Genomic DNA, 57,671 nt, shown 5'->3' with positions numbered 1-57,671 from the left:
GGTTGACCAGGATCTGGGGGTTGCTGGTTTCTAGGGTAACGTCGGTGAGCAGGCCGAAGAAGCGGTTGCGCTGCCCCTGGATCACCACGAATTTGCCCACCCGCAAGTCTTCTACCGAGACGCCGGGATTGAGGCGAGCCTCCAGTCCCCGACTCAGGGATCCCTGGATCACGGTGGCCAAGGGTTGAGGAGGGGTCATGGCGTTGGGGCTTGAGTTCCAGATGCCTTGTCAGTTGCCCATCTGTAAGCGGGCGCTGGTGCGAGGGGCGCCATCCTGCACAATCCAGGTGCGAACGATCTCCACTTCTTCAGGTGTCCAAAAACCCAGACGGGATAGGGGCAGCCCACGGGCTTGAATGTAGGCAATCTCAGGGGATCCGCCGCGAGCTTGGGGGCGGTTGGGGTTATTGGCGTTGAGGATGTAGGCGTGGCGGCTCGTCCACCGGGGATTGATCAACTCGCTATTGGGATCCCCGGGCCTGACATAGGCCATCGTGGCCTCATAACTGTCCAGCAACTGGGTGCGCTGCCGTCCTGCCGGCTGATGGCAACCCACACAACTGGCTTCTAGCAGCGGTTTGACATCCCGTTCGTAGGTAAATTGCGGTTCGGTGCGAAAACTCAGCTGAATGGCCTGCTCGAGGGGCAGCCCCTCTTGGGGAGAAAGCGTGAGGGTGTAACGGGTGCTAAAGCGCAAGGGATCCCGAGGCTTAAGCAACAACTCGTCTCCCTGCACATCAAAAATAACCGCTGCCGGCGGATCCAACTGAACCGCCAGACGTTGTAGATTGGGATCCAGTGGCCGATTGAATTGCAGCCGAATGACTCCATCCACAAAAACATCCTGCTGTTCGGGGGTAGGCTGGGAAGACACCCACTCCAAAAATGCCTGACTTTGAGAAGCATTCGACTGAGGCCAAACTTGCCGATGAGACTCGATGACAAAGAACGCTGCTGCCAACAACAACAGCCCCGCCCAAGTTCGCCACCGCCGCCAATGGCGAAAGACATTTTGTACGGTCGGAGTGTTCATTGCCGCAGACCCAATTTAACTGTTGTCAGAATAGCGAACTTACCCACACTTCAGCCATTGATGAGGTACAAACTGCCAGGGATCCCCAGCGGATCATGAGGATCCCTTGTTCTGAAAAGTAGAAAGACAATGAGCACCGGAGCGAAGGGAAGAGGTCGCTGCTCCCAAGCCCCTAGAGGCCGAAAGGAATACCAAAGGCTTTACCCAAGCTGAGATGAACTCACCAGCAGGGAAAAGCATCCAGGGAGACAGCAAATCAGTTGACCCGCTCCAGCTTGATGTTATGGTGGCCCAGCTTGATCTCGAACTCATCTCCGGGCTTGAGGCCCATCTTCTTGGTGTAGGCAGCTCCAATCAGGAGGTTGCCATTCTTATGAACCGAAACCCGGAAGGTAGGAGCGCGGCCACGGGATCCATTTTCGTCACTAGCGCCGAGATCCACGCCAACGGCCTTCAACAGGGCGTTGTTAAACTGCATCAGATTCACTCGCTCCTGACCATTCTTGGTGTAGGTGACATAACCACAGGCGCGAGCTTTTTCCTTGCGATCCGCATTTCCCATTGAAGTTACCTTGTCGAGGAGCTCTTGGCCAGTGAGTGGTTTTGGTTTACTGGTTGTAGCCATATCGAGATGGTTTTAGGGACAACTGTTAGTGTAGCCAGAAACAAACAGGGATTGCAACAGAGTTTGATCCAATTCCTTCTTATTACAGGGAATAAGTCAGCGACCGCAATGGGATCTGAGGGGTGGTTGCGCAAAACAGCAGTGGGGAATTCCCTCTAAAGGCCAGAACCTGTGGGGGAGACTTTGGCTGAAATTGGGTAATGACAGATCCTCAGGCCCTATTCTCGACAGGGTCAAAAGTATCTTTGGGCGAGGGATCCCCGCTTCGCCGCCGGAATTGAGCAAAACCAGCGAAACTGGAAACAAGGCTGTTTGCGTGTCACTCGATATGGATCCCTTTTGGTCAGGGCGGCGTCTCCTCATTGGGGTGAGTGGGGGGATTGCTGCCTACAAAACGGCAGCTTTGGTGTCTGCTCTGGCGCAGCAGGGAGCAGAGATCAAGGTGGTTTTGACAAAAGCTGCGGAACATTTTATTTCTCCTTTGGCTTTTGCCACCTTGTCTCGCCAACCGGCTTTCACCGATGCCGCCTTTTGGCAGGCAACACGAGGACGACCGCTGCACATCGAGTTGGGGGAATGGGCGGAGGCTCTCCTCATTGCGCCCTTGTCGGCCAACACCTTGGGCAAGTTGGCTCATGGGCTGGCGGATAATTTGCTCACCAATGTGATCCTGGCTTCCCAGTGTCCGGTGGCGGTGGCACCGGCTATGAATACGCAGATGTGGAAGGCAGAGAAGGTAGCCGAGAATTGGCAGCGGCTGCAGCAGGATCCCCGTTTTTGGGCCTTACCGACGGCCAGTGGCCGCTTGGCCTGTGATGCGGTGGGGGAAGGGCGCATGTTGGAGCCGGAGGCCCTGCAGGAGTATGTGCGGGCTTTGCTCTGGACAGCGGGGAAAAAAGATTGGCAAGGCAAGCGGGTGTTGGTGACGGCGGGGGGGACACGGGAGCCCATTGACGCGGTGCGTTTTATCGGCAATCCGGCCAGTGGTCGGATGGGCGTGGCATTGGCGGTGGCGGCGGCCTGCCGAGGAGCGACGGTGACGCTGGTTCATGGGCCGTTGGGGATCCCTTTTGAGCCGGAACCCTTTGGCATTCGGGCCATTCGAGTGGAAACGGCAGCCCAACTGGAAGCGGCTTTGCAGGCGGAATTTCCCCAGGCGGATCTCTTGTGGATGGCTGCTGCTGTGGGGGATGTGCGCCCCTCCCAGGTTTATCCGGGGAAGCTGCCTAAAGCCGAACTGCCCCAGATGTTGCCGTTGGAGCCGATCCCTGACCTGGTGGCAGCCCTGGCCCGCAACAAACGCCCTGGCCAGCGCCTCATCGGCTTTGCCGCCCAAAGTGGGGATCCCTTGCCGCCGGCCAGAGAAAAGCTCCGCCAAAAGGGCTTGGATGCCATTGTGGCCAACCCCATCGACCAGCCGGACAGCGGCTTCGGCAGCAGCCACAACCAAGGCTATTGGATCCCCCAGCAGGGAAACCCAGAACGGATCCCATTGGCGACCAAGTCAACCCTGGCCCACCGACTGCTGGATCTGGCCCTGCACTTGGAGTTGGGCTGACTTCGACACCAAGACTAACGATCTTGCCAAAGATCAGGTACCTTTGAGGCTAAGCGCAGAGGGATCCCATGGCGATCATCGTCCTGAAAGCCTGGTATTTGGATTCGGTGTTGTCTGCTTCCCAAGTCCAACAGAGGGCCCCCGACCTGCGCCTGAGCCGTACCGGCCTCTTGAAGACGGCGATGCGGGCCGACTTTCTCGACGATGTGGAGCAGGTGAAGGCTTCCCTGTGGTGGCAGCGCTACCTGGAAGGAGAGCTGGTGGAGTTTTACATCGAGGGCAGCGGTGCCTACAGCATCTCCAACCTCGATTTAATTAGCCGCGAGATCTACTTTAATAAGCGGGCCACTCTGAACATGACCGAGCCCGTCATCTACTTCTGCGGCCAATCGGATTACCCCAACTCCAGCGCCACTCTGTACCGGGCATTGCAAGCCGTGGTGGAGGCTCTCAATCGCGACCACAGACCGGTCGTGCCCCTGCAGCTGCAGGGATCCCTTCCCGCCGAGGCCGAGACCCCGCTCATCGACGCGGCCTTGATTCGCAAGCTTAAGCACGCGCTGCTGGTGGTGGCCGATGTGACCCCTGTGCAGGTGAATGGCCGGGGGCGTCCCCTGCCCAGCCCCCAGGTCTGTCTGGAGTTGGGCTATGCCCTGCAATCGAAGCGCCCTGAACAATTGCTGCTGGTACAACTCCCCCGCGACGGCATCGAGGGATCCTTTCCCTTTGAGGTAGAGGGCAGCAGTTTTTTGAAAATCGCCGATCCCCAGCATCTGTCCGATCAATTGGGAGCCGAGATCGCCCGGCAGTTGCAGCGCAACCGGGTTATCTCCCTCTAGCCAGCAGCACCTATCCAACCTCCCCTCGCAGCCGTTAGACTCTTGGAGATGGTCACTCCTGGCCATGGGGGATCTGGCTCCCCGAAACCCAAACAGCCTCCATCGTCGCTACCTTTTCTCCCCTTGTGAACCATGACCCTGGCTAACGCAAATCCTTTGGTTTCGCCGGATCGCTCTGCGGCAGGTTGGCAGAGAGGTCTGAACAGCATAATGTTCCTGCTGCTGTTGGGGGTTCCCCTATCTTGGGTGGGGCACTTCCGGGGCTGGGATCCCAACCTGGTCTTCCTCTGTGCGGCTTTGGCGGTGGTGGCCTTGGCAAAGTTTATGGGTCAGGCCACGGAAGAGATTGCAGCCTTGACAGGGCCGACAGTCGGGGGGCTGATCAACGCCACCTTTGGCAATGCGGCGGAGTTAATCATCGGCTTGGTGGCACTGCGGGCGGGGCTGGTGGATGTGGTAAAAGCCTCCATCACCGGCGCGATCATCAGTAACCTGCTCCTGGTGGCCGGCTTGGCCATGTTTTTGGGCGGGATCAAGTTTCGGGAGCAGAGCTTTCGACCCGAGGTGGCCCGCATGAATGCCTCGGTGATGAACCTGGCGGTGGTGGCCTTGATCTTGCCCAGCGTGGTCACCTATGCCGATGCCAACTTGGGGGAGATCTCCATCCAAGAGCTATCCACGGCGGTAGCCCTGGTGCTGATCGGGGTTTACGGTCTTACTTTGCTGTTTTCCCTCAAAACCCACAGCTACCTCTACACCCTTCACGAAGCGGAAGCCGCAGAAGATGAGGCGGCCAGTCGCCTGGCCCTCAATCCGGTTTTGCAGGCGGAGGGATCCATTCCCCAAGTGCTGACGGCTCCACCTGAGCGGGCCGGTTTGGGGTTTTGGGTGCTGATCCTCTTGGGGTTGACGGTGCTGGTGGCGCTGGAGTCGGAACTGTTGGTGAGCACTCTAGAGGATACGCTGGAACACTTTCACATGACGCCGCTGTTTATGGGGGTGATTTTGTTGCCGATCATCGGCAACGCGGCAGAGCATGCGACGGCGATCACGGTGGCCATGAAAGACAAGATGGATCTCTCCTTCTCGGTGGCGCTGGGCTCGACGATGCAAATTGCCCTGTTTGTGGCACCTCTGCTGGTGCTGGCCGGGGATGTGCTGCATCAGCCCATGAACTTCAACTTCGGCATGGTAGAGTTGGTGGCCATTGCCGTCTCGGTGCTGCTGATCAATTCCGTTAGCAGCGATGGGCGATCCAACTGGCTGGAAGGGCTACTGCTCTTGGCCACCTACGCCATCCTTGGGATTGCCTTCTTCTTTCTGGAGTGAGGTTGTTCAAGTGCTTCGCACCGCTGACGCGAACGGCTCATGCTGCACAAACTGCGATCGGTAGACAAGCCGAAGCCGGGGAAAACGGGATCCCTGTTTTGGCCTCTCCTTTTCAGTGCATCTCTTGCCCTATCCCCCATAAGCGGGCCCGCATGGGGGCAGGAAGCTGCCGAAAACAACGGCACCACCTCCAACCTGCCTTTGCTCAACCGTTTGGATGCCCTAGAAGAGCTGCGGCAAGCGCTTAGCCTCCCCACCTCTTCTATCCAGGCGGAGGCCGTGACGCTGGATGGGCGGCGTTTGTTCGTGGTTACCGCACCGCAGGGGGATCCCGGCAGCCTGCCTCCGGTGTCGCAGCGGGTGCGCTCCATTGAACAAACCCTGCACCAGTTGGCCAGCGCCGGATTCGATCCAGAGGCGCTGCAGGTTGAAGTCACCCTGGACGGCCAGACCAACCAGCCTGTTATCCGGGTGAATGGGCGACATTTGCTAACCATCACCTCCCTCGATGCTCAATTCCAGGGCGCCCAACCCATGGACTGGGCTGAGCAGGTAGCCGGCATTGTTGAGGAAGCGCTGCGCACTTCGCAACGGGAGCGGCAGCCTCAATTTTTGCGCCGCCAAGCGGTGATTGCCCTCGGCATCCTGGCTGTGGTAGGGAGCCTGAGCCAGCTCTGCCAGCGAAAACGGCGACGGCTGCAGCAAAAACGCGATGCCCTGCAGACGGAATACCAGGCCATCCAAGCAGAGATTCAGGAGCGCCTAGCGGGGGAAGAGCAGCCGGGCGTGGATCCCGTCTTGGTCGAACAACAGGCCGGACGCAAACGGCAGGAATCCTATTTAGAGCTGCAAATTCGCCTGCTGCGCCTGGTGCAAATTGGCCTGTGGGTGGGCGGAGTTGGGGTGAGCTTGGGCCTTTTCCCACAAACGCGACCCCTGCAAACGTTTTTCCTGGTTTCGCTGCGCGGCCCTCTGTTGCGGTTGACAGGGGTGGGCCTGGCCACCTATGGCAGTGTTTGGCTGAGTGGACTGGTACTGGATAACCTCTTTGCTGCCCTGCGCCAAGAGCAAAATGCCCCCACCTATCGCCTCAGCAAACGCCTCAGCACCTTTGCCAGCGTCTCTAAAGGAGTTGCAGCCACTACCTTGGTCTTGCTCGGATCCCTGGCTGGCCTGGCCTCAGTGGGGGTCAATATTGGCCCCTTAGTGGCCAGCCTAGGCTTTATTGGGCTGGGGATTTCCCTGGCTGCTCAGGATCTGATTAAGGACGTGATCAATGGGCTGTTGATTTTGATCGAAGATCAATTTGCCGAAGGGGATGTGATCGTGGTGGACGGGCGGGGCGGCCTTGTGGAACACATGGATCTGCGGCTAACCCAGTTGCGCAACACCGAAGGCAGCTTGATCTCTATCCCCAACAGTGCCATCCGGGTGGTGGAGAACCTCTCCAACGGCTGGTCACGGGTGGATCTGGGGATTGTGATCGCCTATGAAAACGATCTGGAACAGGCAATACGCATCACCGAGCAGGTGGCTCTGCAGATGTACCGGGAGCCAGCTTGGCGGGAAAAAATCCTCGAGCCCCCCGAAATGCACGGTGTCGATGATCTGGGGGAGCGGGGGATCACGCTGCGCATTTGGATCAAGGTGCAGCCTCTGCAGCAGTGGAGGGTGGCGCGGGAATACCGCCGTCGCCTCAAGCACGCCTTCGATCAAGCAGGGATCCAGATTCCTTTCCCACAGCAGACCCTCTGGTTCCACAGCCCCTTGGAGATGCGCATCCAGGGTCTCAGCCCAGAGGAGACCCACCGCCTGCTGCACCTAATGGAATCGCGGCTCGAGGCTCGCCTGCGGGAAAGGGATCCCGTTCCAAGCGACTTGACAAAATAGATAGACGCCGAGGGCTTCCACCCTTAGCCGCTCAGCCAGCTTGCAATTTCAACAGGGCGATCCCGCCAGCGGGCCGTGGGCCTAACGGCTACTCATCGCCGATGATTTCCGGCTCAGTCAGTTCATCCGACATTTCGATGACAGCGCGGCGGATTGGCTTCATCCAGCCATCTTCTATATCATCCGGATCCTCGTAGCGGCGGCGCTTGGCGCGGTTGGCCACCTGTACCGTGATGCGATAGCGATTTTTGGAAGCGTTGATCAGAGCCTCTACCCGACGCATCAGCTCGTCATTGTCAATAGCCAGTTGATTCTTGCGGGAAGCCATAATCGCAGTCTTAAATCTTGATATCTTGTTGCCACCGGGATCCCAACGAGACTCCGTCCCGCTAACGCGAAAGGACTCCGTCCCGCTACCGCGATCCTAGCAGAGAACCTTCCAGTTCTTGCATTCCTGTAGCGTTGCATGGCAATAGGGTGGGACTTTTGCCAAGAACTCATTTGTCAAGATTTGTCAAGAACTCATTTGTAGAGCAGCTTGCTCTGCTCTTGTACAACTCACAGGGGCTGCTAATCCAGCAAAAACTGTACCCACTTCGGCGGGGGTGGCAGCGGGCAACGAAAGTGCTCCATCACCAGGGCGGCCACCAAATGCACCGTGAATACGTAGATGAGGGAATTGAAGGCAATAAATCCCACCACCACCACCTGAACCATCCAGGGTTCTGCCACCCAGTAGACGCCCCATCGGCTGAGGGACACATCCAGGAGCCAGTTGGTTAGGCCGGTAAGTTGAATGGTTACGTAGATCCAGAGGTTTTCCCCCACCAGTAGGGAGGAAAGCACCAACTGAAAGATCAAGCCCAGGGCGCTGAGCACAGCCCCGCTCACCACCGAGACGTACCAGGAAAGACGCTGCTGCCACAGGCGGGCACACCAATAGCCCAGCAGACCATAGGGAATGACATAGAGAATGCTGCGCGTGGGCCCTATCAGCACCGTCAGCAACAGGCCGGAGACTGCCAGGGCCATTGCCCCTGTGCGGGGATCCCAGCGCATCACCGCCAGCGCCACCGGGATGGGGAAAAACAGGCGCATGAAAGGAGCTAGCGGCGTGTAGCTCAGGATCCAGATCAAGGCTGCCGTACTGGCCAAAAAAGCTGTCTCCACCACCCTCAAGGCCGGAGAACGGGGAGGTGGGGGGGGTAAGGGAGGAAAGTCATCCTGCACAGAAGGCTGAGGCGGCGGGGGCACATCCAGAAAAGCACAACTTTTCCCAGCTTAGGCCACCGGTTGCCGGGTTGGGCGAATTGTTGCCCAGAGGTGTGGATCTGGACTGCAAATCGGCTACAGGATAGGCCCTGTTGTCGATTGGGGCTGCCTCAGCGGATCCCTTTTGGATTTCAGGACATTCGGCAACATTTCCCAAGGCCAACCGTGAACCGACCCCCATCGGCCAGTCTCTCCTGACCCTACCCATCAACTTGTCTTGAAACGACTAGGGCGTTCTGATAAAGTCGAGGCGGGATTTGCCCTGAGAGAGCGGGATCCCTTCTGGACAAGTCTAGGGTCAATGCTATGGCAGTGCGGGTGGGCATCAACGGTTTTGGCCGCATCGGACGGCTGGTGTTGCGGGCTGCTTGGGGCTGGAAAGAGCTGGAATTCGCCCACATCAACGAGATCAAAGGGGGAGCGGCGACGGCGGCCCACCTGTTGAAGTTTGACTCGGTGCAGGGCCGCTGGACTATCGATATCGAGGGATCCGATAACCGGCTGCGCATCCAAGAGAAAACCCTCACCTTCAGCGAACACAAATCCCCCGGTGAAGTGCCCTGGGCAGAGTTGGGGATCGAGCTGGTGTTGGAATGCTCGGGCAAGTTTGTCAAGGCAGCGGAGCTGGATGCCTACTTCAAAGCGGGGGTGCGCAAGGTGATTGTGGCTGCCCCTGTCAAGGACGAAGAGGCCCTCAACATTGTTATGGGCGTCAACGATCACCTGTACGACCCGGCCCGGCACCATTTGCTGACGGCAGCTTCCTGCACCACCAACTGTCTGGCTCCCTTGGTGAAGGTCATCCACGAGGGGATCGGCATTGTTCACGGGGTGATCACCACCATCCATGACGTTACCAATACCCAAACCATGGTGGATGCCCCCCACAAAGATCTGCGGCGGGCCCGCTCCGCTCTGCTGTCTCTGGTGCCCACCACCACCGGCTCTGCTACGGCCATTGGTCTGATTTACCCCGAACTCAACGGCAAATTAAACGGCATTGCGGTGCGTGTTCCTCTCTTGAACGCTTCCCTGACCGATGCGGTGTTCGAAGTCAGGCGGCCCACCACCGTGGAAGAAGTCAATCACCTCTTAAAAACTGCAGCCGAGGGCGAACTCAAGGGGATCCTCGGCTACGAGGAGCTGCCCCTGGTCTCGGTGGATTTCAAAGGGGATCCCCGCTCCAGCATTGTGGATGCGCCCTCGACGATGGTGGTGGATGGCGCCCAGGTGAAGATCCTGGCCTGGTACGACAACGAATGGGGCTATGCCAACCGCATGGCGGAACTGGCCCGCAAAGTGGCCCGCAGTCTATAGATCCCCTTTGGAGACCTGCCCATGACTTCTGTTTCGACAGCTCAAGCCTCTGCGGTTCGCAACTATGCCCTGGTTACAGCCGCCTACTGGGGATTCACCATCACCGATGGCGCCATCCGCATGTTGGTGCTGCTGCACTTCCACAAGTTGGGCTTTACCCCGATTCAAATTGCCATGTTGTTTCTCTTCTACGAGATCTTCGGGGTGATTACCAACTTCCTGGGCGGCTGGATTGGATCCCTGTTTGGCCTGCGGCTGACCCTGTATGGGGGCATTGCCATCCAGATCTTCGGTTTGGTGATGCTGGGCGTGTTGAACATGCAGTGGCCGGTCTGGGGCCAGGTGGCCTACGTGATGACCGCCCAAGCTCTGGCCGGGATTGCCAAAGACCTCACCAAGATGAGCTCCAAAAGCGCCATCCGCCTGGTGGTGCCCAAAGAAGCGGAATCCCGCCTGTTTCGTTGGGTGGCTATGCTCACGGGATCCAAAAACGCCCTCAAGGGGGTGGGGTTCTTTGTGGGAGCGGCCCTGCTGCAGATCTTCACCGAAATCTACGGGGATCCCATGGGCTTCCGCATGGCCAACTTTGTCCAGGCGGGGGCGTTGGCTTTGATCTTCTGTTCGGGGGCGCTGCTGCCTGCAGACATGGGCAAAATCAAGGCCAAGATCCCCTTCAAGCGGCTGTTTTCCAAGAGCAGAGAGATCAACATCCTCTCGGCAGCTCGCTTTTTCCTGTTTGGGTCGCGGGATGTGTGGTTTGTGGTGGCCCTGCCGGTGTTTCTCTACGACGAGCTGGGCTGGACTTTTATGCAGGTGGGCAGTTACATGGCCATCTGGGTGATTGGCTATGGGTTCATTCAGTTTGTAGCGCCGCAACTGCTGGGTGGGGGTCGCCCTGGCCGTGCTCCCAAGGCCCGCACCATCCAGATTTGGACCTTCGTGCTGACGGCGGTGCCGGCGATCATTGCCACAGCCTTCATGGCCGGGCTGGCACCGGAGCTGGTGATCACCGGCGGCTTGATCCTGTTCGGGATCGTCTTTGCCTTCAATTCGGCAGTGCATTCCTACCTGGTGCTGGCCTACACGGAAGACGACGATGTAGCCCTCAATGTGGGCTTTTATTACATGGCTAATTCCGGCGGGCGGCTGTTGGGGACGGTAACTTCTGGGATCCTCTTCCAGTTCTACGGATTGGAGGGCTGTCTTTGGTTTTCCACCCTCTTGATCTTGGCGGCGGGGCTGTTCTCGTTGAAATTGCCGGATCCCAGCAAAACCCCGGTGGAGTGGGTGGTTAAGCCAGGGGATTGAAGATGGAGGGCTACCAGCCGAGATGATGCAGTCCGCTCAACCCAATCCACACATGGATGGGCAGGGAAAGAAGTCTGCGCTGCCGATGCAACTCAGCCCAAACAAGAGGCCCAACGATGAGATAGTAGAGGAGCAAGCAGCTTTTCCGGCAGCCTATGAGCCTGCGCATTGTTCCCACGACGCCCTTCCCTGGCCAGAGACCCGGCACCTCTGGCCTGCGCAAGCCGGTATCGGTGTTTCAGCAGCCCCACTACCTGGAAAACTTCGTCCAATCCATTTTTGATGTCCTGGAGGGATCCAGCGGCCAAACCCTGGTGGTGGGGGGGGATGGCCGCTACCACAACCGCGAGGCCATTCAGATCCTGCTCAAGATGGCGGCGGCCAACGGCATCGGGCGAGTCCTGGTGGGCCAAGGAGGGATCCTCTCCACGCCGGCGGTCTCCTGTCTCATCCGCAAGTACGGCGCTTATGGGGGGATCATCTTCTCCGCCAGCCACAACCCCGGTGGCCCCCAGGGGGATTTTGGCATTAAGTACAACATCGGCAACGGCGGCCCTGCCCCGGAGAAGGTGACTGAGGCCATTTACGCCCGCACCCAGCGGATCCAGGAGTACCGCATCTGGGAAGCTCCCGATGTCGATCTGGATCGCTTGGGCGAGCAACGGCTGGGGTCCCTCACGGTGTCCGTCATCGACCCGGTGGCCGATTACTTGAGCCTGATGCAGCGCCTGTTTGATTTCGAGGCCATCCGCGACTACCTGGCTTCCGGGATCCGCATTGCCTTCGACGCCATGCACGCCGTCACCGGCCCCTATGCCCACGCCATTTTCCAGGGATCCCTGGGAGCACCAGAGGGCAGTGTGCTCAACGGGCAGCCCCTGCCGGATTTTGGCGGCGGACACCCGGATCCCAACCTGGTGCATGCCCGCCCATTGGTGGAACTGTTGTTTCGGGAAGATGGGCCGGACTTTGGGGCCGCTTCCGATGGGGATGGGGATCGCAATCTGATCCTGGGCCGCCAATTTTACGTGACCCCCAGCGACAGCTTGGCAGTCTTGGCTGCCAATGCCCACCTGGTACCCGGCTACCGAGAAGGTCTGGCGGGAATTGCCCGCTCCATGCCCACCAGCCAGGCAGCGGATCGGGTGGCGGCCAAGCTGGGGATCCCTTGCTACGAGACCCCCACCGGCTGGAAATTCTTCGGCAACCTGCTGGATGCCGGCAAGGTCACCCTCTGCGGGGAAGAGAGCTTCGGCACCGGATCTCACCACATCCGGGAAAAAGACGGGCTCTGGGCCGTCCTGTTTTGGCTGAACATTTTGGCCGTTCGACGGCAGCCGGTGCGGCAGATCGTGGAAGAGCACTGGCGCACCTATGGGCGCAACGTCTACTCCCGTCACGACTACGAGGGACTGCCGGTGGAGGTGGCCGAGGCGCTGATGGAAGACTTGCGACGCTCCCTGCCCGGGTGGGTGGGCCAGCGCCTGGGCTCCCAGCTGGTGGCCTACGCTGACGACTTCAGCTACACCGATCCCGTGGACGGCAGCACCACCAGCCACCAAGGGATCCGCATTGGCTTTGAGGAGGGATCCCGCATCATCTACCGGCTTTCTGGAACCGGCACCCACGGAGCCACCCTGCGGGTGTACCTGGAGCGGCTGGAGCTGGATCCCGCCCGCCATGGCCTGGATCCCCAAGTGGCCTTGGCCGAACAGATTCAACTGGCCGATCACCTTGCCCAGATTCGCGCCCGCACCGGTCGGCAGCAGCCAGACGTCATCACCTAGCCCGTCGCAACAGTGGACAGGGAGCCTTCCCAGGGAAGCGGGGATCAGGGCCTGAGGCCATCCCAGCCGGTCGCGTCGGCGTCGCGGAGCAAAAAGGTGCCGATAGGAGAGGTGATGGGAGAGGTCAGTTGAAAATCTCCCCGCTCTTGGGTGAGGCCCACCGGGCGACTGGGAAAGGCCACCAGAATCCCTTCCAGGCGCAGCGACTCGGCTACCGGATCGTAGGCCAGGCGCAGCTCAAAATCCCGCAGGTCGCGGCGGACTTCCACGCGGCGGATCCCTTCTTCCGTCAGGCCCAAGCGCAGCCGCCAGTGATTTTGCCATCGCGTGCCGAGGGTGGCATCCAGCTCCAGGCCATAGGTAGAGATCTGGCCCAACCGGGGATCGTAAACCGCCTGCAGGGCATAGCTGATCCCTGGTTCATACACCTCCAGGCCGGAGCGTTGATCCCGGTTAAACGTGGTGCTGCTGCGCCCCCGATATTCCAGACGGATCGGTTGCAACTGCCCTTCGTTGAGGTCGTAGGCCGTCTGCAACTGAATGTTGAACAGATCAGGGGCGGTGCTCCAGGTGAAGTTGGCGTTGAGGGTATCCCACTTCTGGGTGATGAAGTCGTAGCCAAGGCTGGTGTCCAGGCGCACCAGGTTTTTCACCTCTGCCTGCAGCTCCTGCAAGTTGCGGGAGGCAATGGCCTGCAAATCCTCCGGGGTATCGTCGGGGAAGGTCAGGGCTATCGGCAGCTCGCCGGGCAGGTCATCTTCAAAGGCAATGTAGCCTGGGGGCACATCGGGTAGGGGATCGCGGGGCGTAAAGAAGCTGATGTTGGCATTGATGCGATCCACATCTTTAGGGCTGGTGGAGAGGGTTTGGAAGGGCACAGAATTGTTGCCGTAGAAGGTGCGGCTGTAGCGCAGGTCGATGGTATTCCAGTCGGCAGGTCTGAGACTGAGGCGAGGGTTGAGGCTGACGGTAGACTCCTGGTCAGGAGTGGAGTAGAGGACTTGGGTGTAATCGATAGAACCCGGCATGAAGGTGATCCAGGGAGCCGGTTGAATATCGTTGAACTGGAGGCTGGAGCGCAGCTCGTAGCGATTGAAAAAGTGGAGACCTGCCCCCACCTCTTGATCCGGCTGTTGCTCTTGAGTCAGGGTGAGGGCGCTGCTGAGGGCAATATCGGGCGTGATGCGAATGAGGTCGGGGTTAAAGGCCAGCTCGAAGTTGCGACGCGGCTCGTTGTCGCCATTGGAACTGCTGTAGGCACGGTAGGCCAGGCGATAGGTACCTCCCCAACCGGGTGGGGTCAGTTGAGTGCCCAGCGTCAACCGCGCATCGGCAAAGTCGGGGCCATCTTTGACGCTCACCCGCTGGTTGTAGTCCAAGCGCAGATCCGATTGCAGCCAATGCACGCCCCCGTAGCGCTGAGTGTGGCTGAGGGTGAGGGGGAAGCTGTAGATGCCCCGCTCCTGGGATCCGGTGCGGCTGATGTTGAGGGTGGTGGTGGAGAGATCCCCCTGAAAGGTGGCGTTGAGGCGGAGATCGGCGTTGTCGTTGCGTCCGCCGGCAGGACGGTAGGTGTTGTCCAGGTTGAGGTTGAGCTGTCCCCGCAGTTGGCCTTCCTGCCCAAAGAGGTTGGCAGCGTAGAAGTCGAAGTTGTGGTCGATGCGGAAACGGCTGGAGAAGCGCTGTTGGTCAGCTTCGGTCACCAAGTAAAACTGGGCTCGCCCGTAGTTGACACTGTCCGGGATGGGCAGGATGTAGTCGTGCAGGAACCCGATGCCCACCCCTTTTTTCTGCATGACATCCAGCCGCAGGCCGCCGAAGTTGTATTCGTCGAAGCGGTAGGCCCAACTGGATTTGACAAACACCCCCTCTGTCTCGCTGCGCCCCGGCAGCACCCACTGGTGATCCCGCAGGCTGTAGATGAACAGGGGGAAATAGGCGATCTGAAGGCCCGCCCGCAGATCCCCTGCTTCTGTCAGCTCGCCGCCGGCAAACACGCGGGCGTCGTAGACGATCACCCGGTCATCGGGAAACACCTCCACCCGATCCCCTTGCACGTAGTGGGTGATGGGTGGCTCTGGCGAGGTGGTGACGGTGGCTTTCTCGAAAAAGATCTGATCCCCCAAAATGGCGGTGGTCTCTTGGCTGCGCACAAAAACCTTGGTGCCCGGCTCCTCCCCCGGCAGAATGACCAGCGAGCTCTCAAATTGGGCGGTGCGACCGGGGATATCCAGATCCAAATTTCGCCCTTCGATTTGCCGGATCCCCCGCCCTTGGGGGCCAGGGGGCTGCTCCATGCGAAAAGGGCCCTCGCTGCGCAGGCGTCGCTCCCGCCGATAAAACAGCAGCCGGTCGCCGGTGATGCGGGTGCCGTCAGCCAGTTGGATCAAGGCGTTCCCCTCGGCAATGCCCAGGTCTTGTTCGGCGATGTAGCTGAGCACATCCCCACTCACGTTGATTTGATCCGGGTCAAGGGGAATTTGCCGCTGCGCGGTGGCCGAGAGCTGCTGGCGGATTTGGGATCCCTGGCTAACGTTCCCTGTCGCCGAGACGGCATCTGCACCAGTGCCCAGATCCCGCAAAAGGGGGAACTGCTCCAGCAGTTGAGGAGCCAGGGGTGAGCCCGCAGTGGGGACAAAGGCTTCCCTGCCCCTTTGAGTGGCCATGGGGGATCCCGTCAGCCCCGACGCAGGGGCGGCATCTGCCAACACAACACCGCCCAAATCCAAGCTCCCACCGGCTTGGGAGATCAGGGGAGGAATGGTCTTGGGGGAAGCTGGGATCCGATTTAACCTTGCCTCTGAACCGGCTCCACCTTGCAGTTGGGCCGTAGCCCGGTTTTCGCCATTGGATTCCGATCGCGTTAGCGGGACGGAGTCCTTGGTGGGGCGCAGCCAGGGTTGCTCTTCCACCCGCAGGGCCTCAGCCTGAGAAGTCATGGGCTGGGAAAGCCGAAGGGAGTCCAGGGTGGGAACTGCTGCAGTGGGCGTCGCCGGTGAAGCGGGCTGGGGAGCCGGTGTTGCTTGGGCTTGCTGCGCCTGTCGCCGAGCATGGGCTGCTGCCCCTTCGGCCAACAGCCGTTGTAGCCGCTGTCGGTTCAGTTCTTCTGGCGTGAGGGGCTTTTCAGGAGAGTTGGCAAGGGGAGGGGATCCAAAGTCTGAAACCGGGGCCGTAGGGGGTGGGGTTGCCGCAGTCAAGGCCGTAGCAGGCAGGGGAGAAGCAGCCGCCGGCGGGGAGGATTGCGCCTCAACCAGGGTAATGGGATCTCCATCGGTAGGAGCAATCGGTTCTGGACTGGAAGCCCGGCGGGCCGGTTGCAGGCGCTGAGCGGGTGTTTGCGCTGACCGAAAGCGCTGGTAGCCCTCCAGAGAGAACTCCGTCCCGCCGACGCCAACAGTGGGCAGGGGGTCCAACTGGGCGAAGACGGCCTCCCCCGTCCCCAACCACAGGGAGCCGCCCCAGCAAAGAGCCAACCACTTTGCCCAAGAGCTGAAGTCAGGGGGGAAGTTGCAGGATTTCACCGTAAAAACCGCCACAGTAAAGAAAGGCCTACCCCACCGAAAATCATATTCGGCAACCAGGCAGCCAGCCAGGGATCGATGTGCTCAACTCGACCCATCGCTCGTCCCAGGCTCATCAGTACATAGTAAATAAACACCAGAACAATCGCTAGCGCCACGCCGCCGTAGCGCCCCGTTTGCCGCACCGTTTGCAGGCCCAAGGGGGCAGCCACCAAGATGGCGAAAAAGCTGGCCAAAGGAATGGCGAACTTGAGGTGGTATTCTGTCAGGCAGCGAGCCACATCGGCAGAAGGACGTTGCTCCGCTCGATATCGCTGGCACTGCTCCCACAGCTCCCCCGCCCGTTGCTCTTGGGGCACTTTTTCCGCGTACACCAGGCCCACCAGTTTGTTGACGATGTTGAGCTGCATTTCTTCCACCTGGCCTTCATAGTAGGTGCGCCCCTGCTCGTCATAACGGCGGATCACCACATCTCGCAGTTGCCACGATTGGCCCACCTGCTGCGCGGTTTGAGCGGAGATCACCTGCGGATAGCGCAGGTGGCCGGTCTCAGCTTTGCGATCCAGGATCAACAAATCCTGCATCAAGCCGGTCTCTGGGTCGAGGGATCCCACATGAAACCAGAGATCATCATCCACCTGCACGATCTCTTCTGGATTAAACAAAAGAGCATCTTGAGCCAAGATGAGGTTCTTGTTCAGGATTTTCACCTTTTGGTTGGTTTCCGGCACAATGACTTCATTGGTCAACAGCGCCAAGCCGCTGATCAGCAGGCCAATACAGAGCACGGGAATAAACACCTTGCGGTAAGGGATCCCGGCAGCGCGCAGGGCGATGATCTCGCTATCGGCTCCCATTTTGCCCAGGGTGAGCAAGGTGGCAAAGAGGCCGGCAATGGGAAAGGTGACCACCAAAATGGCGGGCAAATTGAGGATGAGAATGTGCAAAATGGTTAGCGGAGGAGCGCCCTTTTTCACCAGCAGATCAGTGTAGATAAACAGCTGGTTGCCCAGCATCATCACCGTGCCCCCGGCCACCCCCAGAAAGAAGGGGCGGATCATCTCTTTGAAGAGATAAAACTCCAAAAAGGCAGCTCCCAATCTCAGGGATCCCCAAAAGCTGCCCGCTTGAGCAGGGGTTCTGCGCAGTTTGCCCTCGGCGAGTGGAGCCGTCATGACATCACCTCGGATCACAACCTCAGCCAAACCTGGACGATCAAAAACCACAGATGGCTCCCCGAGGGGGGATCCCATCAGAGGGCGTCGGTGATGCGAAACTGAAACATGCCCTGCTGTTGCCCGTCCCCTTCGACGGTGTATTCATCTTGTTTTATGTTCAGGGTAACCAGCTTGCCACTGAGGCGATTGGCGCCCCGGCACATCTGATCCAGCGCGTTGCGGCCCGGCAGAGCTTGGGTGCTCTCCCCGGGAAGGCGGCCGACCTCTCCCCGATCGCAGAGCACCACAGGAGCCTGTTCGGCGCTGATTTTGAAAATTTGTTCTCGGTCAAAGTAATCGGCGCGATCCCCTTCGATGGCGCGGTTGGCCTGCACAATAACCACATTGCCGAAGAAGCGGGCATCGCCGCTGGCTTGGTCGATCTCCACCCGGTCGGCGTAGATCACCGTCGGCTGATCCACATCGGCCTGGGTCTCCGGGTTTTGTAGCCGCCGCGCCAGCCACTCCCCCTCGATCTGCTCGATCACCACCTCTCCCCGCAGCTCCACTTTCTCAGGGGTGATGGTGGCTTGGTTGGCCTTGGCCCTACGTCCCCGCTGGATAAACTCGACGGCATCGCTAAACTCGGAAGTACCGGTGCGGGAGTTGTAAACCAGGCGGGCAGCCCGCACTTCGGTTTCGGCTTGGCGCAGCTCCTCTGTCAGGGATCCCTCGCTGGGCGCCGGAGTGAAGGTAGCCATCTGCCGGTAGAGGACGTTGTCTTCAAAGAGGAAGATCTTGTCGCGGTGGTTGCCCTCCAGGCGGGCGGAGGTGAGCACCCGTCCGGGTTCTTCCAGGGTAACTCCTCCCGTCAACAGACTTTGGGATTCGCGGCGGCGGTAGGTGCCCTGGGCCGCCTGGATGATGGTTTCCCCCTGGCGGATCTCCAGGTTGCCTTCGCCTTGGGCAATTTGTGTGTTGCGGTCGTACGTGAGGCGGTCGGCAATGATGGTGACTTCTTGATCCTGTTGGTCTGGGGTCGCCTCCGGGCCGGGAGAGGCCTGGGCCAAGCGCAGATCGGCCAATAAGGGATCCCGGCTGCTGTCGCCGGCCACCTCCTGTAACACCACGCCGCCGGAGAGAATGCTTTGGGCCTGTTGCCGCAGGTAGGTGCCCTGGGGAGCGCGAATTTCGATGCCACGTTCGCGAATGCGCAGGTTCCCTTTCCCCTGAGCCACTTGTTGGGTGCGGTCGTAGGTGATCTGGTCGGCGGTGATGGTGATGGAAGCGGGATCCGCTGCAGCACTGGCCACCCACTGGGAAGCGCTGGCGGGATCGGTCGGGGGGGCGGCTGCCGGGCTGTCGGTGCGCAGCACCACCAGCTTGCCCTGCTGAGCGCTGAGAAGGGCAAATTGAAAGTTAAACGAGCCAGAGCGGCCCTGCAACACCATTTCCCGGCCTTTGAGGGTGAACTCCGCGGGCACCTCGATGCGTTCTTCGGGGGTGACTCTCAGGGCGCTGGTCAAGAGCAAGCTGCCATCGTCGCTCCTCACCTCCACCTCGCCATCCAAATACAGCTCGTCGGCGGTGGCATTGTAGCGGGCTCGCTTGGCCCGCCAAGTCATCTGCTCGCTGCTATCAAAAAAGGGATCCGGCACCCCTTTTTGCCGGTCGGCACCTTCTCCGTAGAAGTAGCCGTGTGCCCCCTGTTCAAATACCTGTTGCCCAGCTGCCAGATCCACCTGCTCGGCAATCAACCGCCAACGCTGATGGCCTCCCCGACGACCCAAGATGTCTACCCTGCGGCTGACCGAGAGGGGCTGATCGGGGGAAGGAGACTCCACCTTCACTTCTTCGATGTCGATCAACAAGGCCCAGCCCACCAAAGCAGCCAAGATGCTGCTCCCCAACAGCGCCACCCCCAGGTTGGAATTGAAGAATCGCCGCATCCTGTTTTCGCTGCCGCCTCACCTCGACCCGAACTGACCACTCCCCTTGGAGCCAACGCTCTGAGCTAGCACTCTAGGCTGTAGCTTATCCCATTTTGCCGGCTGCACCGGGGGGATCCCGCGCACACCTAGCCTTAAGCCGACTTTTCAGCCTTCAGCCATAGCGGCTGAGGATGAACCCTAGCCCCAGAAACAGCCCCAGCCAAAAATGGAGACTGACGGCGATGAACTTGGAGTGGCTAATCCGCTGCGGCTGATCGTGATAGGTACCCAGCAGGCGGGAAAGCCGCACTGCAAACGGGATCCCCGCCAAACTCAGCAGTGTCCAAGCCGGAAAGATCCCCAGCCCCACAAACAGCAGCATCAAGGCAAAAAGGCTGCTGCAGAGCCAGGGGATGAGGCGGGCCGAGCGCAAAGTCCCCAGGCGGGCCACCGGCGAGCGCTTGCCGCAGGCTAGGTCATCCTGCACTTGATGGAAATGGGAACAAAACAAGATCAAGCTGGTCGCCATCCCCACCACCAGTGAGGCTGCCAACCCCGGCAGCGACCAGGTCTGGCTTTGGCTGTAGTGGGCGGCCAAAACCGCCAGCGGCCCAAAGCTGAAAAAGCAGAGGATCTCGCCCAGGCCCTGATAGCCCAGGCGCAGGGGCGGCCCCTGGTAGGCATAGCCCAGCCCGCAGGCCACCAGCACCAACAGCAGCACCGTGGGATCCGATTGCCGCCAGCTCAGCCACAGGATCCCCAGCAGCCCCAGAGCCAAAAAGGCATTCCCCACCCAAAACACCCGCCCCGGCTTGCCTGTCAGGTTAACCAGGGAGTGGAGTTTGTTTTTGTCCACCCCTGTCTGGGCATCGAACACGTCGTTGCTGAGGTTGACCCAGGCCAAGATGCAGATGGCAGCTCCCCAAAACACCCCCAAAACCCCCAAATCCAGTACCCCTGACTGGGCGTAGGCAATGGCGGATCCCACCCAGATGGGCATGATCGCCACGCTGTACATGGGGGGCTTAAGGGCAGCCATCCACAATTGCCGGCGGGAGGGGTCACTCCATGCGACCTCTGCTGCTGGCTGCACTTGGCCGACATCTGGATTCATGGGAGTTCTCCTTGGGAAGCAAGCCTGCTCTGGGGCCTGTCTCTGGATCTGTCTACAACCATCTGCTCTGTAGGGTAGAGCGCCTGAGAAAGCATCCCCCAGGATGCTAAGAAACTTTGCAGTCCGTGAAGAAGCTCCTCAGATCTGGCCCCCAGAAGCTCAGGCTGCCGGCCCTTCTCCTAATCTCTTATCCTAAAGTCATCTTCTGCCGGTCTCCATCGACGGGTGTCCTGTTTTCGGCCAAGGTGGGATCGTCTTCTTTTTCTTGCGCATGACCTCTTCTCTTTCCCCTTGGAATGCCCACGGTACGCTTGAGTGCCTGGAGTGGCCGAGAGCATGGCCGCCGACTCGCACTTCTACCTGGACGGACGAGGCGAGGGATCGGCGCCACTGGGATCCCTTCCTAACCGCCTGCCAACAGATGGCGCGGGCGCGGGGCGTGCCCCAAATCCTCAGCTTGTCCCAGCCCATCCCAGAGCTGGATCCGCTGGCGGTGCTGGCCCAGAAGCTGGGTTCTCTCCCCACGAACCGATTCCCGAGCTACTGTTATTTCTCCCACAAGGCCCGCGGGGAAAGGGTGCGGGTGCTGGGGTGGGGATCCCTGCGGCGGGTCGATCTCTCGGGAGAAGGGGGCTTGCAGGCGGCGCGGATTTTTGTGGAAGAGCTGCAGCCCCATTTCCATACCGCTTGCGTCGGCAGAATGGAGCCCCCTGAGGTGGGGGGATCCCCAGGCAGCCGGCAGGAACGCCCTCTGTGTTTCTGTCGCCTCAGTTTCAGCCCCAGGAGCAAAGGGGGGGCAGCGCTGGTGCTGCCACGTTGGCAACTGTTGCAGGTGCCAGACTCCTGGGGATCCCTGACGGTAGCGCGGCTCAATCTGGAAATTGCTCCCGAAAGTGACCTAGCAGCTTTGGCCGGGCAGATCACCGCCTTTTTTGCCCAAATGGAGCGCCTTTCTCGATCCCCCTTGCCCTTGTGGGAATTGCAAGCTCCCGTGCCGGTGGAGGTGGAGGAAGCTGCCCTCTTGGGGCGCATCCAAAAAGCCCTGCAGGCGATTCGGGCGGGATTCTTAGAAAAGGTGGTGCTGGCAGAGGCTGTGGATCTGCACTTGCCTGCCTCGCCATCGATCCCGCCTCTGCTGGCTTATCTGGAAAAGCATCATCCCGATTGCAGCATCTTTGCCTTCGCCGCTCGCGCTACTCGGACGGAGTCCCTGGGGGCAGACAGGCGGGGGAGTTCGCCGGCCAGTCCTCTCCCTCTGACCCAAGAGGGGATCTCTCCCCAGGTTTTCTTGGGGGCCACTCCGGAGCGCCTGCTCTCTGTGTGGCAAGGTCGGGCGCAGATCGATGCCTTAGCCGGCTCTGCAGCCCGTGGAGCCACCAGCCACCAGGATCAGGTGCTGGCCGAGAGGTTGCTTTGCAGCCCCAAAGACCGCCGCGAACACCAGTGGGTGGTGCGCTCGATCCAGGAGGCTCTGGGTCGGTTGGGGATGGATCCCTGCATTTCCCCTCAGCCTCGGCTGCTCCGTTTGGCCAACATCCAGCATCTGCAAACTTTGATCGAGGCCGAGCTCCCCGCCGATGTGCATCTGTTCGACCTGCTGGCCCAGCTCCACCCGACGGCGGCAGTGGGAGGGTATCCCCAGCAGGCGGCGCTGCAGTGGCTGGAGCGGTTGGAACCCTTTGATCGCTCTAGCTATGCTGCTCCTTTGGGCTGGGTAGATTTACAGGGCAATGGCGAGTTTGTGGTGGGGATCCGCTCCGCCCTGATTCGGGGGGATCGAGCCCGTCTGTATGCCGGTGCCGGGATTGTGGCCGACTCCAACCCAGAGCAGGAACTGGCCGAGATTCGTCTGAAGCTGCGCTCTCTGGTGCAGGCTCTGGCCCTACGCCCTGCGGCTCTCCCGCTCCCAAGCCTCTGAGAGAGGGGATCGAGAGGGTGTTTCTGCCGCCACTGCGCGAGGTTGATACGAACCGCTCCACGAACCGCTACAGTGAGAAAGCTGGTCTTTGATTGGCCTCGGTGTTCTCTGCGGCATGGCGACCCTAAATCCCACCCATCCCCCTCGTATGGCCGGATCCCGCGCGCAAGTGGGGCTTTGGCCCGGCCTGATCCAGCACTATCGGGAATGGCTCCCCGTCAGCGCTAGCACGCCTGTGGTCACGCTACATGAGGGCAACACGCCCCTGGTGCCTTCCCCGGCTTTGAGCCAACGGCTGGGGCGAGACTGCCAAGTTTACCTGAAGCTGGAGGGCCTCAACCCCACCGGTAGTTTTAAGGATCGGGGTATGACGATGGCGGTGTCCAAGGCCAAAGAGGCCGGAGCAGAGGCCGTGATCTGCGCCAGTACCGGCAACACCTCGGCGGCTGCCGCTGCCTTTGCAGCCAAAGGGGGTCTGCGGGCCTATGTGCTGATCCCAGATGGCTATGTGGCCAAGGGCAAACTGGCCCAAACCCTGATGTATGGGGCGGAGATCATCGCCATTCAGGGCAACTTCGACCAAGCGCTGGCCATGGTGCGGCAACTGGCGGAAACCTACCCAGTGGCTTTGGTGAACTCGGTTAACCGCTTCCGCTTAGAAGGGCAAAAAACCGCCGCCTTCGAGGTGGTGGATGCTTTGGGGGATGCCCCCGATTGGCTCTGTATCCCGGTGGGCAACGCGGGCAACATCACCGCCTACTGGATGGGGTTTTGCCAGTATCGCCAGCAGGGCAAGGCTACCCGTCGCCCTCGTCTCTACGGCTTCGAGGCTGCCGGTGCTGCTCCCATGGTGTTAAACCGGGTGGTGGAACACCCAGAGACGGTGGCCACAGCCATTCGCATCGGCAACCCTGCCAGTTGGGTGAAGGCCAAGGCGGCAGTGCAGGTGAGCGGCGGCCAGGTGGATAGCGTCACCGATGAGGAAATTCTGGCGGCCTATCGTCTCCTGGCCGCAGAGGAAGGGATCTTTTGCGAGCCGGCCAGTGCAGCCTCGGTGGCAGGATTGCTGAAATGGCGAGAGCAGGTGCCTGCCGGGGCACAGGTGGTGTGTGTGCTGACGGGCCATGGCCTCAAGGATCCCGACACGGCTACCCACCAGGGATCCACCCCCATCCACACCGGCGTTGTCCCTGAGCTGTCCGCTGTTGCCCGTCTGATGGGTTTTTAGGAGAGTCGATAAGTCGATACCGGTCAGGCAGCCTGCGACTTCATGGGCTCCGAGCAGGCCAAAATGAACTGGTCGATCTCCAGCAGGATGCGTTCTGCCTCGGCCAGAGAGGCCGGTACGCTTGCCAGCACCTGGGCATCTACTTCCGCAGCCTGCTCCGCTTCTTGCAAGAGGTTCATCGAGTCATGGCCGAGCAGGAGCTCCAGCTCGTTCAGGGTTACCATGGCCAGTTGCTGTTCGGCTTGATGGAGCTTATTTCGTAAAGTCTGAACTTGTTCGGTTTGCGCCTTCAGCCCGACTTCCGCCTGCTCCGCGCGAGACATAGCCAGTTGTGCAGCCTGCTGGGCCTCATCCCGCTGAGCTTTCAAGAAGGCCATCTCTTGCTCCAATTGGGCCAATCGCTCCTGCAGGCTGTAAATGTGCTGATCCCGGTCTCCCAAAGCTCGCTCTAGCTCGCGATTTCGAACTTCCATCTGCTGACGAGCTTCGTTCGCTTGGGCTAGCTGTTCCGCCAAGTTTGCCATTTCCTCTTCCACGTTGGTAAGCCGACTCAAGCGTTCCAAAACCTGAGCATTTTCCGCTTCAAGTTTCTCAATCAGCGCTTGAGCGCTCAACAGTTCTGCTTTGGTGGAGTCCAGCTCGCCACAGACTTGATCGTAGTTGGCGATTAGCTCGCCAAGCCGGGCTTCTTTGGCTTGCAGTTCTTCTCGCAAGGAGTTCATCCAGCGGTCGCTCTGCTCAATCCGCTGTTGCAAGAGCGGCAGTTGAACCAGAGCTTGTTGGGCAGCACTGAAATAGCCAAGGAGTCGTTTGAAGTGGCGCTGTAGGTGGCTGTGGGACTGATCCAATTTGTCGAAGGCTTCGTTGAGAGAGAGATAGGCCTCGCACAGTTTCATGTAGCGCCGAGCCACAGAATCAGGATGATCCATAGGGTTATAGAGTCCAGGTGGGGGTGCCGTGTCTATTTTATGCTGTTCATTCTATTGGCCAAGCCTGGAGAAGGAGGCATTTGATACAACAACTGGGGGCTTAATTTTACTTTAATATCCGGTGCCCCAATCTCTCTTGCGAGCCAAGGCCAAAGATTCTGCCCCAATACAGCTTCAGACGTTACCCACAGGCTACACAGAGACTAAAGCGGCTCCTCAAAAGCAATTGAAATCTTGTCTTGACCACACAACCGGTTCATCTACATATTTAGTGTTCATGAGAAGATGCCCACGAGCTCTAGCGCTAGATGTGCTGCAAAAGTAGGGCTCTTCATGGCTCAAACCGGCTGCGCATTGGGGATCCCTAGCTTCTCCAAATAGGCGGCTGCCCGCAGCAACTTGGCTTCTTGGTAGGGGGCGGCCACCAGTTGTACGCCAAAAGGCAGGGATCCACTCTCGCGCAACGGCAGCGAAAGCACCGGCAGACCGATAAACGAGAGGGGCTGGGTGTAGAGGCCGAGGTTGGGCCGGGTGAGAACTTCTACCCCATCGATCACCATCTTCTCTTGGCCAAGTAAGGGGGCAGAGCAGGGGGTGGTGGGGGCAATGAACAGATCGATCTCCTGAAAAATGGTCTGCACCTGCTGGCGGTACCAGCGGCGAAAGCGCTGTGCCTGCAAGATCCAACTGGCGGGCAGCAAAGCTCCGGCCAAAAAGCGATCCCGGGTGGCCGGGTCAAAGTCGTGGGGGCGAGTTCGCAGGTTGGGCAGGTGCAGGTTGGCTCCCTCGGCAGCCGTGATCAGGTAGGCGGCGGCGCGGGCGCGCTGGGCTTCCGGGATCCGCACAGTCTGGCGGGCCCCCAGGGCTTGGGCCACTTTTTCTACTCCGGCCAAGATGGGGAGCTCTGCCCCTCGGGCAAAGTAATCATCCGCCACCGCGATGCGCAAGCCTTCGATCCCCTGCCCCAACTGCCCAAAGGTGGGATCCACAGGACGCCGGGTACAGACGGGATCTTGGGGATCCGGCCCTTGCATAACATCGAAGCTGAGGGCAATATCGGCCACCGAACGGGCCAAGGGGCCCACGTGGTCGAAGCTGGCGGCAAACAGAGCCACCCCTGCCCGCGACAGACGGCCATAGGTGGGCTTGAGGCCGTAGACGCCACACAAAGAGGCCGGTACCCGAATCGAGCCGTTGGTGTCGCTGCCCAGGGCAAGGGGCACCAAACCTCCTGCCACCGCTGCTGCCGAGCCGCCAGAGGATCCCCCCGCACTGCGGTTGAGATCGTGGGGGTTGTGGGTGGGGCCGTAGTGGCTGTTTTCGGTGACGAAGCCGTAGGCGTACTCGTCCATGTTGAGGGTGCCCACCAAGATCGCCCCTGCCTGCTTGAGACGAGCCACCACTGTTGCATCTTGGATGGCCGGGGGGTTCTCGCGGTTGATTACTGAGCCAGCTAGGGTGGTGAGGCCGGCCACGTCAAACAAGTTCTTGACGGCAAAGGGCACCCCTGCCAGCGGGCCCACCGGGATCCCTTGAGCCACCTGTCGATCCACCTGCTCCGCTGCTTGCAGAGCCGATTCCTCCAGCACGGCTGTGAAGGCATTGAGCTGGGGATCCCGCCGGCGAATCCGCTCCAGACAGGCGGCCACCACCGCTTGGGCACTCACGGATCCCTGGCGGACAGCCCTGGCAATGGAGACCGCGTCGGCGCTGCCGAGAAGATGGGGATCGCCGGTCATACTTGCGAGTCAAAGGTGGGAGCTGGCTCAACCGTCGGCGGCAGTGGGAACTCCAGCACCTGCTGAGCAATGGGCAAAAAGCGGGCAAAGTTTTCGATCACCCCTGCTCGGTGGTCGGGATGCAGGGGCAGTTGCAGCAGTTGGGCCATCTGGTCGACGTAGGTTTCCGGATCCCAGGGTTGCATGGTTCTAGGGTCAGCAGGCCGGTTGCGGCAAAGATACCACAAGCTCGCCTGCGAACACCACCAGGCAGCCTCCAACAACAAGACCGTCGTTGGCTAGGGAGCGGCCATCTGCACAGCGTTGCCCTGCAGCGACCAGAAGCGCTCGTTGGGCAAGACAGGACGGGTTACCGCTTGCCGTTCCAGCTCCTCCAGAGCGACGCGGCGGCTACTTGCAGAGCTATTGGCGGCAGCGCTGGCCTGTAGGCGTTTTCGGAATAGGCGCAACTGCTGCTGCTCCGCGGCGGGAGAGACATGCTGGGCAAAGAGGGGATGCAAGACCTTCTCTTCCTGCTCAAACTGGGCCCGCAGTTTCCGATAGAAGTGAAGGGCAGCAGAGGGATCCACCTGCTGGGGAGTGCGCTCTGATTGGTGCAAAAAGCGCGTCAGCTCCGGGATCTGATCCCGCAGATGTTGCTCCAGCCGCTCAATTTGGTCGCTAAGGTGGGGATCCCCCTGGAGAGCCGACCTGAGCAGGGGGTAGAGAACATGGCGCTCCAGTTGAATGTGGCGGGAGAGGCGCTGTCGCAACCTTTGTACACAGAGGCGTCGCTGCTCCAGATCCAACTCCGGCGCTCGAGACAGGCGAGTCAAAAACTGCAGGATGACGCGGTGCTGTTCAGCACAAAGGGCAACCAGCGTACCGGCAGAGGCTGAAGAGGACATGGCATTCACAGCAGAAAAGTTTCATCCTAGCTTAACTTTGTCAAGAAATGGTGGCTTGCGTAAGGGTACGGGAATAGCGCAGGTGTCTTGGATACACTCGGGCAGCAATCCTGGGAAAAGTTGTCCAGATCTGAACTCCGGCAACGCCACTCTCTAGGCTTGCACAGGCCAGCGGCGTTTCCAAGCAGAAGTGGGCTCCAAAGGGGATCCCTGCTGTTCCCGTTGGCGTTGCAGACGGATTTGCGCTCTATCTCCTTTCAAGGTGGGATCCCGGTAGGGCACGGCAGCGCGAGTTTTCAGGTGCTCCCACTCCATGGGGGAAAGAGGCGGCAGGTGGTCAGGTTGGGGCGAGGCCACTGTCCCCGGCCAAGGACGACCTACCGGGGGGGTAGAGCCGATGAAAAGCCCTGCTTCCAACAGAGCCGCTCGCACCGCCGCTGCACAGGAATAGGTGGCCAAAATGCCGGTTGGTCGCATCCGTTCAGCCACGGCCCGCAGGAAATCCACCGTCCACAGCTCTGGGCAAACAGAAGGCGAGAAGGGATCCAAAAACACCGCATCTGCCCACCCCAGCGGCACCTGCAACACCGTTTGCCGGGCATCGCCCCACAGCAGCATTCCGCGCCAGCGCTCCGATTGCCAGGATCCCTGTTCAATCCAGTGTTGCCATTCTTGCCCAAAGCTCCAGTCGGATCCCACCCCTGCCTGCCAAGCTTGCCGGGGTACTTCCGGGGATCGCTCCAGGCCGATTACCTCCACAAGACAATCGGGCCGGATTTGCCAAATGGTTTCTAGGGCAAGGCCGGAGTTGTAGCCCAGGCCAAAGCAAATATCCAAAAGGCAAATGGGCTGGGCGGGATCCCGTTCCAACGGCAGCCGATCCAGCCGGCAAGGGCGGACAAACTTCTCCAGAGCCTCCTGAGCGGCACCACTGACGTTGTGAAAAGCCTGTCCAAACTCTTCCGAGAAAAAGGTCAGGGATCCATCCCCTGTGGTCAGCACCTGCCACCGAGTCTCCATTGCCTGCTGTTGTCTCTATTTTCAGTTGGGCGATTCTTTGATAGCTTGAGAACGTTGAGATGTGTTTCGCAGCTCACCGGCAGGGCTCTCGACATCCCTGAGTAGGGAGGATATTTCAACAGCTATGTCTTTACTGGATTGGTTTGCGGAACGGCGCAGACAAACCTCTCTAAACCTGACAGGTAGCAGCCCCTTCGACAAAGAGCGTCAGGTGAGAGAAATTGCCGATGGCCTCTGGCAAAAGTGTCCTGCCTGTGACACCCTGACCTACACCAAGGATCTGCAGCAAAACTGGCAAGTTTGCCCCAGCTGTGGGCATCACCACCGCATTACAGCCCCAGAGCGTCTGGAACAGCTTTTGGATCCCGGATCCTGGCAGCCCCTGGACGAACACCTGGCTCCCACGGATCCCCTGCACTTTTTCGACCAAAAGCCCTACTCCGAGCGCTTGGCCACCTACCAGGAGCGCACCCAGCTCAAGGATGCCGTCCTGACAGGGTTGGGAAGCCTGGAAGGGATCCCGGTGGCGATTGGGGTGATGGACTTTCGCTTTATGGGCGGCAGCATGGGCTCGGTGGTAGGCGAGAAGATTGCCCGCCTCACGGAACGGGCCACCTGCGATCACCTGCCTTTGATCCTGTTTTCGGCTTCGGGGGGAGCCCGCATGCAGGAAGGGATCCTCAGCCTCATGCAGATGGCCAAGACCTCAGCCGCCCTACAAAGGCACCGCGACGCCGGACAATTGTTCATCTCTGTGCTCACCCATCCCACCTATGGCGGGGTAACTGCCAGCTTTGCCATGCTGGGAGATTTGATCCTGGCCGAGCCGGGCGCGCAGGTGGGGTTTGCCGGGCCCAACGTAATCGAGCAAACCATCGGCAAGGGCAAGCTGCCAGAAGGCTTCCAAACCGCCGAGTACCTGCTGGCCCAAGGGCTCATCGACGCGATTGTGCCCCGCACCGAGTTGCGCAAGCGCCTGGCCCAGTTGCTCTCCATGCACCGCCCCCGTTTGCATGTGTCCCTTCCTTCAATCAGCTCAGAGGCTTTAACCCTGCAGCCCATGCTGTAGGTAGATCCGCCTAAGATGCGGAATTTGTGGCCGAGGCCGGATCCCTTCCCTGCGGAGGGTGTAGTCATTAGTGGAGAGATATTGGGTTCCATCAGACTTCTCTCCGGCTCCTGGGGTGGGGGGGCAGGTGTTCTGGGATGGAGCCGTACTGTCCCCTGCGGATCTTCCAAGATTTCCTGGTGCGAGGCAGCGGATGGTGTTAAGGTGGGGCATGAGGTCTTGACCGGAAACGATGAATTTTAAGCCGCGCATCCGTACTGCTGAGACTCCACAAGGGCAAAAACTGGCGATTGTGCCGCTGGAGGGTCGTTTTGATGCCAAGGCTGCTTCAGAAGCTCGGCAGTTGCTCCAGCAAGTTATAGATTTCGGTTACACCAATATGTTGATCGATATGTCGTCGGTCACTTTTATGGACAGCTCTGGGCTGGGGGTGTTGATCTCTGCTTTGCGCAAGTGCCGTGCTGCTGGGGGCAACCTCAGCCTCTGTTGCGTGCCGGAAAATGTGGCCCTCGTCCTCAACCTCACCTCTATGGAAAAGGTATTGACCTGCTTTAGCGACCTGGAGACCGGCATTGCCAACTTTTCCAGCGCTCCTACTGCTCGTTAGGCCGACATTAGGCCTTACTTTTGGGGATCCCCCGATGCTCTTTTCAGCCCATCAGCGAATTCTGGTGATCCCTCTAGCAATTTTCTCAACAATCTTCAGCCATGCCCCAGACCGGCCTCGATACCTTTCAGCTTCTCTACCGGCACCACCGTGGCCCCAGCTTCTGCGAGCGCATGCTGGCAACAGCTCCTGGGCGCTTTAACGAGGCGTTTTGGCAGTTCTGGCAGATGCACATTGAGCCCTGCCTGCCTCCTGCACCGCGCTTGTTGGATCTGGGAACCGGGCCGGGGTTTGCTCTGGGTCAGTGGGCGCAACGCTATCCCGGAGGACACTTCATCGGGGTGGATGTGATGCCCTACATGTTGGAGCGAGCGGCGGCAGATTTGAAGGGGATCCCTGGAATCCAGCTGCTGCAGGCCGACCTGCACGACCCTCACTTGCCGCTTGCGGCCAACAGCATCGATGCAGCTCAGGCAGTGGTGGTGTTGCACGAGATGGTGCAGCCCTTGCGCCTGTTGCAGGAGGTGCTGCGTCTGCTCAAGCCGGGGGGGCGATTTTTGCTGGTGGATTGGGTGCGCGCTCCTCTCAGCCTCTACTTCGACGCCGATACAGAGGCCCAACTCTTCCAGCCCGATACCCCTTTGGAAACACTGCTGGATCAGTTCACCCACTTCTGCGAGCACAATCGCTTTAGCGCCGAAGACCTGGTGTGGTTGCTGGAGAAGGTGGGTTTCGCAGTGGTGGCTCAGCAGCTCTACAACCAAAATCGCTTTGTGCGACTTGCAGCCGAAAAGCCTATCTCCTGAATGTCCAACTGCCCATAACGAGATGTTTTGGACTACGGAGTGCAGAATAGACCAATAAACAGAACAGTGTCCAAATCAATTCAGATTACTCTCGCTGTTTTCGTTCATGGCTGCAGGGATCCGATGGTCAGGCTGCGCCTGGGCAAACACCTGCACTTCAGTGCTCATTTTGCGCAGTTGGCGGGCCAACTTGATCGCCTTGTCGCGGGGAAGGGGTGGGCTCACCACCGCCGGCAGACAGCCCAATAGGGGTTTCAGGGCCGTCTTGGGCAGGCGTGCGTAGAACGATAAAGCCGAGAGGATATCCTCTTCAAAATAGGGGTTGCGATACTCTAGGAGGCGCACCTGATACAGCTCTGGGGGAAGAGGCCGTCCTTGGGTTAAGCGAATCAGGGATTCCACCGTTCCCATCACATAGAGTTGATCGCCTTCTTTCAACAGGGTCTTGCCCTCTTTTTGCCAGATCTTGGGAAAAACACAGGGTTTCCCCGGTCGGGAGCGATGCAGCAAGATCACCAGGTCATAATCCTGGGCCAGTTGGTGCAAGGATAGCCCCAGGTAGTGGCAATGGGCAGAGACCTCCAGCAGCGTCACCAGCAGAGTTTCCCCTTGCCAAGCCAGAGTGCCGTAGACGGATCCCACCAGTGCTGCGGTGGCAAAAGCCCGTGCCCCCAGCCCGGTAGCGCTGTAGCTGATCCCCAGGGTCTGCATGTGGCGCTGCATGCGAGCCGCCAATTCGGGATCGGTAACCCGCAAAATGGTGCGGATCCCCGGTTGCAGGCTGTGGGCCGTCAGGGCCGTCTCCAGGTTGGTGAGATCGTCAGGGGTGGTGCAGATTAGGCAGCGGCTGCCCTGAATGCGAGCCTGTTGCAGCGTGCTTGCCAGGGCGTAATCCCCACGAATCACCACTGCCCCCTCCCGTTCCGCCGCCTCCAGCAGAGGGTTCTCGGTATGAGGATCCACAGCCACCACCTCATAGCCCATCTGCCGCAACAACTGCAGCACCAAATAGCTCAGCCGCCCCAACCCTGCGATCACCACATGATCCTCTTTGGGCATACGGGCAGCCCGACCCAAGCCAAAGCGACTGCTCACCAATTTGTCGGTCACCAAGCCGTAAATCAACCCCACCAGGGCAGCCCCCACCAAGGTCATCATCACCGCCAGCACCTTCACCCCCAGCGGTGTTTCCGGCTGTTGAAAAGCCTCAATATCCCCGTAGCCCCCTGTCAGCACCACGATCGTCAGCAAAAGCCCATCGATGAGGGGTTTGCCGATCATCCTGAAGTTGATCACCCCCAGCACCAGCATGGCCCCCAAGGTGAAGGTGAGGGTGCGCACGATGGGCTTGACCTGTAGGAGTCCCTGCACTCCTCTGCGCAGCCAAGACCCAAGGGATCCCTGCCCCAACGACCTGCCTTGCCGTTGTTGTCGCTTGTCCTGCATCTGGCCGCTGGCCCAGCGCTGTGCCCGTGAGGAGCCCCGTCGCCCGTTGCGTTCCAACAGTTGCAGGTAGGCTCTGGGATCGCAAATGACCAAAACGCGATCCCCCTCCAGCAGCTCTGCCTCGTGGTCAAAGTCGTCGAAAACTCGCTGTTTGGAAAAGTCAGAAAGCCCATCTACCGGGTAATGAAACAGCACCCGCGCCCCAAAAGTTTCCTCCAGCTCCGAGAGGGGCATATGCAGCAGGCGGGAGTTGTATCCGATGGTCAGCTCCACCACGTTCCAGAGGGTGGTCTCTCGGTCTGAGACAAAGTAAGCCGGATCTGCCAGCTCTGGCGGGAGTGTGGCCGGCTGGGCTTCCAGCTGGGGCAGCTCAAAGTAGCCAACAAATTCGTCGGAAACAGCCTTAAGGGCAAAAGCCGGGGCAGCCAAAGCCGCCACCGATAGGGAAAAATGCTGCGGCAAAGCCGAGTCGAGATAGCGGGCAAGGCTGTGGTTGAACAGACGGGAGACGACACGCACCTGTGGATTGAGATCTCGAATCAGCAAAGCCAGCTCGAAATTGGCTTGGTCGCTGTCCTCCAGGAGCAGCGCCACCCTAATCCGCTCGATCCCAGCCCGCTGCAACACCCCCGGCTGGCGGGGATCCGCCTGTAGGTATTGCCACTGCTCTTCCAAATGAGGGGGCAGATCGGGAGCAACTACTACAGCGCGATGTCCAAAAGCTTCTAGGGCTTGGAGAGTGAGCTCCACCAAATCGTTGTAGCCGCAGACAAGGATAGAGACGCCCGGATCCCTGCTATTCTCTTGCACCTGTGCATGAGGCGATCTCGAAAGGGAGCTCACCATAGCTCTGTCATCTACCCTGCTCCCTTTATACCCGAAGCCTCTTCAGCTTTCGCGAGTGCTGTCAATACCGCTGACCGCAAAGCCCTGGGTAGAGACCCGTTGCTCAACAAGACCGGCTGCGTTGCTGGCCATCTCAGGCGCTGTCGAGGACAAGGGGAAGCGACCCAGTTTCATCCCAAAGGGTGAGAAGTGAGAACAACTCCCAAGAGCTTGACCTGGTACTTGAGATCTCCTATCATTGCCTCAAGGCAAAGTTCTTGAATAAAAGTCTCAATAAGGTTGGCCCAAGATAAGAGCCAACAGAGTGAGGCTTGCGGGGACTGTCTTTGTCCTTTGGGCTTGGCTTTCCGGTGCTTTCTCAGAGAGAGCCTGGCCGGTGGAGCTGTGTCTCTTGAGATGTTTTTGAACTTAGGAGTTGGGTATGCGCTTATCGCGACGGCAATTTGTCAGTGGAGCCACGCTAGGTTCTGCGGCTCTGGCAGCAGGGTCTCTTCTGCGTCCGGCCCATGGCGCCAATCGGGAAGTGAACCTCTACACCTCGCGGCACTACGGCACAGACGAGAAATTGTACGAACTTTTCAAGCAGAAAACGGGCATTACCGTGAATTGGGTGCAGGGCAACGCCGATGAGATCGTCCAGCGCATCCGCAGCGAGGGATCCAACAGCCCCGCCGACATCTTCATGACGGTGGATATTGCCCGGTTGTGGCGCGCTCAGAACGAGGGCTTGTTTCAACCCATCCAGTCGGAGACGCTCTCCAAAAATATTCCCGAGTCTCTGCGGGATCCAGAGGGGTACTGGTTTGGCCTCACCAAACGAGCCCGGGTGATCATGTACAACAAAGACAAGGTGGATCCCAAGGAGTTGTCCACCTATGAGGACTTGGCAAACCCCAAATGGCGGGGCAAGGTGCTCACCCGCTCCTCCAGCAACGTTTACAGCCAATCCTTGACGGCCTCGATCATCTTGGCCCACGGGATCCCGGAAACGGAGCAATGGGCCCGGGGCTTGGTGGCCAACTTTGCCCGTCCGCCGGAAGGGGGAGACACGGATCAGATCAAGGCCGTGGCCGCCGGGGTGGGAGACGTGGCTTTGGCCAACACCTACTATTTGCCCCGTTTGATCAAATCCGACAATCCAGAAGATCGCGCCGTAGCCGAGAAAATCGGCGTCTTCTTCCCCAACCAAGAGGATCGCGGCACCCACGTCAACATCAGCGGGGCCGGCATTCTGAAAACAGCTCCCAACAAAGACGCGGCCATCCAATTTTTGGAGTTTCTCTCCGGGCCAGAGGCGCAGGCCATTTTTGCCCAGAGCAACAACGAGTATCCAGTGCTGCCAGGGGCCGAGATCGACTCGGTGGTGGCCAGCCTTGGCACCTTTAAGGAAGATACGATCAACGCTGCCAGCATTGGCCGTGTCACCCCTGATGCGTTAAGAGTCATGGATCGGGCAGGTTGGCGATAGGGGTTGGGATCGCCCAGAGCGCCGGGGTGGCCGAGAGTCTTCTTCATTGGCTCCCCGGCATGGCTTATGGCTCGGCCATAGATCAAAGCCAAGCCTCAGATTTTGGTCTTGAGACGTGACATACTCCCGCACTCATGCTGACGTATAGATAGAGAGCGGGCTTTCGGTAGCCCTGTAGTTGGCAAGCCAACCACGTTCGCGAAGCCAGCCGTAGGCTTAGCCTCTGGGCTGGTTTACAGCAGCCCCCAAAAGCGCGATCATATTTGCCCCATTCAAGTCCGCATTCCCTTCCCATCCACAATGCTCACACTCAAACTTCTTCTCACTGCGATAGGATCGCGCAGGGTCGGGATGGATGTGCAGACACCGGTGGCAAGTTTGGGATGTATAGGCAGGCGGAACAAGAATCAGAGAAACCCCTGCACGCAGAGCCTTGTACTCCAGAAACTGTCTCAGTTCTCCTTGCCAGACAGCCGTTGCAGCAGTTCTCTGCATCTGCGCCGCCAACTGCGTGTGCCCTTACCGGCTTTGCGTTGGAGTACCGCCCTCAACCGCAAGTAGTGGTCTCGGACGCTGTTCAACTGCTGTCCATTCCAGTTGTCCCCCTCTGACGTATGGGCAATATCCGTCCTGCCCAAATCCACCCCCAGCACCCTATCCGTGCGTTGCGGTGGGGACGGCTCCGTTTCCACACAGATTTGAATGGAGTAGGAACCGTCTTTGCGCTTGACCAGAGTGGCCGATTTGGGATTGGAGCCTGCCAACTGTTCTCTCTGGTAATGACCAATCGCCAGCTCAAAGCGTTCTCGACCCTCCACCGTGGTCAGCGACACCGTCCAGTCTTTCTCGCGGAACGAAAAGATACGAGCATCATAGGTAGCAAAGCCACCCTTGAACGCTTTGACCGGGCGGTTTTTCTGTTGTGCCACCTTGCGGGCAGACGCTGTCTGTCTGCATACCTGTTGAGCCAAATTACTGGACAAGCCGAAACAGGCACGGATTTCGTGGTAGCACAGAGATTGGAGTTTGACTGCGTTAACTACCTTCTCGGGTGTGTTTTGGTTACCCAGTTCAACGCCTGGAGGAAAGCATCCAAGGTCGCATCCAATTTGGCGGCTTGCGACTGGGACACCTTGAGCTTGCAGGAAACGGTCAGGACTTGGGTCATGGCCTTGTTATTATTATTGTATTGATATTGATTATTGTATTTTCCTCGGATTCTTCCCGGCCCTCGACCTGCGGGCAGAAGGCGGGGCTCCTGCGGCTTCTAGCTGAAGAGACGAGGTAGACTCATGCCTTGGGATCTGGGGCGGTTCTGGAACACACTCACCTACTATGAGGCCCTGCCTTTGGCGGAGGTGTGGCGTTGGGTTCAGAATGGGTTCCAGGCCGTGGAGGATGATTGTGTGCCACCTTCTCTTGCCGAGTCGGCTCCTATCCAGGTGGGGGTAGTGGGGGAAGGTTTGCCTGACGGGTTGGCGGAGGCGCTGCGGCAGCAGGGCGTGGAGGTGAGCCAGACACCAGATTGGGCGACGGCAACGGTGATCCTGGGTTTGGAGGATCCACCAACGGCCAAGGCTTATCTGGAGCAATTGCGCAGCAGTGGGCAAACGGAGCGGATGCTGTTCGACTTTCGCCGGCCCAACCCGGATTTGCATCGGTTTTGGGGCATTTTGGACGATGTGGTGATGGGCGGGGCGAGCCAAAGCCAACTGCTCTGGGGAAAGGAGGAGCTGCTGTTCGCAGGCCAGGTTTCCACGGCCAACTTTGGGGGGTTTGTTTCCACGCGCACCCGCAATTGTCAGCCGCCGCTGGACTTATCGGAGTTTGCCGGTCTGGAGCTGCGCCTGCGAGGGGATGGGCAGCGGTATAAGATATTACTGAGGGATGAAAGCGGCTGGGACAGCCCCGCCCACGGCTATGCCTTCGACACCAGGCCGGGAGAGGAGCAGACCGTTCAGATCCCTTTTGCGGAGATGGTTGCCACGTTCCGCGCCCGCCGGGTTTCTGCTCCCCCTCTCAATAGTCGCCAGATCTACTCGCTGCAACTGATGCTAAGCAAGTTCGAGGCCGATGGCAGCCCAAACCCCCGCTTCCGGCCTGGGCCCTTTCAGCTGGCCGTGCGCTGGATCGGGCTGTATCGCCGGGAGGGGCTGCCGCAATTGATCGGGGTGGCGCGGGGATCCCTTGCCCCGGAGTGGATAGCTGCCCTGCAGGGTAGCTCCAGCCGTTGGTGTGGGGTGGAAATTCCGGCGGAGATGGAGGGATCCGCTCTGGCAGCCCAGTTGCTGCGGCTGATGCGGTCGCCTCAAAATGTGGGCCGGGTGGAACGATGGGCGGCCTTCCATGCTTAGGTTCCCGGCCTGCTTGCCTTTCAAAGGATCCCTGGGATGGGCCTTGGGGATGGGTTTTTTGGCCGGGCTATGGCTCCTATGGGGGCAGGGGATCCCCTATCTGTTCGACTGGGATGAGCTGATCTACGCCAGCTTGGCGCGGCAGATGCTGGCCAGCGGGGATCCGCTCTCGTTGGCGATCAACGGGGAGCCCTTTTTTGAAAAGCCGCCCCTGTTTTTTTGGCTGCAGGCCCTGTCCATGGCTGTTTTGGGGATGAACGAATGGGCGGCGCGGTTGCCCAATGCCTGGGTGGGCGGGATCACAGTGGCGCTATTGGTGGGGTGGGGATCCCATCTGCGTGGGGTGGGGTTTGGCTGCCTGTGGGGGATCCTACTGCTGACGGGCTACCTGCCCTTGTTTTTTTACAAAACCGGCCTCATCGACCCGCTGTTGAATCTGGGGATGGGGGTGGGTCTGGGATCCCTGTTGGCCGCGGATCAGGCGCGTCGGGTGGGGTGCTCCGGTCGGGTTTGGAAGGCGGTGGGGGCGCTGGCTCTGGGCTTGGCGGTGTTGGCCAAAGGGCCAGTGGGGTTGGTGTTGCCGCTGCTCATCTGGGTTGGCTACAAGGTCTGGCACCGGGATCCCCAGACCGGCTGGGGAGACACTCTGGCTTTTCTGGGCTTGGCGGCGGCTATTCCCCTCGCTTGGCTGGCGCTGGAAGGGGTGCAACGGGGGCCGCAATGGGTGGAAGAGTTTGGGCGCTACCAATGGCGCATCCTCACCACCTCGGATGGGCATCCCGGCCCGGTTTATTTTCATCTGCTGGCCTTTGCCTTGGGGTGCTTTCCCTGGGGCGCTCTGGCCTTGGCCGGGATCCTGCAGACGATCCCCAGGAGTATGGGCTTGGTGGATTTGACTCGGCGGGCAGAACATCTGCTGTTGGTGGCTTTTGGGGTGGTGCTGGCCTTGTTTTCGCTGCTGGTGCAAACCAAGCTGGTACACTACACCTCGCTGCTGTATCCCATTGGGGCCTACTTTGCTGCCGTGCGCCTGCAGCGCCTGGTTGCTGAGAAAAGAGGGCCCAGTTTTTGGGAAAGTGCCTGGATCCTGCTCAGTGGCTTGTTTTGGCTGGCCCTGTGGCTGGTGCTGCCCTGGCTGGGATCCCAGGACCCCGCTGGGCTAGTCCAAGCATGGGTCTTTGCCGGCATCCCTGACGACTTTTCCAGCAGCTTGGTGCTGGGATACCTGCAGGCTGAGGTGGAGTGGCCGGTGTTGACCTACGTCCCCGCCGCGATCCTGCTGCTGGGAATTCTCCTTTGGAGTCGAGGACGGCGGCGGGCTTGGGGCTGGACAGTTTTGCTCTTGGCCACGGGACTGAGCGCCCAACTGGCCTGGTGCTGGGTCTTCCCCCGCCTGCTGCAACACACCCAGGGAGGAGCCGTCCACTTTTTCCGGCAGTTTGCCACTTCCGAAAACAACGCCCAGCCGGCTCTCTCTGGAACGGTGGGCCTGTACGGCTTTCGCTCTTTTGTACCCTATTTTTATGGCCCGCTGCAGGTTCCCTACGCCGCCAGCCCAGAAGAGCTGGCCGACTGGCAAGCCCAGGGGCAGGCGCCCGACTACCTGGTTACCTGGGATCCCTTTGTAGCTGAACTTACAGCTCCCGAGGGCGAACAGGCAGCCATTCTGGGATCTTGGCGGGTCGTCGAGCGCCGCAGTCCCTTTTGGCTGTTGAAAAAAACCTCTTCTCCTCCCTAGGCCCCAGATGAGCCAGTACGTGCTGCGCATCAGCGATATTCCTGCCCAAGATCGTCCCCGCGAGCGGCTGCTCAGCCAAGGGGCAAGGCACCTCTCCCACGCCGAGCTGCTGGCCATCTTGCTCAACACTGGCCAGGGGCCAGGCAAGCTCTCGGCAGTCGGCCTCGCCCAGTTGCTCCTGAAAAAATTGGAAGCCCAAGGGGATCCCTTGGCCCAACTGCGCCAGGTGGAGGCAGGGGAGCTGCTGCAAATTGAAGGCATTGGCCCGGCCAAGGCAGCAACGGTGTTGGCCGCCATCGAGCTGGGGCGACGGGTGTTTTTGGGTCGCCCGCCAGAACGCACGGTGATCGAGTCGCCGGAACAGGCAGCCATGGCCCTGAGCGGCGACCTGATGTGGGAGACCCAGGAGCATTTTGCCGTTTTGCACCTAGATATCAAGCACCGCCTCATTGGCCAGCAGATCGTAACCCGGGGGACAGCCACCGAAACCCTCACCCATCCGCGGGAAACCTTCCGCAGCGCCATCAAGCAAGGAGCCAGCCGCATCCTGGTGGCCCACAACCACCCTTCCGGCAGCTTGGATCCCAGCCCAGAAGATCTTGCCCTTACCCGGCAACTCTTGCAGGCGGGGCAACTGCTGCAGATCCCGGTTTTGGATCACCTTATCCTCGGCGGCGGACAGTTCCTCAGCTTGCGCCAACGCACCAACCTTTGGCAGGAGTTTCCCCAGCCGGAGTAGTCCTCACCCTCAGCCCTTCTCCCAGAGAGAGAGGGGGGACAGGTTTGCCGCCATTTGGCCCATGCAAGGGATCCCTGTATGGCTCTCAAGAATCCGGAAGCGGCTCAAAACGCATCCCCACCTTGAGCTGGCCGCCATTGACCAAGTCCCAAGCCGATTGTTCTTTTCTGCCGGGCAGTTGCGCCCGTCGAATCAACAGAGATCCCTCTCCTGTGGCTACGTAGATCCCTTCTCCCCTGGCCAACCCCACCACTTCTCCGGGACTGCCCTGGGGGATTTCAGGGGGTGGCGAGTGCAGTTGGGGAGAGGCAGAGCGGACAATCTTTATCCGCTGCCCCCTCAAACTGGTGAAACAGTCGGGGGAAAAGGCGCGAATTTGATTGTGCAAAGCTTGAGCCGAGCGCTGCCAATCCAGATGAAAATCTGGCTTCTTCAACAGAGGAGCATAAGTAGCCTGGGATCCGTCCTGAGGAATAGGGGTGAGTTCGCCTTTCTCCAATTTCAGGAGTGTTTCCACCAAGAGTTCTGCCCCCAGTTGAGCCAGTTGGGGTGCCAATTCTAGGCTGGTTTGCTCTGGCCCAATGGGTAGCTTGGCCTGGAGCAAGATGGCTCCTGTATCCATTCCCTCATCCATGAGCATCGTGGTTACGCCGGTCTCGGTTTCTCCGTTGGCAATGGCCCACTGGATGGGAGCAGCGCCACGATAGGCCGGCAACAGGGATCCATGCACATTCACACAGCCCAGCTTGGGCATCTGCAACACCGTCAGGGGCAAGATCTGGCCGTAGGCCACCACCACAAACACATCGGCGGCCAGGGCCTGCAAAGCTGCCAGCACCTCTGCATCCCGCCGCAAGCGGACAGGCTGCCACACAGGGATCCCGTGGGCTTGAGCCAACACTTTGGTAGCGGGCGGGAGCACCTTTTGCCCTCGCCCCTGGGGCCGATCCGGCTGGCAGACCAATCCCACCACTTCAAAGGGAGACTGCGGCTGCAACAGGATCCGCAGCGAAGGCAGGGCAAACTCTGGCGTGCCGAAAAAAACAACCCGCATGGCCAACCCCAACGAGCACTGTCCTTCAGAATACGCTCAGCCAGCGGCTGCAAACGCTCGGCTACTTACTATCTCCTCCGTCAACTGACACCCGGAGATTCAGTCTGGGAGGCAGGAGAAGGGGGTGGCGGCTTATCCAGCGGAGAGATTTCTCTCTCTGAGATGGGGGATCGCCCGGTCAAGGGCACTTGGGGGGCCTGCCAAAAGGCGGGCTGTTTGAGATCGAACTCCTGGCTCCAGGCCGGGAAAAAAGAGCCCAGTTTTTGCCCGGAAAGCCGCAGCCTTTGCAAGAAAGTCCATTCCAGACGGGTCAAGGCTCGCCGCAGAAAATCCTTAGCCCAAGCCGGATCCGGAGCTTCTGCCGCCTGCAAGTTCACCTGCAAGAGGCCCAGCTTGGGATGGAAATGAACCCGTGCTTGGATCCCTTCTGGACGCAACAGGTAATTCAGTACCTGCTGGATGGCTACCCCATCCCCCCGCTGAGCGCGATACAGAGGGCTGTTGGGGTTGGGCTGGGGCTGATAGCGCCACTCGCGGTGCCATTCCGGGATCCCTTCGTTGGCCAAAAAGCCAAAAAGCTCCACCTGACGTTGCCTGTGGGTCAGCGCCATGTGCTCCAATGCCGGCGAGAGGCTCTCCAGCAAAGCATTCGGCTCAGGCAGGGGATCCCCTTCTAGACGCAGCAACAGGCGGTGGCCGGAAAGCCGCGCTTGTACCTGGAGATAACCCAACCCCAGGGATCCCAGGGCTTTTTGCAGATCGGCCAAAATGGCGGGCAGAGGAGCCTGGACATCCAAAGAATCGCTCACCGACAAAAGATCTCCAACAAGCCCTAACCCAACCTAGCCAATTTCCAAGGTTGCTTGGATCCCTGGGATCGCCGGCCAAGATGGCCAGATCCATTCACCTCAGTTGCTAGACCCCCAGGATCAGGCGAGCTGCAGCGAACTGAGTTAACCTCAGCAACGGCTACAGCCCATAGAAATCCGGCCCGGATCCCTCGTAGCTGGGGTTGACCCGCAAGTTTAAGTGGGGACAGATGATCTCGCAGGTGCGGCACTGGATGCAGTTTTCCAAAGACATGGCATGGGAGCGGATGCCATTTTGGTCGCGGATGTGGTGTACCTCGGCTGTGCAGTCGGCCACGCAGGGGGTGGGGCGATTCAGCTTGTCGTAGGCGGCGATGCACCGGCGGCAGGTTTCGGCGTCGAACTCCAAGATATGACGGTTACCCTCGGGGTAGCGGGGATCCGCGAAAAAAACCGCATCGGGCCGCGAGAAATAGCCCGGTCGAGAGGCCAATTCCTGGGGAGCCAAGGTTGTGGGGGCCACAAAATCCGCTTGAATGGCAGCGTGGGGGGCCACATAGCCTCGCGGGGGTGGCTCGCTGGGGCTGACCCGCCCGGTGAGCAGGGTGTAGGCGCGCAGAGTTTCTCGTCCGCGGCGAACGGGATCCTGTAAACCCCAGCGCAGGGATCCCAGCCAGGGATGGCCGGCATCGACGCTGCGGCACACCTGAGGCAAGTATTCTTCCAGCAAGCGGGAGTTCTCCAGAAAAGCCTCGCGGAAATAGCGACTGCGGTAGAGGTTTTGCCCCACCGCACTTTCCATCACCGCCCTTTGGTAGTCGGCCTGGATGCGCAGATCCCCTTTCAAGAAGCCATCGTGAATGAGGCCCGCCGCCAGATAGCCGGTTTCCATGGCATTATCCACCCCGGCCAAGCTGCCCACATCCAACACCCCCAGCGCATCCCCCAACAGCAGGGCTCCCTCAACGCCAAACCGGGTGGGCAGGCTGTGGTAGCCCCCTTCGGGAATCACGGCAGCCCCGTACTTGAGCAACTTGCCGCCGGCAATCAGGGACTGGATCCAGGGGTGAGCTTTGAACTCCTGCAGACGCTGCTGGGGGTTAAGGTTGGGGTTCTTGCTGTCTAGGCCGATGATCAGACCTAAGGCCAGGCGATTGTCTTTGAGGCCATAGACAAAGCCCCCGCTGAAGCTGCCATCCAAAACCGGGTAGCCCAAGGTATGCCACACCTGCCCCTGCAGGGACTGGGGGATCTGCCACACCTCTTTGACCCCCACCGACCACAATTGCGGGTTGGGGCGCAGTTGAAACTTCTCGATGAGATCTTTGGAAATGAAGCCTTTGTCGCCAAAGCAGGTGAGTTCGGCAAAGATACAGTCTTCGTACACTTGGCCAGAATCGCTTGCCCGTACCCCGATCACCCGCTCCCCCTCGTAGAGGATTTCATGGGCGGCAAAGCCGGGGAACACATCGAGGGTAACATTTGGGATCCCTTTGGCTTTTTCCTGCAGGGTTTCGGCCAGCCAGCGGATCACGTGGCTGAGGGTGAGAATGAACTGCCCCTGCTTGCGAAATCCCGGCGGGATCACCGCTTCCGGCAGATCCCAGCGCTGTTGGGATCCCAGCACGCTCAAGTGATTGGCTTCCACCCGGCCTTCGTGGGGAAATCCTTGGCTTTCAAAATCGGGGAAGAGCTTGGCGATCACTTGGAGGTTGCAGATGGCGCCACTGACGATGTGACCGCCGAATTGGCGGGCTTTTTCCAAAATGGCAATAGAGATTTTCAGCCCAGAGAGCTTGGCCAGATCCAAAAGGCGGTGGGCCAAGATCAAGTTGGAGGAGCTTCCCCCCACCAAAAGAAGGTCGTAGCGGATGGCTTCACTCATAGTCCCCCACACGGTAGCTCTGGATACCCTGCCTGTATCCTAAAAAGGGGAAGGGGAAAGGGGGCAAAACTTTAGACCTTCTCAAGCCTCTGGTTGAGCCGCCAGCAAAATGATTGTCATTGGCTTAATGTCGGGCACCTCTGTAGACGGGATCGATGTAGCCATCGTCCGCATCGAGGGCGACGATTCCCTACAGTGGGAGTTGATACATTTCCAAACAATCCCCTATTCCCCGACGCTGCGGGCAGAGATTTTGCGGGCTGCGAATCCCAAAACCGGCACGGTAGATCACATCTGCACCTTGAACTTTCGCTTGGGTCGAGCTTTTGCGGCAGCGGCCTTGCAAGGGATCCAGGCGGCCCATCTTACCCCCCAACAGATCGATCTCATCGGCAGCCATGGCCAAACCCTTTGGCATAACCCCAGTGGGCCAGAAGCTTCGACTTTGCAAATCGGTGAAGCTGCGGTGATTGCCGAGCTGACCGGGATCCCGGTGGTGAGCAATTTTCGGGCGCGGGACATGGCGGCAGGAGGCCAAGGCGCACCTTTGGTAGCTTTTGTGGATTGGCTGCTGTTGAGGCATCCCCACCTTCATCGTGTGGCCCAAAACATCGGCGGCATTGCCAACCTCACCTATCTCCCCAGCCTCTGCAGTGGGGGATCCCCCTTGGCCTTCGACACTGGCCCCGGCAACATTTTGATCGATCTGGCGGTGATGCGGGCCAGCCAAGGACAACAAGCCTTTGATCGCGACGGAAAATGGGCTGCCCAAGGCCAGATCCACTGGGAAAAAATTACAGAATGGATGCGGGATCCCTATTTTCAAAAGGCACCGCCCAAAACCACTGGTCGGGAGTATTTTGGATCCCTTTATTTAGAGCGAATTTGGCCCCAATTTATATCCGCCCACGACTGTATTGCCACCCTCACAGGGTTTACGGCCTGCTCCATTGCCCAAGCCTATAGGGACTTTTTGCCCGCGACCCCAGATCAAGTTATTCTCAGCGGTGGCGGCACCCAAAACCCTGTTCTCATGCAACTGCTGCAGGAGCAACTGCCGACCACAACCCTGTTGACTTCCGACCAAGTGGGGATCCCTTCTAAGGCCAAAGAGGCCCTTGCCTTCGCGGTATTGGCCTATAAAACCTGGCAAGGTAAGACCAACAATTTACCGGAAGCAACTGGGGCAAGACATGCTGCCATCCTGGGCCAAATCACACCCTCTTGTCGTAACCAGTCCTAACTCATCTGTATCGTTATCTCCAACAAGCTTGAGCCATTCCTCATACTCCCGAGGAAAGAGAAATGTCCGGAATTGCGGCGGAGCCTCTGCCGAATCCAGATCTCGCTAGGATGTCACGCAAGGCTGAGAAAAGCGATAAAGTTACCTTGCCAAGATCTATAAATCAAAAGCCCTAGTTCTTATGAAGGATCGTCCTCTGCCTCCACTTCTGCTGGCAATCATGATTTTTAATTTCTTCATTCTCTTTGGCTGTAGTGTTGTCCGGCATCACCTGTTTCAGTCTGGAGGATATGATCTTGGCATCTTCGACCAATCCATCTATCTAATCAGTCGGGGAGAGGTTCCGTTTTCGACCATTCGAGGGATCCATATCCTTGGAGATCATGCGGCCTTTATTCTCTACCCTATCAGCCTCTTGTATCGCATTGTCCCCTCGGTCTATTGGCTATTTGGACTCCAATCTCTGGCGTTAACGTTGGGGGCATCGGCCATTTATCACCTTGCGCTTCAGGCCAAGGTCGATCCCAGCCAAGTGATGGTGATTGCCACAGCCTATCTTCTCTATCCGGCCATTTTTAACGCCAACCTTTTTGATTTTCATCCAGAGGTTTTGGCCGTTCCCCTTTTCTTGGCGGCTGTGCTCTGCATTCGCTCTGGAAAATTGTGGGGGTTCCTTCTCTGTTTGAGCGGCATCCTCGGCTGTAAAGCAGTGTTGTCTCTCAATGTTGTCGCCCTGGGAGCCTGGCTGTTGCTTTGGGAAAGAGGACGAATTCAAGAACGCTGGCAATGGTGCTGCCAAGTGGGCGGCTGGACGGCAATTGCAGCAGGATCAGCTTGGTTTGGGATAGCCACTTTTGGGGTCATTCCTCACTTCAGCGGCAGCGAGCCGGCAGCCGTTTCTCATTACGACTATCTAGGGAATTCTGTTGCGGAAATTGTTCAAGGTTTAATCTTGAGACCGATGCTGGTTTTGAGCAAAGTCTTCTCTCTGGACACCCTGTTTTATGGATTTTTATTGGTTGCGCCTTTGGCTTGGGGCCTCTCTTGGCGACACTGGGATCCCTGGATCCCTGCCCTGCCTACCCTGGGTTTGAATATACTCTCCAGCAACCCCGCCTATCGAGATCTGGTGCATCAGTACGCTTTGCCTATCGTTCCTTTCTTGTTCTTAGCTGTCATCGAGAATGTGAAAAATCACCTCTTCCAGAGCCATTTTATAAAAGATGGAAAACTGCCCCTGATCTGGTCTTCGCTGGCCTTTTTGGCCTTGGGGAAATACACCTTTTTCGGCTCGATTTATCTCAGCTCCCTGGACACTTGGCAGGCAACCCGACAGGCTCTTGCCCAGATCACCACCCAAGGGGGCGTCCTCACCACCCACGAGATCAGCCCTCACCTCACCCAGCGACCTGTAATCTACTTTACAGACGAGGGCCGCTTCAATGGATCCCCGCCCTCTCAGTGGGATCCCTTTGATTATGTGTTGCTCAACACCCGTCATCCGGGGTGGCGCAGCACTCCAGAGTTCTCCCGCATCCTGATCGAAGCTTTACAGAAGGAAACCCAGTTTCAGCTTCTGTACCATCAAGATGGGGTGTATTTGTTCTCTAGGTTACGAAAAGACCTCTAAGAATCGCACAAGAATCGCAATTCTAAGGACTGCAGACTACTTTATTGGCACTTGATCTAATTGACTTAAACCAAGTCTTCTTCTCGTTGCAACAAATGATTAAGAAACTGCTGCTTCAATCTAAAGAAATTGTTTACACTTGCAAGGCTTAATCTGAGCTTAGTCTTCTCTTAACTTCAAGCCACTAACTTTGTAGTGCCTATCCTCATGCGCGAATAGAGTAGCGCAGGGGTTAGGTGCTGTTTTATAAGACTCGCCAAGTTTCTAAACAAAACTTGTCAAGACAAGAGGAGAAGTCAACATGAGTATCCATTCGCATGGCCCTAAGCTTCGTCCTGGAGACGAGCCTATGTGTAACCACTCTCCCAACCCCACTTTCAGCAGCATCCTGGAGAGCCGTTTGCAGCGGCGTCAAGTGTTGCAGGGGGGAATTGCTGCAGCGGTGGCCACCTTTTTTGGCTTGCCTGCGCTGAACGGTGCTTCCAAATCGGCAAAAGCCGCCAGTGGCAGTGCTTTGCTGGGCTTCAAGGCAATTCCTGTGAGCGCGGAAGACAAACTGGTGGTGCCCGAAGGCTACACTGCCCGTCCGCTGCTGGCTTGGGGTACTCCCATCACCGGCACCTATCCACAGTTCAAGCTGGAAAACACCGGTGCCGAGCAGGGAATGCAGGTGGGCAGCCACCACGATGGCATGCACTTCTTCCCCATTGACGGGAAGGATCCCTGGCAGGGCAGCTCCACCGAGGGTTTGCTGGTGTTTAACCACGAGTACGTTGAGCCTCGGTTTATGCATGCTGCGGCTGTGGGCCAGAAGCTGGATTCCGACCTGTATCCCACCAATCCTGACGGCAGCCGCGATCCCGACCAGGTGCTGAAAGAGCTGAATGGCCACGGGGTGAGCATTGTCCACATCAAGCAGCAGGGAGACGGCAGTTGGGAAGTGGTGCGGGATCGCCTCAACCGCCGCATCACCGGTCTTACCCTCATGGAGATCCACGGCCCGGTGCGGGGATCCGACTTCGTGAAAACCAAGTTCAGCCCCGAAGGCACGATGACCCGTGGCACCCTGAACAACTGCGCCCACGGCGTCACTCCCTGGAATACCTACCTCACCTGTGAGGAGAACTGGGCGGGCTACTTTAGCAACACCAGCAAAGGCCCCGACCAAAAGCCCAACCTGCCCCGGGAGCACAAGCGCTACGGCGTGAGCACCGAGACTTCTCGCTACGGCTGGGAGCTGGCCAGCAACAAGGCAGACGAGTTCATCCGCTTCAATGCCACCCCCACCGCTGCGGATGCCACCCAAGACTACCGCAATGAGCCCAACACCTTTGGCTGGGTGGTGGAGATCGATCCCTTTGATCCCAGCAGCACTCCCAAGAAGCGCACCGCTCTGGGCCGCTTCGCCCACGAAGGCGTGGTGTTTCAGCCGCCGGTGGAAGGCCAGCCGATTGTGGCCTATATGGGGGACGATGCCCGCTTTGAGTACATCTACAAGTACGTCTCTGCCGAGCCCTACCGCAAGGAAACGGCGGGTGGACATCTGTTGGACAATGGCACCCTGTATGTGGCCAAGTTCAACGAAGATGGCACGGGCGAGTGGCTGCCGCTGGTGTTTGGGAAAAACGGCCTGACCCCGGAAAACGGCTTCACCAGCCAAGCAGACGTGTTGGTGAATACCCGCACGGCGGCAGATTTTGTCGGTGCTACTAAAATGGACCGGCCTGAGTGGGGAGCGGTGGATCCGCAAACCCGCATGGTCTACTTCACCCTGACCAACAACAGCCGTCGGGAACAAGACCAGGTGAACGCTGCCAACCCCCGTCCCAAAAACAAGTGGGGCCACATCATCCGCTGGAAGGAAGCCAACGACCGGCCTCAAGCCACCCGTTTCGAGTGGGATCTCTTTGTCTTGGCCGGGCCGCCGGAAGATAGCCGCAAGCTATCGGGCCAGCCCCTCAATGAAGACAACATCTTCAACTCTCCCGATGGTCTGTGGTTCGATGCCAGCCGTCGCCTCTGGATCCAGACCGACACCAGCGAAAGCAATCTCAACAAAGAGGAGTTTGCGCCTTTTGGCAACAACCAAATGTTGGCTGCCGATCCGGATACAGGGGAAATTCGCCGCTTTTTAACCGGGCCGATTGGGCAGGAAATCACCGGTGTGGTCACCACTCCCGATCAGCGCACCATGTTCATCAACGTGCAGCACCCAGGCGCCAGCACCAGCGAGGACGACTTTGCCGCCGGCAAGGTCAATTCCCGCTGGCCAGACTACGACCCCAATCTCTACCCCCGCTCGGCGGTGGTGGTGATCACCAAAAATGACGGCGGGATCATCGGTACCTAGTTGTCTCTGAGGCCGTCAGCCCATAAAACCCAGCGGCAGGGATCCTTCATCTCTGCCGCTTTCTTGCACTTAACCCAGCAAGGCTGATCCCTGCAGGGTCAGGAATCTGGAGCTATCTCTCAAGTACCAATTCTCCCTCTGGGAGACGAGCCGGGGGTGAGGGAAATTAATCCCACAGGTTCAAATCCGTCACTGCTCCCAAGCTGCTGCTGGAGACCAGCTTGGCGTACTTGGCTAGGGTGCCCCGTTTGTAGCGAGGCTCAGGAGGAGACCAGCGGGCGCGGCGGCGAGCCAGTTCTTCATCGCTCACGTGCAGGTGTAATAGGCGAGCCGGAGCATCGATGGTGATAAGATCCCCTTCTTCCACCAGGGCAATCGTGCCCCCCACATAGGCTTCGGGAGCCACATGGCCCACCACCATGCCGTAGGTGCCGCCGGAGAAGCGGCCATCGGTGATCAGGCCAACGCTATCCCCCAAGCCGGCGCCGATGATGGCCGAAGTGGGCGAGAGCATCTCCCGCATGCCGGGGCCACCTTTGGGGCCTTCGTAGCGGATGACCACCACATCCCCTGATCGGATCTGGCCGGAGAGGATGGCCTGCAGGCAGGACTCCTCTGAATCGAAGACCCGCGCCGGCCCGGTAATTTGCGGGTTCTTGACGCCGGTAATCTTGGCTACTGCTCCTTCGGGAGCCAGATTCCCCTTGAGGATGGCCAGATGCCCTTGGGGATACAGGGGGCTGTGCCAAGGGCGGATCACCTCCTGATCCGGGCTAGGCTCGTCCGGCACATCCCGCAGGACTTCGACGATGGTCTGGCCGGAGATGGTGAGGCAGTCCCCGTGCAGCAGGCCGTGGTTGAGCAGCATTTTCATCACCTGGGGGATCCCGCCGGCCCGGTGCAGGTCGGTGGCCACAAACCGCCCTGAAGGCTTGAGATCGCAGAGGACAGGCACGCGAGCACGAATGGTCTCGAAATCATCTAGCGTCAGGGGCACTTCTGCCGCATGGGCAATGGCCAGAAAGTGGAGCACGGCGTTGGTGGATCCCCCTACGGCCATGATCACCGAGATGGCATTTTCAATGCTTTTACGGGTGATGATGTCGCGGGGGCGGAGGTTGGCTTTGATGGCCTCTGCCAAGACCTTGGCCGATTGGGCTGCACTTTCGGCTTTTTCCTCGTCTTCTGCAGCCATGGTGGAGGAGTAGGGCAGGCTCATCCCCATGGCCTCAAACGCGCTGGACATGGTGTTGGCCGTGTACATGCCGCCGCAGGATCCCGCACCAGGACAGGCGTGGCGCTCCACCGCCAGCAGCTCTTCCTCGGAGATGCGCCCGGCGCTGAACTCCCCTACGGCTTCAAAAGCGCTCACGATGGTGAGGTCGCGGCCATTGTAGTGACCCGGCTTGATGGTGCCGCCGTAGACGAAGATCGAGGGTACATTGAGGCGGGCCATGGCGATCATCGCCCCCGGCATGTTCTTGTCGCAGCCGCCAATGGCCAAGAGGCCATCCATGCTCTGGCCGTTGACCACCGTCTCGATGGAATCGGCAATCACTTCCCGCGACACCAGCGAGTATTTCATCCCCTCCGTGCCCATGGAAATGCCATCGCTGATGGTGATGGTGCCGAACACCTGGGGCATACAGCCCGCTGCCTTCAGAGCCGCCTCCGCCCGCTCCGCCAGAGTTTGGATCCCCATGTTGCAGGGGGTGATGGTGCTGTGGGCGTTGGCAATGCCGACAATGGGCTTGCCGAAGTCTTCGTCGCGAAAGCCTACGGCCCTGAGCATGGCGCGGTTGGGGGAGCGCTGTACTCCCTGGGTAACCACTTGGCTGCGCAGCGGGAAAGGGGAATTGGCCATCATTGCAAGAGGAAACCGGGACGAAGTAGGGAGAGGAGAAAAGGGGTAGAACTCATCCTACCGCGTTTCTTCGGGGGAACATGAGCTTTCCCGGAAAGAGGGATCCGACCAAATCTGAAGCAACTCTGTAAGTTGTCTGCACCTGCGCCGAGGATCGGCCAGCCTACCTAATAGAAGGGATCCCAGGTTCCAATCGCCCTGGCAAGACCGAGTCCTTGCACTCCGGGTCAAGACGCAGGGGTCGGGGATCCCTTGTATGGGTGTTTTTCTTTCGTGTTGGCGAAGCCTCGTATGGTTCTCAGCTCTCCTCCCTCCCCGCCGGTAGTGTCCAGCAGCGCCGACCGCGTTGGCGGGACAGAGTCCTCACAGGAGATGTCGCGGGATGTGCTCACCCTCTCCCGTCATGTTTTGCAGCAGTTTGGCAGCTTTACGGCAGAGGCCCAAGACTTCAGCGCCCTGATGAACCGCATTGCCCTGGCCGGCAAGATGATTGCCCGGCGGCTGAGTCAGGCAGGACTGATCGAAGGGGCGCTGGGGGTTACCGGCAGCGTCAATGTCCAAGGGGAAGAACAGCAACAGATGGACGACTACGCCAACCGGGCCTTCATTCGCGCTTTGGAGCAAACGGGCCTGGTGTGTCGGCTGGTCTCGGAAGAGATGAAAACCCCGGCTCGCCTGCCGGAAAACTGCTCCCTCAGCCGCTTGGCCCTGATGATCGATCCCCTGGATGGATCCTCCAACATTGACGCCAACCTCAGCGTCGGCTCTATCTTCTCCGTCCTTCACCCTCTTGAGGATCGCCCGGAAGCGGACAACCAAGACCTGCTGCAACCGGGCCGTCGCCAACTGGCTGCAGGATATATTCTCTACGGCCCCAGCACCCAACTGGTCTACTCCGTTGGCAAGGGGGTACACGGTTTCACGTTGGATCCCAGCTTGGGGGAATTTATCCTCTCCCGCAGCGACATCCGCATTCCTGAACGCGGTTCCGTCTACAGCCTCAACGAGGGCTATTTCTGCCACTGGAGCGAAGGGATCCAAAACTTCGTTCGCTATGTCCACCGCCGCGATGGCTACGTCTCCCGTTACAGCGGCGCTTTGGTGGCGGATTTTCACCGCATTCTGCTCCAGGGCGGAGTTTATCTCTATCCCGGCACCCAGAAAAAACCGGAGGGCAAGCTGCGCCTGATGTACGAGGCCAACCCCCTGGCTTTTCTGGCCGAGCAGGCGGGCGGGGCGGCCACCACTGGCACCGAGGCCATCCTAGACATCGTCCCCCAATCTCTCCACCAACGGGTGCCCCTTATCATCGGCAGCCGCGAGAACGTGGAAGAAGTGCTGCGCTGCCTAGAGGGTTCTCTGGTGCCCTAGGTTCTTCCCAATCCTTCTCTTTGAGCCAAGCTGGCCTATGGTAACCCTGGCAGAAAACCCCCTTCGCGTTGGTCTCAACCAAGAACGCACCCCGGATCCCTGCATTGTGGTGCAGTTTGGCGCTTCTGGGGATCTGGCCGCCCGCAAGCTGCTCCCGGCCTACTATCGGCTGTTTGGGCAGCGGCGGCTGCCGCCGGAGTTTACCTTGGTGGGGGTGGCCCGCCGCGATTGGACTCACGAGGTTTATCGGGAAAAGATGCGGGCTGCCGTGCAGGAGTTTGCCCCCCAGGACTTGGGGCCGGAGGCCCTCTGGCAGGACTTCGCCAGCCGCCTGTTCTATTGCCGCCTCGATATCGGAGATGCTGAGAGCTATCTGCGCCTAAAGCAGCTGCTCAGCCAGCTGGACGAAGAGCGGGGCACCCGCGGCAACCGAGTGTTCTATCTGGCGGTGGCGCCGGACTTTTATGCTCAGGCCATCCAACAGCTGGGGGCAGCTGGCATGGTGGCCGATCCGACCAAAACGCGGGTGGTGATCGAAAAGCCCTTTGGCCACGACCTCACCTCGGCCCAGGAACTCAACCGCCTTGTGCAGCGAATTTGCCAGGAAGAGCAGATCTACCGCATTGATCACTACTTGGGCAAAGAGACGGTGCAAAACCTGCTGGTCTTCCGCTTTGCCAACGCCATTTTCGAGCCTCTCTGGAACCGCAACTACATCGACCATGTGCAGATCACCGTGGCGGAGACGGTGGGGGTGGAGGATCGGGCCGGCTACTACGACACTGCCGGCGCCCTGCGAGACATGGTGCAAAACCACCTAATGCAGATCTATTGCCTGACGGCCATGGAGCCACCTGTCTCACTGCGCAGCGATGGGGTGCGCAACGAAAAGACCAAGGTGCTGCAGGCCACCCGCCTAGCGGATCCCCGCAATGTGGCAGCCGCAGCGGTGCGGGCGCAGTACGGCCCTGGCTGGATTGCCGGCAAGCCGGTGCTGGGCTATCGGCAGGAGCCCAATGTCAATCCCCAGTCCAAAACCCCCACCTACGTCGCTCTGAAACTGGAGTGTGATACTTGGCGGTGGAAGGGGGTGCCCTTCTACTTGCGCACTGGGAAACGCCTGCCCAAGAAGGTTTCGGAGGTGGCCATTCACTTTAAGCAGGTGCCCCTTTCCCTGTTCCAATCGGCAGCTCGGGAGGTGAGCCCCAATATCCTGGTGCTGCGTATCCAACCCAATGAGGGTATCTCGTTGCGCTTTGAGGCCAAGATGCCGGGGCCAGAGATCCGCACTCGCTCGGTGGACATGGATTTCCGCTATGGGACGGCTTTTGGAGCGAGTACACCGGATGCTTACGATCGCCTGCTCCTGGATTGTCTGCTGGGGGATCCAACGCTGTTCACCCGTGCCGACGAGGTCGAAGCGGCTTGGCGGGTGGTGACGCCGGTGTTATCGGCCTGGGAATCGGAGCCCGGCAGCGGCAATGGCGGCAGTGCTGCACCGCCTCTGTTCACCTATGAGGCCGGCACCTGGGGGCCGAAGGCTGCCGAAGATTTGCTCACCCAATCGGGGCGGCGGTGGCGGCGCCTCTGATTTGGCTGCTCTCGGCTGGTAAACCATGGCCTATCCACCTCTGTGTAAGCCGGGGCACCCTCAGCAACAGGCAGAAGAGCATGAGCAGCTCAAGAGCCCTTTCAAATGGCCGCTGCAGAAGAGAACACCAAGACGTAGGGATCCCCGGCTGTTGCAGCTAACATGGGCATGGCCTGTTTATTGCGTGGGTATCATGCCGCCACTGTTGTTCCGGTTATCCGTCCGGCCCTGGCAAGCCTTGTCGGTGGGCCTGGCAGTTGTGTTGGGGATGGGAGGGTGGAGCTCTGCCCAGGCCCAGGTGTTGCTGCACGTCCCTCTGCCCAATGGGGGCTTGATGCAGGCCCAAGCGCTACAACTGGCCACCGACTCGCTGCGGCTGGCCCAGTTTGGTCAAACGGAAGAAGCGCTGCGCCGCCTGCAACTGGCCGTGGCCATGGTGCCCAACTCCTCAGAGCTGCTCTATGTTTTGGGCAACGTCCACCTAGAACTGGGGGACTTGGAGCAGGCGATTGCCTCGTTGCAGAAGGCCCGCGCCCTGTCTCCTCAAGATGGGGCTGTTCTCTACTCGCTGGGATCGGCTTATTTGCGGCAGGGCAGCTACTTTGCCGCTGCTGAAACCCTGGAACGAGCTGTGGCCCTGCAACCGGATAACCCCAATGCCCGCTTCCAACTGGGCAATGCCTACCTCATGCTGGATCGGTGGGATGCGGCCCGGCAGGAATATGAGAAGACCTTGGAGTTGGATTCCGCCTATTGGCCGGCCATGAACAACATTGGCTTGGTGGACTATGAGCAGGGGGATCTCGACGCCGCCATCGATCGCTGGGAACGCACGATAGAGATGAACGACTCTGTGGCAGAGCCCTATTTGGCCCTGGCGACTGCCCTCTACATTCGGGGAGAAACCGAACGGGCTGAGGAACTGGGGGCAAAGGCCATGCGCTTGGATCCCAACTACGCCCGCCTGCAGGTGTTGCGGGAGAACCTGTGGCGAGAAAACCTGCTGCGAGATGTGCAGATCCTCCTGCGCACCCGCCCTGTTGCAGAAGCTCTGCAGCAAGCCGCCATCGAGCAGTTCAACCGGCGGATGGGCCTTTCGGAATAGGCTCAGGAATTGACAGTGGGAACTTCCGCAGGGGATCCCTTGAGAACTCGTGCCTGAAACTTGGCCCGAATCCGCTCGGCAATCCCGGCACTATTCAAGCCTAGTTCTGCCAAGGATTCCTCGGGGGTGGCGTGCTCCACCCACACATCCGGCACCCCCAGGCGCAACAAAGGCACTGTCAGGTCGGCGTCGAGCAGGGCTTCGGCCACTGCCGAGCCAAACCCACCCATGAGGCAACCTTCTTCCACCGTCACCACCAAGCGGCTCTGTTCGGCCAAAGGCAGGATCAGCTCAGTATCCAGAGGCTTGGCGAAGCGGGCATTGACCACTGTGGCTGAGATACCGTGTTCTTTCAAGATCTCCGCCGCCTGCAGGCTGGGATGCACCATCGACCCATAGGCCAGGATCAACACCTCGCCACCGCTGCGCAGCACCTCGGCTTTGCCGATGGGCAGGGGTTCCCACCCCTCTTCTGCCAGAGGCACCCCCACGCCAGATCCGCGCGGGTAACGCATGGCGATGGGGCCCTGGGTGTACTGGATCCCGGTCACCACCATGCGCTGTAGCTCCGCTTCATCTTTGGGAGCCATTAGCACCATTTCCGGAATGCAGCGCAGATAGGCGATGTCGTACATGCCTTGGTGGGTGGGGCCATCGGCTCCTACAACTCCCGCCCGATCCAAGCAGAAGAAGACCGGCAACTTTTGGATACAGACATCGTGGATGATCTGGTCGTAGGCTCGCTGCAGAAAGGTGGAGTAAATGGCTACCACCGGGCGCATCCCCTCACAGGCCATGCCGGCGGCCAACGTCACAGCGTGCTGCTCGGCGATCCCCACATCCACAAACTGATCTGGCAGCTTTTCCTTCAGTTTGTCCAGGCCAGTGCCCGTATCCATAGCGGCGGTGATGCCGATGATGCGGGGATCCCGCTCGGCCAGCTTGCAGAGGGCATGGCCAAAGACCTTGCTGTAGCTGGGGGGCTTGGGCTTGGTGGGCGGGTAGGGCTTGCCGGTGGCCAGGTCGAAGCGGGATTGGGCATGATACCCCACCTGTTCCGCTTCGGCAGGCGGGTAGCCCTTGCCTTTGACGGTAGCTACATGCACCAGTACCGGGCCGGAGATGCCGTGGGCCAACTCAAAGGCATCCAACAACTCCGCCAGGTTGTGCCCGTCCACCGGCCCCACGTAGGTAAAGCCCAGCTCCTCAAAGATAATGCCGGCTTTGTTGTTTTGCACAGCGGTAACCAGCTTCACCGTTTCCTTGAGGCGGTCAATTTCTGGGCTGAGGCTGGATCCCAGTAGGGGCAGGTTCTTCAGTTGCTCTTCTAGGCTGTCGGCCAAAAACTGCACCGGCGGGCTGAGGCGCAGGCGGTTTAAATAGCGAGGGATCGCCCCCACATTGGGGGAAATAGACATGCCGTTGTCGTTGAGCACCACCATTAGGTTGGTCTTGGGCAGGTGCCCGGCGTGGTTGATGGCTTCATAGGCCATGCCTCCGGTCAGGGCACCATCCCCAATGATGGCCACCACCTTGAAGTTGTCTCCCCGCCGATCCCGAGCGATGGCCATGCCCAAAGCTGCCGAGATGCTGGTGGAAGCGTGCCCCGCCCCAAAGTGATCGAAGCGGCTCTCGCTGCGCTTCAGGTAGCCGGAAATTCCCCCCTTCTGGCGCAATGTGTGGAAATTGTGGTACCTGCCGGTGAGCATTTTGTGGGCATAAGCCTGGTGCCCCACATCCCAGATCACCTTGTCTCGATCCAGATCGAGGGTCTTGTAGAGGGCCAAGGTCAGCTCCACCACCCCCAGCCCTGGCCCCAGATGACAGCCGACCGGGGAATTGGCAGCCGTCTGCAGATGTTTGTCGCGAATCTGGCGGGCTAGGCTGCGCAACTGGCTCAGGTTCAGGTTTCGGAGCTGGTTGGGATGAGTGATGTCACTCAGGTGCATAATGGACTCGTCCTTCCGGTGTGATCTCACTCTAATTCATTTTCAGGAGGGGTTTTGTAGCCCTCCCTCTCAAAACTTCAAGGAATGCAGGGATCCCCTCAATGCTGGGCCAAGGGCAGTGAGATCTTGAAAGGGGCATGCCAAGGAGCTTATTCAAGGGTTAGCCTCGCGTAAGGCCCTCGGTTGCTCCGGAGTTAAGGGCTAGGGCCCACTGCCGCGATGGTTTCTTCCTTTTTGTTAGCCATGAAAATCGCCGCCAACATCACCCAGCTCATCGGTCGCACCCCGCTGGTGCGGTTGAATCGGATCCCGCAATCGGAGGGGTGCCTGGCCGAGATCGTGGTGAAATTGGAGAGCTTTAACCCTGCCGCTTCGGTGAAAGACCGCATTGCCGTCAGCATGATCGAGGCTGCCGAACAGGCCGGTTTGATCACCCCCGGCAAGACCATCTTGGTGGAGCCCACCTCTGGCAATACCGGCATTGGCCTGGCCATGGCCGCTGCTGCCAAGGGTTACCGGCTCATCATCGTCATGCCTGAGAGCATGAGCCTGGAGCGGCGACTGCTGTTGAAAGCCTACGGAGCAGAGGTGCACCTGGCCAGTAGCGCCGGCGGCATGGGGGAAGCCATCTGGAAGGCTGAAGAGATCGTCCGCCGCACTCCCAACGCTTACATGTTGGGCCAGTTCACCAATCCCGCCAACCCCCGGATCCATGCCAGAACCACCGGCCCGGAAATTTGGGAAGATACCGATGGTCAAGTGGATATCCTGGTGGCAGGGGTAGGTACCGGCGGCACCATCACGGGGGCGGGCGAGTTTTTGAAGGGGAAAAACCCAGCCATTCGACTGGTGGCCGTTGAACCCAAGGCCAGTGCCGTCTTGAGTGGTGGACGGCCCGGCTTTCATCGCATTGAAGGGATCGGAGCGGGATTCGTGCCTGATGTGCTGCGGCGCGACCTGCTGGATGAGGTGATCTCAGTGGAAGATGAAGAGAGCATGGTCTACAGCCGGCGCCTGGCCAAAGAAGAAGGGATCCTCTCCGGCATTTCCACTGGGGCTGCCTTGGCGGGAGCCATCCAGGTGGGGCGGCGACCGGAAAACGCTGGCAAGCGGATTGTAATGATCCAGCCTAGTTTTGGGGAACGCTACCTGAGCACACCTCTTTTTCGCGACTTGGAGCGGGATTCCGATTCGAGATGACGATGATGCTGAGACTGCTGCCCTACAGGTCGCCCTGGCCCAGAGGGCGAGCTAGCATGGGTGAGAGTGACGTGGCGGAACGGCAGACGCGCTAGACTTAGGATCTAGTGCCGCAAGGCGTAAGGGTTCAAGTCCCTTCGTCCGC

The 57,671-nt window shown here is 59.4% G+C and carries 43 protein-coding genes and 1 pseudogene (1 of these 44 running past the window's edge); 23 read left to right on the top strand and 21 right to left on the bottom strand.

Features of this window, described 5'->3' with window-relative positions:
- The 3 genes from NW816_RS09700 to NW816_RS09690 form a co-directional block, all read right to left on the bottom strand.
- Nucleotides 1-199 carry the beginning of a helicase HerA domain-containing protein gene (locus NW816_RS09700; protein ID WP_414409012.1) on the bottom strand. 1,529 nt of this gene lie to the left of the window's left edge, so the window shows 199 of its 1,728 coding nt (coding positions 1-199); it begins with the start codon at nucleotides 197-199; its stop codon lies off the left edge, out of view.
- Between the two features lie 30 nt (nucleotides 200-229).
- Nucleotides 230-1,033 (bottom strand): Ig-like domain-containing protein, encoded by an 804-nt coding sequence (locus tag NW816_RS09695; protein WP_414329004.1) that lies wholly within the window; start codon nucleotides 1,031-1,033, stop codon nucleotides 230-232.
- 256 nt (nucleotides 1,034-1,289) lie between these two features.
- Nucleotides 1,290-1,658, bottom strand: coding sequence for an AbrB family transcriptional regulator (locus tag NW816_RS09690; RefSeq protein ID WP_011432615.1), 369 nt, complete (start codon nucleotides 1,656-1,658; stop codon nucleotides 1,290-1,292).
- Nucleotides 1,659-1,986: 328 nt separating this feature from the next.
- Here NW816_RS09690 and coaBC point away from each other — a divergent pair, with 328 nt between their 5' ends.
- The 4 genes from coaBC to NW816_RS09670 all read left to right on the top strand — a co-directional run bounded on the left by coaBC (nucleotide 1,987) and on the right by NW816_RS09670 (nucleotide 7,274).
- Nucleotides 1,987-3,216 carry a bifunctional phosphopantothenoylcysteine decarboxylase/phosphopantothenate--cysteine ligase CoaBC gene (gene coaBC / locus NW816_RS09685; RefSeq protein ID WP_414409018.1) on the top strand — a complete coding sequence of 410 codons (1,230 nt, stop codon included), beginning with the start codon at nucleotides 1,987-1,989 and terminating at the stop codon, nucleotides 3,214-3,216.
- A gap of 68 nt (nucleotides 3,217-3,284) precedes the next feature.
- Entirely contained in the window at nucleotides 3,285-4,055 is a 771-nt protein-coding gene (locus NW816_RS09680; protein WP_414399527.1) for a hypothetical protein, read from the top strand.
- Between the two features lie 210 nt (nucleotides 4,056-4,265).
- On the top strand, nucleotides 4,266-5,384 hold the full coding sequence (cax, locus tag NW816_RS09675) for a calcium/proton exchanger (protein ID WP_414355509.1): 1,119 nt from the start codon (nucleotides 4,266-4,268) through the stop codon (nucleotides 5,382-5,384).
- A 39-nt stretch (nucleotides 5,385-5,423) separates the two neighbouring features.
- Nucleotides 5,424-7,274: a mechanosensitive ion channel family protein gene (locus tag NW816_RS09670; protein ID WP_414409011.1), complete on the top strand. Its 1,851-nt coding sequence runs from the start codon at nucleotides 5,424-5,426 to the stop codon at nucleotides 7,272-7,274.
- Nucleotides 7,275-7,362: 88 nt separating this feature from the next.
- Here NW816_RS09670 and NW816_RS09665 read toward each other — a convergent pair whose 3' ends face one another.
- Both NW816_RS09665 and NW816_RS09660 read right to left on the bottom strand, forming a co-directional pair.
- On the bottom strand, nucleotides 7,363-7,602 hold the full coding sequence (locus tag NW816_RS09665; RefSeq protein ID WP_011433877.1) for a DNA-directed RNA polymerase subunit omega: 240 nt from the start codon (nucleotides 7,600-7,602) through the stop codon (nucleotides 7,363-7,365).
- Between the two features lie 242 nt (nucleotides 7,603-7,844).
- Complete coding sequence (locus NW816_RS09660) at nucleotides 7,845-8,528, bottom strand: DUF2232 domain-containing protein (protein ID WP_414409010.1); 684 nt, start codon at nucleotides 8,526-8,528, stop codon at nucleotides 7,845-7,847.
- Between the two features lie 324 nt (nucleotides 8,529-8,852).
- Here NW816_RS09660 and NW816_RS09655 point away from each other — a divergent pair, with 324 nt between their 5' ends.
- The 3 genes from NW816_RS09655 (at nucleotide 8,853) to NW816_RS09645 (ending at nucleotide 12,958) form a co-directional block, all read left to right on the top strand.
- The gene (locus tag NW816_RS09655; protein WP_414409009.1) at nucleotides 8,853-9,863 is read left to right on the top strand and encodes an ArsJ-associated glyceraldehyde-3-phosphate dehydrogenase; all 1,011 of its coding nucleotides are present in this window, start codon (nucleotides 8,853-8,855) and stop codon (nucleotides 9,861-9,863) included.
- A 21-nt stretch (nucleotides 9,864-9,884) separates the two neighbouring features.
- Nucleotides 9,885-11,171: an organoarsenical effux MFS transporter ArsJ gene (gene arsJ / locus NW816_RS09650; RefSeq protein ID WP_414355478.1), complete on the top strand. Its 1,287-nt coding sequence runs from the start codon at nucleotides 9,885-9,887 to the stop codon at nucleotides 11,169-11,171.
- Between the two features lie 155 nt (nucleotides 11,172-11,326).
- Complete coding sequence (locus tag NW816_RS09645) at nucleotides 11,327-12,958, top strand: alpha-D-glucose phosphate-specific phosphoglucomutase (protein ID WP_414409008.1); 1,632 nt, start codon at nucleotides 11,327-11,329, stop codon at nucleotides 12,956-12,958.
- A 44-nt stretch (nucleotides 12,959-13,002) separates the two neighbouring features.
- Here NW816_RS09645 and NW816_RS09640 read toward each other — a convergent pair whose 3' ends face one another.
- The 4 genes from NW816_RS09640 to menA all read right to left on the bottom strand — a co-directional run bounded on the left by NW816_RS09640 (nucleotide 13,003) and on the right by menA (nucleotide 20,681).
- Nucleotides 13,003-16,431 (bottom strand): hypothetical protein, encoded by a 3,429-nt coding sequence (locus NW816_RS09640; RefSeq protein ID WP_414409007.1) that lies wholly within the window; start codon nucleotides 16,429-16,431, stop codon nucleotides 13,003-13,005.
- Nucleotides 16,432-16,475: 44 nt separating this feature from the next.
- The gene (locus NW816_RS09635) at nucleotides 16,476-17,654 is read right to left on the bottom strand and encodes an LptF/LptG family permease (protein WP_414409006.1); all 1,179 of its coding nucleotides are present in this window, start codon (nucleotides 17,652-17,654) and stop codon (nucleotides 16,476-16,478) included.
- Nucleotides 17,655-17,731: 77 nt separating this feature from the next.
- Complete coding sequence (locus tag NW816_RS09630) at nucleotides 17,732-19,585, bottom strand: LptA/OstA family protein (protein ID WP_414409005.1); 1,854 nt, start codon at nucleotides 19,583-19,585, stop codon at nucleotides 17,732-17,734.
- Nucleotides 19,586-19,739: 154 nt separating this feature from the next.
- The gene (menA, locus tag NW816_RS09625) at nucleotides 19,740-20,681 is read right to left on the bottom strand and encodes a 2-carboxy-1,4-naphthoquinone phytyltransferase (RefSeq protein ID WP_414409004.1); all 942 of its coding nucleotides are present in this window, start codon (nucleotides 20,679-20,681) and stop codon (nucleotides 19,740-19,742) included.
- A gap of 271 nt (nucleotides 20,682-20,952) precedes the next feature.
- Here menA and NW816_RS09620 point away from each other — a divergent pair, with 271 nt between their 5' ends.
- Nucleotides 20,953-22,599, top strand: coding sequence for an isochorismate synthase (locus tag NW816_RS09620; protein WP_414409003.1), 1,647 nt, complete (start codon nucleotides 20,953-20,955; stop codon nucleotides 22,597-22,599).
- 148 nt (nucleotides 22,600-22,747) lie between these two features.
- Nucleotides 22,748-23,827, top strand: coding sequence for a threonine synthase (gene thrC / locus NW816_RS09615; RefSeq protein WP_414355507.1), 1,080 nt, complete (start codon nucleotides 22,748-22,750; stop codon nucleotides 23,825-23,827).
- A gap of 23 nt (nucleotides 23,828-23,850) precedes the next feature.
- Here thrC and NW816_RS09610 read toward each other — a convergent pair whose 3' ends face one another.
- The 5 genes from NW816_RS09610 to NW816_RS09590 all read right to left on the bottom strand — a co-directional run bounded on the left by NW816_RS09610 (nucleotide 23,851) and on the right by NW816_RS09590 (nucleotide 28,402).
- Nucleotides 23,851-24,756, bottom strand: a complete 906-nt coding sequence (locus NW816_RS09610) for a hypothetical protein (RefSeq protein WP_414355472.1) — start codon at nucleotides 24,754-24,756, stop codon at nucleotides 23,851-23,853.
- Nucleotides 24,757-25,094: 338 nt separating this feature from the next.
- Nucleotides 25,095-26,495, bottom strand: a complete 1,401-nt coding sequence (locus tag NW816_RS09605) for an AtzE family amidohydrolase (protein ID WP_414409002.1) — start codon at nucleotides 26,493-26,495, stop codon at nucleotides 25,095-25,097.
- Nucleotides 26,492-26,680, bottom strand: coding sequence for a DUF4089 domain-containing protein (locus NW816_RS09600; RefSeq protein ID WP_414355470.1), 189 nt, complete (start codon nucleotides 26,678-26,680; stop codon nucleotides 26,492-26,494). The genes NW816_RS09605 and NW816_RS09600 overlap by 4 nt, the downstream gene beginning before the upstream one ends.
- Nucleotides 26,681-26,773: 93 nt before the next feature.
- Complete coding sequence (locus NW816_RS09595; protein ID WP_414409001.1) at nucleotides 26,774-27,382, bottom strand: hemerythrin domain-containing protein; 609 nt, start codon at nucleotides 27,380-27,382, stop codon at nucleotides 26,774-26,776.
- A gap of 153 nt (nucleotides 27,383-27,535) precedes the next feature.
- The gene (locus NW816_RS09590; protein ID WP_414409000.1) at nucleotides 27,536-28,402 is read right to left on the bottom strand and encodes a tRNA (5-methylaminomethyl-2-thiouridine)(34)-methyltransferase MnmD; all 867 of its coding nucleotides are present in this window, start codon (nucleotides 28,400-28,402) and stop codon (nucleotides 27,536-27,538) included.
- A 124-nt stretch (nucleotides 28,403-28,526) separates the two neighbouring features.
- Here NW816_RS09590 and accD point away from each other — a divergent pair, with 124 nt between their 5' ends.
- The 3 genes from accD (at nucleotide 28,527) to NW816_RS09575 (ending at nucleotide 30,884) form a co-directional block, all read left to right on the top strand.
- Complete coding sequence (gene accD / locus NW816_RS09585) at nucleotides 28,527-29,471, top strand: acetyl-CoA carboxylase, carboxyltransferase subunit beta (RefSeq protein WP_414408999.1); 945 nt, start codon at nucleotides 28,527-28,529, stop codon at nucleotides 29,469-29,471.
- A gap of 232 nt (nucleotides 29,472-29,703) precedes the next feature.
- Nucleotides 29,704-30,078, top strand: coding sequence for an STAS domain-containing protein (locus tag NW816_RS09580; protein WP_414355467.1), 375 nt, complete (start codon nucleotides 29,704-29,706; stop codon nucleotides 30,076-30,078).
- A 101-nt stretch (nucleotides 30,079-30,179) separates the two neighbouring features.
- The gene (locus tag NW816_RS09575; RefSeq protein WP_414408998.1) at nucleotides 30,180-30,884 is read left to right on the top strand and encodes a class I SAM-dependent methyltransferase; all 705 of its coding nucleotides are present in this window, start codon (nucleotides 30,180-30,182) and stop codon (nucleotides 30,882-30,884) included.
- Nucleotides 30,885-30,959: 75 nt separating this feature from the next.
- Here the strand turns inward: NW816_RS09575 and NW816_RS09570 are convergent, their stop codons facing one another.
- Nucleotides 30,960-33,140 carry an NAD-binding protein gene (locus NW816_RS09570; protein ID WP_414408997.1) on the bottom strand — a complete coding sequence of 727 codons (2,181 nt, stop codon included), beginning with the start codon at nucleotides 33,138-33,140 and terminating at the stop codon, nucleotides 30,960-30,962.
- A gap of 451 nt (nucleotides 33,141-33,591) precedes the next feature.
- On the opposite strand from NW816_RS09570, the gene NW816_RS09565 reads away from it, so the two are divergent.
- The gene (locus NW816_RS09565; protein ID WP_414408996.1) at nucleotides 33,592-34,644 is read left to right on the top strand and encodes a Fe(3+) ABC transporter substrate-binding protein; all 1,053 of its coding nucleotides are present in this window, start codon (nucleotides 33,592-33,594) and stop codon (nucleotides 34,642-34,644) included.
- Between the two features lie 82 nt (nucleotides 34,645-34,726).
- Here the strand turns inward: NW816_RS09565 and NW816_RS09560 are convergent.
- Nucleotides 34,727-35,812 (bottom strand): annotated as a pseudogene (locus NW816_RS09560) (RNA-guided endonuclease InsQ/TnpB family protein).
- 124 nt (nucleotides 35,813-35,936) lie between these two features.
- Between NW816_RS09560 and NW816_RS09555 the strand changes: the two are divergent.
- From NW816_RS09555 to radC, 3 genes are read left to right on the top strand one after another with little or no spacing between them, the layout of a single operon-like run.
- A complete protein-coding gene (locus NW816_RS09555; protein ID WP_414408995.1) occupies nucleotides 35,937-36,998 on the top strand; it encodes a CIA30 family protein in 1,062 nt (353 codons plus the stop codon).
- The gene (locus NW816_RS09550) at nucleotides 36,991-38,736 is read left to right on the top strand and encodes an ArnT family glycosyltransferase (RefSeq protein ID WP_414408994.1); all 1,746 of its coding nucleotides are present in this window, start codon (nucleotides 36,991-36,993) and stop codon (nucleotides 38,734-38,736) included. The genes NW816_RS09555 and NW816_RS09550 overlap by 8 nt, the downstream gene beginning before the upstream one ends.
- A 7-nt stretch (nucleotides 38,737-38,743) precedes the next feature.
- A complete protein-coding gene (gene radC, locus NW816_RS09545; protein WP_414408993.1) occupies nucleotides 38,744-39,475 on the top strand; it encodes a RadC family protein in 732 nt (243 codons plus the stop codon).
- A gap of 85 nt (nucleotides 39,476-39,560) precedes the next feature.
- Here radC and fmt read toward each other — a convergent pair whose 3' ends face one another.
- From fmt to NW816_RS09530, 3 genes are all read right to left on the bottom strand, one after another.
- Complete coding sequence (gene fmt, locus NW816_RS09540; RefSeq protein ID WP_414408992.1) at nucleotides 39,561-40,529, bottom strand: methionyl-tRNA formyltransferase; 969 nt, start codon at nucleotides 40,527-40,529, stop codon at nucleotides 39,561-39,563.
- Between the two features lie 80 nt (nucleotides 40,530-40,609).
- On the bottom strand, nucleotides 40,610-41,338 hold the full coding sequence (locus NW816_RS09535; RefSeq protein ID WP_414408991.1) for a hypothetical protein: 729 nt from the start codon (nucleotides 41,336-41,338) through the stop codon (nucleotides 40,610-40,612).
- 160 nt (nucleotides 41,339-41,498) lie between these two features.
- Nucleotides 41,499-43,223 carry an electron transfer flavoprotein gene (locus tag NW816_RS09530; RefSeq protein ID WP_414408990.1) on the bottom strand — a complete coding sequence of 575 codons (1,725 nt, stop codon included), beginning with the start codon at nucleotides 43,221-43,223 and terminating at the stop codon, nucleotides 41,499-41,501.
- 109 nt (nucleotides 43,224-43,332) lie between these two features.
- Between NW816_RS09530 and NW816_RS09525 the strand changes: the two genes are divergently transcribed.
- The 3 genes from NW816_RS09525 to NW816_RS09515 all read left to right on the top strand — a co-directional run bounded on the left by NW816_RS09525 (nucleotide 43,333) and on the right by NW816_RS09515 (nucleotide 48,446).
- Nucleotides 43,333-44,466 (top strand): anhydro-N-acetylmuramic acid kinase, encoded by a 1,134-nt coding sequence (locus NW816_RS09525; protein ID WP_414408989.1) that lies wholly within the window; start codon nucleotides 43,333-43,335, stop codon nucleotides 44,464-44,466.
- 181 nt (nucleotides 44,467-44,647) lie between these two features.
- Nucleotides 44,648-46,096, top strand: a complete 1,449-nt coding sequence (locus NW816_RS09520) for a DUF2079 domain-containing protein (protein ID WP_414408988.1) — start codon at nucleotides 44,648-44,650, stop codon at nucleotides 46,094-46,096.
- Nucleotides 46,097-46,445: 349 nt separating this feature from the next.
- A complete protein-coding gene (locus NW816_RS09515; RefSeq protein ID WP_414408987.1) occupies nucleotides 46,446-48,446 on the top strand; it encodes a PhoX family protein in 2,001 nt (666 codons plus the stop codon).
- 166 nt (nucleotides 48,447-48,612) lie between these two features.
- Here the strand turns inward: NW816_RS09515 and ilvD are convergent, their stop codons facing one another.
- On the bottom strand, nucleotides 48,613-50,310 hold the full coding sequence (gene ilvD / locus NW816_RS09510; protein WP_414409017.1) for a dihydroxy-acid dehydratase: 1,698 nt from the start codon (nucleotides 50,308-50,310) through the stop codon (nucleotides 48,613-48,615).
- A gap of 372 nt (nucleotides 50,311-50,682) precedes the next feature.
- Between ilvD and fbp the strand changes: the two genes are divergently transcribed.
- The 3 genes from fbp (at nucleotide 50,683) to NW816_RS09495 (ending at nucleotide 54,377) form a co-directional block, all read left to right on the top strand.
- Nucleotides 50,683-51,681 carry a class 1 fructose-bisphosphatase gene (gene fbp / locus NW816_RS09505; RefSeq protein WP_414409016.1) on the top strand — a complete coding sequence of 333 codons (999 nt, stop codon included), beginning with the start codon at nucleotides 50,683-50,685 and terminating at the stop codon, nucleotides 51,679-51,681.
- Nucleotides 51,682-51,718: 37 nt separating this feature from the next.
- A complete protein-coding gene (gene zwf, locus NW816_RS09500) occupies nucleotides 51,719-53,272 on the top strand; it encodes a glucose-6-phosphate dehydrogenase (RefSeq protein WP_414408986.1) in 1,554 nt (517 codons plus the stop codon).
- A 193-nt stretch (nucleotides 53,273-53,465) separates the two neighbouring features.
- Entirely contained in the window at nucleotides 53,466-54,377 is a 912-nt protein-coding gene (locus tag NW816_RS09495) for a tetratricopeptide repeat protein (RefSeq protein WP_414408985.1), read from the top strand.
- A 2-nt stretch (nucleotides 54,378-54,379) separates the two neighbouring features.
- Here the strand turns inward: NW816_RS09495 and dxs are convergent, their stop codons facing one another.
- Nucleotides 54,380-56,326: a 1-deoxy-D-xylulose-5-phosphate synthase gene (dxs, locus tag NW816_RS09490; protein ID WP_414408984.1), complete on the bottom strand. Its 1,947-nt coding sequence runs from the start codon at nucleotides 56,324-56,326 to the stop codon at nucleotides 54,380-54,382.
- 243 nt (nucleotides 56,327-56,569) lie between these two features.
- Between dxs and cysK the strand changes: the two genes are divergently transcribed.
- Nucleotides 56,570-57,526 (top strand): cysteine synthase A, encoded by a 957-nt coding sequence (gene cysK, locus NW816_RS09485; protein ID WP_414390666.1) that lies wholly within the window; start codon nucleotides 56,570-56,572, stop codon nucleotides 57,524-57,526.
- Nucleotides 57,527-57,671: the final 145 nt, after the last annotated feature.

Source organism: Synechococcus sp. W55.1 (genome assembly GCF_047461655.1).
Lineage (GTDB): Bacteria > Cyanobacteriota > Cyanobacteriia > Thermostichales > Thermostichaceae > Thermostichus.
This window is presented reverse-complemented; position numbering and strand designations above follow the sequence as displayed.

Bases quoted from the DNA above. Each gene is read 5' to 3' on its own strand.
- zwf (WP_414408986.1), top strand. From the start codon at position 51,719: ATGGTAACCCTGGCAGAAAACCCCCTTCGCGTTGGTCTCAACCAAGAA.
- NW816_RS09590 (WP_414409000.1), bottom strand. From the start codon at position 28,402: ATGGAGACTCGGTGGCAGGTGCTGACCACAGGGGATGGATCCCTGACC.
- NW816_RS09580 (WP_414355467.1), top strand. From the start codon at position 29,704: ATGAATTTTAAGCCGCGCATCCGTACTGCTGAGACTCCACAAGGGCAA.
- NW816_RS09655 (WP_414409009.1), top strand. From the start codon at position 8,853: ATGGCAGTGCGGGTGGGCATCAACGGTTTTGGCCGCATCGGACGGCTG.
- NW816_RS09695 (WP_414329004.1), bottom strand. From the start codon at position 1,033: ATGAACACTCCGACCGTACAAAATGTCTTTCGCCATTGGCGGCGGTGG.
- NW816_RS09550 (WP_414408994.1), top strand. From the start codon at position 36,991: ATGCTTAGGTTCCCGGCCTGCTTGCCTTTCAAAGGATCCCTGGGATGG.
- NW816_RS09575 (WP_414408998.1), top strand. From the start codon at position 30,180: ATGCCCCAGACCGGCCTCGATACCTTTCAGCTTCTCTACCGGCACCAC.
- radC (WP_414408993.1), top strand. From the start codon at position 38,744: ATGAGCCAGTACGTGCTGCGCATCAGCGATATTCCTGCCCAAGATCGT.
- NW816_RS09605 (WP_414409002.1), bottom strand. From the start codon at position 26,495: ATGACCGGCGATCCCCATCTTCTCGGCAGCGCCGACGCGGTCTCCATT.
- fbp (WP_414409016.1), top strand. From the start codon at position 50,683: ATGTCGCGGGATGTGCTCACCCTCTCCCGTCATGTTTTGCAGCAGTTT.
- NW816_RS09495 (WP_414408985.1), top strand. From the start codon at position 53,466: ATGCCGCCACTGTTGTTCCGGTTATCCGTCCGGCCCTGGCAAGCCTTG.
- NW816_RS09610 (WP_414355472.1), bottom strand. From the start codon at position 24,756: ATGGATCATCCTGATTCTGTGGCTCGGCGCTACATGAAACTGTGCGAG.
- accD (WP_414408999.1), top strand. From the start codon at position 28,527: ATGTCTTTACTGGATTGGTTTGCGGAACGGCGCAGACAAACCTCTCTA.
- fmt (WP_414408992.1), bottom strand. From the start codon at position 40,529: ATGCGGGTTGTTTTTTTCGGCACGCCAGAGTTTGCCCTGCCTTCGCTG.
- thrC (WP_414355507.1), top strand. From the start codon at position 22,748: ATGGCCGGATCCCGCGCGCAAGTGGGGCTTTGGCCCGGCCTGATCCAG.
- dxs (WP_414408984.1), bottom strand. From the start codon at position 56,326: ATGCACCTGAGTGACATCACTCATCCCAACCAGCTCCGAAACCTGAAC.
- NW816_RS09595 (WP_414409001.1), bottom strand. From the start codon at position 27,382: ATGTCCTCTTCAGCCTCTGCCGGTACGCTGGTTGCCCTTTGTGCTGAA.
- NW816_RS09645 (WP_414409008.1), top strand. From the start codon at position 11,327: ATGAGCCTGCGCATTGTTCCCACGACGCCCTTCCCTGGCCAGAGACCC.
- coaBC (WP_414409018.1), top strand. From the start codon at position 1,987: ATGGATCCCTTTTGGTCAGGGCGGCGTCTCCTCATTGGGGTGAGTGGG.
- NW816_RS09620 (WP_414409003.1), top strand. From the start codon at position 20,953: ATGACCTCTTCTCTTTCCCCTTGGAATGCCCACGGTACGCTTGAGTGC.
- cysK (WP_414390666.1), top strand. From the start codon at position 56,570: ATGAAAATCGCCGCCAACATCACCCAGCTCATCGGTCGCACCCCGCTG.
- ilvD (WP_414409017.1), bottom strand. From the start codon at position 50,310: ATGGCCAATTCCCCTTTCCCGCTGCGCAGCCAAGTGGTTACCCAGGGA.
- arsJ (WP_414355478.1), top strand. From the start codon at position 9,885: ATGACTTCTGTTTCGACAGCTCAAGCCTCTGCGGTTCGCAACTATGCC.
- NW816_RS09680 (WP_414399527.1), top strand. From the start codon at position 3,285: ATGGCGATCATCGTCCTGAAAGCCTGGTATTTGGATTCGGTGTTGTCT.
- NW816_RS09525 (WP_414408989.1), top strand. From the start codon at position 43,333: ATGATTGTCATTGGCTTAATGTCGGGCACCTCTGTAGACGGGATCGAT.
- NW816_RS09635 (WP_414409006.1), bottom strand. From the start codon at position 17,654: ATGACGGCTCCACTCGCCGAGGGCAAACTGCGCAGAACCCCTGCTCAA.
- NW816_RS09665 (WP_011433877.1), bottom strand. From the start codon at position 7,602: ATGGCTTCCCGCAAGAATCAACTGGCTATTGACAATGACGAGCTGATG.
- NW816_RS09515 (WP_414408987.1), top strand. From the start codon at position 46,446: ATGTGTAACCACTCTCCCAACCCCACTTTCAGCAGCATCCTGGAGAGC.
- cax (WP_414355509.1), top strand. From the start codon at position 4,266: ATGTTCCTGCTGCTGTTGGGGGTTCCCCTATCTTGGGTGGGGCACTTC.
- NW816_RS09670 (WP_414409011.1), top strand. From the start codon at position 5,424: ATGCTGCACAAACTGCGATCGGTAGACAAGCCGAAGCCGGGGAAAACG.
- NW816_RS09690 (WP_011432615.1), bottom strand. From the start codon at position 1,658: ATGGCTACAACCAGTAAACCAAAACCACTCACTGGCCAAGAGCTCCTC.
- NW816_RS09520 (WP_414408988.1), top strand. From the start codon at position 44,648: ATGAAGGATCGTCCTCTGCCTCCACTTCTGCTGGCAATCATGATTTTT.
- menA (WP_414409004.1), bottom strand. From the start codon at position 20,681: ATGAATCCAGATGTCGGCCAAGTGCAGCCAGCAGCAGAGGTCGCATGG.
- NW816_RS09600 (WP_414355470.1), bottom strand. From the start codon at position 26,680: ATGCAACCCTGGGATCCGGAAACCTACGTCGACCAGATGGCCCAACTG.
- NW816_RS09555 (WP_414408995.1), top strand. From the start codon at position 35,937: ATGCCTTGGGATCTGGGGCGGTTCTGGAACACACTCACCTACTATGAG.
- NW816_RS09530 (WP_414408990.1), bottom strand. From the start codon at position 43,223: ATGAGTGAAGCCATCCGCTACGACCTTCTTTTGGTGGGGGGAAGCTCC.
- NW816_RS09630 (WP_414409005.1), bottom strand. From the start codon at position 19,585: ATGCGGCGATTCTTCAATTCCAACCTGGGGGTGGCGCTGTTGGGGAGC.